This window comes from Blastococcus sp. SYSU DS0828 (genome assembly GCF_054050975.1).
The window spans coordinates 1-56,834 of record NZ_JBJHAK010000005.1; the positions used below are offsets into that span (position 1 = coordinate 1).

General features: G+C 73.6%; 53 protein-coding genes. 24 read left to right on the top strand and 29 right to left on the bottom strand.

Annotated elements, in window-relative coordinates:
• The first annotated feature begins 141 nt into the window (after positions 1–141).
• The 3 genes from trxA to ACI79Q_RS05245 all read left to right on the top strand — a co-directional run bounded on the left by trxA (position 142) and on the right by ACI79Q_RS05245 (position 2,025).
• Complete coding sequence (trxA, locus tag ACI79Q_RS05235; protein WP_456598882.1) at positions 142–477, top strand: thioredoxin; 336 nt, start codon at positions 142–144, stop codon at positions 475–477.
• Positions 478–487: 10 nt separating this feature from the next.
• Positions 488–1,465 (top strand): M48 family metalloprotease, encoded by a 978-nt coding sequence (locus ACI79Q_RS05240; RefSeq protein WP_456590377.1) that lies wholly within the window; start codon positions 488–490, stop codon positions 1,463–1,465.
• A gap of 116 nt (positions 1,466–1,581) precedes the next feature.
• Entirely contained in the window at positions 1,582–2,025 is a 444-nt protein-coding gene (locus tag ACI79Q_RS05245) for an Hsp20/alpha crystallin family protein (RefSeq protein WP_456598776.1), read from the top strand.
• Positions 2,026–2,088: 63 nt separating this feature from the next.
• Here the strand turns inward: ACI79Q_RS05245 and ACI79Q_RS05250 are convergent, their stop codons facing one another.
• Entirely contained in the window at positions 2,089–2,991 is a 903-nt protein-coding gene (locus ACI79Q_RS05250) for an NAD(P)-dependent oxidoreductase (RefSeq protein WP_456598777.1), read from the bottom strand.
• Between the two features lie 374 nt (positions 2,992–3,365).
• On the opposite strand from ACI79Q_RS05250, the gene ACI79Q_RS05255 reads away from it, so the two are divergent.
• Positions 3,366–4,127 (top strand): alpha/beta fold hydrolase, encoded by a 762-nt coding sequence (locus ACI79Q_RS05255; RefSeq protein ID WP_456590374.1) that lies wholly within the window; start codon positions 3,366–3,368, stop codon positions 4,125–4,127.
• Positions 4,124–5,470 carry a cytochrome P450 gene (locus tag ACI79Q_RS05260; protein WP_456614322.1) on the top strand — a complete coding sequence of 449 codons (1,347 nt, stop codon included), beginning with the start codon at positions 4,124–4,126 and terminating at the stop codon, positions 5,468–5,470. Before ACI79Q_RS05255 ends, ACI79Q_RS05260 begins: the two co-directional genes overlap by 4 nt.
• A gap of 41 nt (positions 5,471–5,511) precedes the next feature.
• Here ACI79Q_RS05260 and ACI79Q_RS05265 read toward each other — a convergent pair whose 3' ends face one another.
• The gene (locus tag ACI79Q_RS05265) at positions 5,512–6,915 is read right to left on the bottom strand and encodes a threonine/serine ThrE exporter family protein (protein WP_456590372.1); all 1,404 of its coding nucleotides are present in this window, start codon (positions 6,913–6,915) and stop codon (positions 5,512–5,514) included.
• A gap of 295 nt (positions 6,916–7,210) precedes the next feature.
• Positions 7,211–8,233 carry a helix-turn-helix transcriptional regulator gene (locus tag ACI79Q_RS05270; protein ID WP_456614323.1) on the bottom strand — a complete coding sequence of 341 codons (1,023 nt, stop codon included), beginning with the start codon at positions 8,231–8,233 and terminating at the stop codon, positions 7,211–7,213.
• Between the two features lie 101 nt (positions 8,234–8,334).
• Here ACI79Q_RS05270 and ACI79Q_RS05275 point away from each other — a divergent pair, with 101 nt between their 5' ends.
• The 4 genes from ACI79Q_RS05275 to ACI79Q_RS05290 all read left to right on the top strand — a co-directional run bounded on the left by ACI79Q_RS05275 (position 8,335) and on the right by ACI79Q_RS05290 (position 12,176).
• Positions 8,335–8,766: a VOC family protein gene (locus tag ACI79Q_RS05275; protein WP_456590370.1), complete on the top strand. Its 432-nt coding sequence runs from the start codon at positions 8,335–8,337 to the stop codon at positions 8,764–8,766.
• Positions 8,767–8,899: 133 nt separating this feature from the next.
• Positions 8,900–9,871, top strand: a complete 972-nt coding sequence (locus ACI79Q_RS05280) for a quinone oxidoreductase family protein (protein WP_456614324.1) — start codon at positions 8,900–8,902, stop codon at positions 9,869–9,871.
• A 200-nt stretch (positions 9,872–10,071) separates the two neighbouring features.
• Positions 10,072–10,698: a hypothetical protein gene (locus tag ACI79Q_RS05285; protein ID WP_456614325.1), complete on the top strand. Its 627-nt coding sequence runs from the start codon at positions 10,072–10,074 to the stop codon at positions 10,696–10,698.
• Positions 10,695–12,176, top strand: a complete 1,482-nt coding sequence (locus tag ACI79Q_RS05290) for a glycosyltransferase family 2 protein (protein WP_456590367.1) — start codon at positions 10,695–10,697, stop codon at positions 12,174–12,176. Before ACI79Q_RS05285 ends, ACI79Q_RS05290 begins: the two co-directional genes overlap by 4 nt.
• A 49-nt stretch (positions 12,177–12,225) precedes the next feature.
• Here ACI79Q_RS05290 and ACI79Q_RS05295 read toward each other — a convergent pair whose 3' ends face one another.
• The 7 genes from ACI79Q_RS05295 to ACI79Q_RS05325 all read right to left on the bottom strand — a co-directional run bounded on the left by ACI79Q_RS05295 (position 12,226) and on the right by ACI79Q_RS05325 (position 20,770).
• Complete coding sequence (locus ACI79Q_RS05295; RefSeq protein ID WP_456590366.1) at positions 12,226–13,182, bottom strand: VWA domain-containing protein; 957 nt, start codon at positions 13,180–13,182, stop codon at positions 12,226–12,228.
• A complete protein-coding gene (locus ACI79Q_RS05300; RefSeq protein WP_456590365.1) occupies positions 13,179–14,198 on the bottom strand; it encodes a DUF58 domain-containing protein in 1,020 nt (339 codons plus the stop codon). Before ACI79Q_RS05300 ends, ACI79Q_RS05295 begins: the two co-directional genes overlap by 4 nt.
• A complete protein-coding gene (locus tag ACI79Q_RS05305; protein ID WP_456614326.1) occupies positions 14,195–15,481 on the bottom strand; it encodes an AAA family ATPase in 1,287 nt (428 codons plus the stop codon). Before ACI79Q_RS05305 ends, ACI79Q_RS05300 begins: the two co-directional genes overlap by 4 nt.
• A 280-nt stretch (positions 15,482–15,761) precedes the next feature.
• On the bottom strand, positions 15,762–17,105 hold the full coding sequence (locus ACI79Q_RS05310; RefSeq protein WP_456614327.1) for an NlpC/P60 family protein: 1,344 nt from the start codon (positions 17,103–17,105) through the stop codon (positions 15,762–15,764).
• A gap of 226 nt (positions 17,106–17,331) precedes the next feature.
• Complete coding sequence (locus ACI79Q_RS05315; protein ID WP_456590362.1) at positions 17,332–18,867, bottom strand: AMP-binding protein; 1,536 nt, start codon at positions 18,865–18,867, stop codon at positions 17,332–17,334.
• A 161-nt stretch (positions 18,868–19,028) separates the two neighbouring features.
• Positions 19,029–19,787 (bottom strand): SIR2 family NAD-dependent protein deacylase, encoded by a 759-nt coding sequence (locus tag ACI79Q_RS05320; RefSeq protein ID WP_456614328.1) that lies wholly within the window; start codon positions 19,785–19,787, stop codon positions 19,029–19,031.
• Positions 19,784–20,770 (bottom strand): phosphatase PAP2 family protein, encoded by a 987-nt coding sequence (locus ACI79Q_RS05325; RefSeq protein ID WP_456614329.1) that lies wholly within the window; start codon positions 20,768–20,770, stop codon positions 19,784–19,786. The genes ACI79Q_RS05320 and ACI79Q_RS05325 overlap by 4 nt, the downstream gene beginning before the upstream one ends.
• Positions 20,771–21,044: 274 nt before the next feature.
• On the opposite strand from ACI79Q_RS05325, the gene ACI79Q_RS05330 reads away from it, so the two are divergent.
• The 4 genes from ACI79Q_RS05330 to ACI79Q_RS05345 are packed head-to-tail and all read left to right on the top strand — an operon-like array spanning position 21,045 to position 25,612.
• Positions 21,045–23,903 carry an aconitate hydratase gene (locus ACI79Q_RS05330; protein WP_456590359.1) on the top strand — a complete coding sequence of 953 codons (2,859 nt, stop codon included), beginning with the start codon at positions 21,045–21,047 and terminating at the stop codon, positions 23,901–23,903.
• On the top strand, positions 23,903–24,658 hold the full coding sequence (locus tag ACI79Q_RS05335; protein ID WP_456590358.1) for an SDR family oxidoreductase: 756 nt from the start codon (positions 23,903–23,905) through the stop codon (positions 24,656–24,658). The genes ACI79Q_RS05330 and ACI79Q_RS05335 overlap by 1 nt, the downstream gene beginning before the upstream one ends.
• A gap of 58 nt (positions 24,659–24,716) precedes the next feature.
• Positions 24,717–25,445: a sirohydrochlorin chelatase gene (locus ACI79Q_RS05340; RefSeq protein ID WP_456614330.1), complete on the top strand. Its 729-nt coding sequence runs from the start codon at positions 24,717–24,719 to the stop codon at positions 25,443–25,445.
• Between the two features lie 5 nt (positions 25,446–25,450).
• Entirely contained in the window at positions 25,451–25,612 is a 162-nt protein-coding gene (locus tag ACI79Q_RS05345) for a hypothetical protein (RefSeq protein ID WP_456590356.1), read from the top strand.
• A gap of 25 nt (positions 25,613–25,637) precedes the next feature.
• Here the strand turns inward: ACI79Q_RS05345 and ACI79Q_RS05350 are convergent, their stop codons facing one another.
• Both ACI79Q_RS05350 and hppD read right to left on the bottom strand, forming a co-directional pair.
• The gene (locus tag ACI79Q_RS05350; RefSeq protein ID WP_456614331.1) at positions 25,638–25,868 is read right to left on the bottom strand and encodes a hypothetical protein; all 231 of its coding nucleotides are present in this window, start codon (positions 25,866–25,868) and stop codon (positions 25,638–25,640) included.
• A gap of 80 nt (positions 25,869–25,948) precedes the next feature.
• On the bottom strand, positions 25,949–27,154 hold the full coding sequence (gene hppD, locus ACI79Q_RS05355; RefSeq protein WP_456590355.1) for a 4-hydroxyphenylpyruvate dioxygenase: 1,206 nt from the start codon (positions 27,152–27,154) through the stop codon (positions 25,949–25,951).
• 169 nt (positions 27,155–27,323) lie between these two features.
• Here hppD and ACI79Q_RS05360 point away from each other — a divergent pair, with 169 nt between their 5' ends.
• Together ACI79Q_RS05360 and ACI79Q_RS05365 are read left to right on the top strand one after the other, a co-directional pair.
• The gene (locus ACI79Q_RS05360) at positions 27,324–27,845 is read left to right on the top strand and encodes an Lrp/AsnC family transcriptional regulator (RefSeq protein WP_456614332.1); all 522 of its coding nucleotides are present in this window, start codon (positions 27,324–27,326) and stop codon (positions 27,843–27,845) included.
• A 15-nt stretch (positions 27,846–27,860) separates the two neighbouring features.
• Positions 27,861–28,841: a DUF881 domain-containing protein gene (locus ACI79Q_RS05365; RefSeq protein WP_456614333.1), complete on the top strand. Its 981-nt coding sequence runs from the start codon at positions 27,861–27,863 to the stop codon at positions 28,839–28,841.
• A gap of 7 nt (positions 28,842–28,848) precedes the next feature.
• Here ACI79Q_RS05365 and ACI79Q_RS05370 read toward each other — a convergent pair whose 3' ends face one another.
• The 5 genes from ACI79Q_RS05370 to ACI79Q_RS05390 form a co-directional block, all read right to left on the bottom strand.
• Positions 28,849–29,313, bottom strand: coding sequence for an SgcJ/EcaC family oxidoreductase (locus tag ACI79Q_RS05370; RefSeq protein WP_456590352.1), 465 nt, complete (start codon positions 29,311–29,313; stop codon positions 28,849–28,851).
• Positions 29,314–29,568: 255 nt separating this feature from the next.
• Positions 29,569–31,461: an ABC transporter ATP-binding protein gene (locus tag ACI79Q_RS05375; RefSeq protein ID WP_456590351.1), complete on the bottom strand. Its 1,893-nt coding sequence runs from the start codon at positions 31,459–31,461 to the stop codon at positions 29,569–29,571.
• Between the two features lie 85 nt (positions 31,462–31,546).
• Positions 31,547–32,296, bottom strand: coding sequence for an enoyl-CoA hydratase/isomerase family protein (locus tag ACI79Q_RS05380; RefSeq protein ID WP_456590350.1), 750 nt, complete (start codon positions 32,294–32,296; stop codon positions 31,547–31,549).
• 64 nt (positions 32,297–32,360) lie between these two features.
• Positions 32,361–32,591 carry a helix-turn-helix domain-containing protein gene (locus ACI79Q_RS05385; RefSeq protein WP_269193646.1) on the bottom strand — a complete coding sequence of 77 codons (231 nt, stop codon included), beginning with the start codon at positions 32,589–32,591 and terminating at the stop codon, positions 32,361–32,363.
• Between the two features lie 373 nt (positions 32,592–32,964).
• Positions 32,965–34,566 carry an ABC-F family ATP-binding cassette domain-containing protein gene (locus ACI79Q_RS05390; protein ID WP_456612860.1) on the bottom strand — a complete coding sequence of 534 codons (1,602 nt, stop codon included), beginning with the start codon at positions 34,564–34,566 and terminating at the stop codon, positions 32,965–32,967.
• 178 nt (positions 34,567–34,744) lie between these two features.
• Here ACI79Q_RS05390 and ACI79Q_RS05395 point away from each other — a divergent pair, with 178 nt between their 5' ends.
• Together ACI79Q_RS05395 and ACI79Q_RS05400 are read left to right on the top strand one after the other, a co-directional pair.
• Positions 34,745–35,800 carry a S1C family serine protease gene (locus ACI79Q_RS05395; RefSeq protein ID WP_456614334.1) on the top strand — a complete coding sequence of 352 codons (1,056 nt, stop codon included), beginning with the start codon at positions 34,745–34,747 and terminating at the stop codon, positions 35,798–35,800.
• A 65-nt stretch (positions 35,801–35,865) separates the two neighbouring features.
• Positions 35,866–37,719, top strand: a complete 1,854-nt coding sequence (locus ACI79Q_RS05400; protein ID WP_456614335.1) for an SCO7613 C-terminal domain-containing membrane protein — start codon at positions 35,866–35,868, stop codon at positions 37,717–37,719.
• 67 nt (positions 37,720–37,786) lie between these two features.
• Here the strand turns inward: ACI79Q_RS05400 and ACI79Q_RS05405 are convergent, their stop codons facing one another.
• The 8 genes from ACI79Q_RS05405 to ACI79Q_RS05440 are packed head-to-tail and all read right to left on the bottom strand — an operon-like array spanning position 37,787 to position 44,723.
• Entirely contained in the window at positions 37,787–38,191 is a 405-nt protein-coding gene (locus tag ACI79Q_RS05405; protein WP_269193641.1) for a metal-sulfur cluster assembly factor, read from the bottom strand.
• Positions 38,188–38,661 (bottom strand): Fe-S cluster assembly sulfur transfer protein SufU, encoded by a 474-nt coding sequence (gene sufU / locus ACI79Q_RS05410; protein WP_456614336.1) that lies wholly within the window; start codon positions 38,659–38,661, stop codon positions 38,188–38,190. Before sufU ends, ACI79Q_RS05405 begins: the two co-directional genes overlap by 4 nt.
• Positions 38,661–40,001, bottom strand: coding sequence for a cysteine desulfurase (locus ACI79Q_RS05415; protein ID WP_456598831.1), 1,341 nt, complete (start codon positions 39,999–40,001; stop codon positions 38,661–38,663). Before ACI79Q_RS05415 ends, sufU begins: the two co-directional genes overlap by 1 nt.
• A complete protein-coding gene (sufC, locus tag ACI79Q_RS05420; protein WP_456590344.1) occupies positions 39,998–40,771 on the bottom strand; it encodes a Fe-S cluster assembly ATPase SufC in 774 nt (257 codons plus the stop codon). The genes ACI79Q_RS05415 and sufC overlap by 4 nt, the downstream gene beginning before the upstream one ends.
• 16 nt (positions 40,772–40,787) lie before the next feature.
• Entirely contained in the window at positions 40,788–41,141 is a 354-nt protein-coding gene (locus ACI79Q_RS05425; protein ID WP_456590343.1) for a Rieske (2Fe-2S) protein, read from the bottom strand.
• 2 nt (positions 41,142–41,143) lie between these two features.
• A complete protein-coding gene (gene sufD, locus ACI79Q_RS05430; protein WP_456598832.1) occupies positions 41,144–42,460 on the bottom strand; it encodes a Fe-S cluster assembly protein SufD in 1,317 nt (438 codons plus the stop codon).
• Positions 42,460–43,902 (bottom strand): Fe-S cluster assembly protein SufB, encoded by a 1,443-nt coding sequence (sufB, locus tag ACI79Q_RS05435; RefSeq protein ID WP_456590341.1) that lies wholly within the window; start codon positions 43,900–43,902, stop codon positions 42,460–42,462. The genes sufD and sufB overlap by 1 nt, the downstream gene beginning before the upstream one ends.
• Entirely contained in the window at positions 43,899–44,723 is an 825-nt protein-coding gene (locus tag ACI79Q_RS05440; RefSeq protein WP_456590340.1) for a helix-turn-helix transcriptional regulator, read from the bottom strand. Before ACI79Q_RS05440 ends, sufB begins: the two co-directional genes overlap by 4 nt.
• 218 nt (positions 44,724–44,941) lie before the next feature.
• Between ACI79Q_RS05440 and ACI79Q_RS05445 the strand changes: the two genes are divergently transcribed.
• Complete coding sequence (locus tag ACI79Q_RS05445; RefSeq protein ID WP_456590339.1) at positions 44,942–45,868, top strand: COX15/CtaA family protein; 927 nt, start codon at positions 44,942–44,944, stop codon at positions 45,866–45,868.
• A gap of 66 nt (positions 45,869–45,934) precedes the next feature.
• Here ACI79Q_RS05445 and ACI79Q_RS05450 read toward each other — a convergent pair whose 3' ends face one another.
• Both ACI79Q_RS05450 and ACI79Q_RS05455 read right to left on the bottom strand, forming a co-directional pair.
• Positions 45,935–46,219, bottom strand: coding sequence for a hypothetical protein (locus ACI79Q_RS05450; protein ID WP_456614337.1), 285 nt, complete (start codon positions 46,217–46,219; stop codon positions 45,935–45,937).
• A 106-nt stretch (positions 46,220–46,325) separates the two neighbouring features.
• Positions 46,326–47,258 (bottom strand): heme o synthase, encoded by a 933-nt coding sequence (locus tag ACI79Q_RS05455; protein WP_456590337.1) that lies wholly within the window; start codon positions 47,256–47,258, stop codon positions 46,326–46,328.
• Positions 47,259–47,555: 297 nt separating this feature from the next.
• Here ACI79Q_RS05455 and tkt point away from each other — a divergent pair, with 297 nt between their 5' ends.
• From tkt to pgl, 6 genes are all read left to right on the top strand, one after another.
• Positions 47,556–49,769, top strand: coding sequence for a transketolase (tkt, locus tag ACI79Q_RS05460; protein WP_456614338.1), 2,214 nt, complete (start codon positions 47,556–47,558; stop codon positions 49,767–49,769).
• 90 nt (positions 49,770–49,859) lie between these two features.
• The gene (tal, locus tag ACI79Q_RS05465) at positions 49,860–50,960 is read left to right on the top strand and encodes a transaldolase (RefSeq protein ID WP_456590335.1); all 1,101 of its coding nucleotides are present in this window, start codon (positions 49,860–49,862) and stop codon (positions 50,958–50,960) included.
• Positions 50,957–52,561 carry a glucose-6-phosphate isomerase gene (locus ACI79Q_RS05470; protein ID WP_456590334.1) on the top strand — a complete coding sequence of 535 codons (1,605 nt, stop codon included), beginning with the start codon at positions 50,957–50,959 and terminating at the stop codon, positions 52,559–52,561. The genes tal and ACI79Q_RS05470 overlap by 4 nt, the downstream gene beginning before the upstream one ends.
• 105 nt (positions 52,562–52,666) lie before the next feature.
• The gene (zwf, locus tag ACI79Q_RS05475; protein WP_456598835.1) at positions 52,667–54,184 is read left to right on the top strand and encodes a glucose-6-phosphate dehydrogenase; all 1,518 of its coding nucleotides are present in this window, start codon (positions 52,667–52,669) and stop codon (positions 54,182–54,184) included.
• Between the two features lie 49 nt (positions 54,185–54,233).
• Entirely contained in the window at positions 54,234–55,274 is a 1,041-nt protein-coding gene (locus ACI79Q_RS05480) for a glucose-6-phosphate dehydrogenase assembly protein OpcA (protein ID WP_456590332.1), read from the top strand.
• On the top strand, positions 55,271–56,086 hold the full coding sequence (pgl, locus tag ACI79Q_RS05485) for a 6-phosphogluconolactonase (RefSeq protein ID WP_456614339.1): 816 nt from the start codon (positions 55,271–55,273) through the stop codon (positions 56,084–56,086). The genes ACI79Q_RS05480 and pgl overlap by 4 nt, the downstream gene beginning before the upstream one ends.
• Before the next feature lies 1 nt (position 56,087).
• Here the strand turns inward: pgl and ACI79Q_RS05490 are convergent, their stop codons facing one another.
• A complete protein-coding gene (locus tag ACI79Q_RS05490) occupies positions 56,088–56,429 on the bottom strand; it encodes an RNA polymerase-binding protein RbpA (protein WP_456590330.1) in 342 nt (113 codons plus the stop codon).
• A gap of 127 nt (positions 56,430–56,556) precedes the next feature.
• Entirely contained in the window at positions 56,557–56,793 is a 237-nt protein-coding gene (gene secG, locus ACI79Q_RS05495) for a preprotein translocase subunit SecG (RefSeq protein WP_456590329.1), read from the bottom strand.
• Positions 56,794–56,834 lie beyond the last annotated feature (41 nt).

Here is a 56,834-nt window from a genome sequence, read left to right on the forward strand (position 1 = left end):
GGGTGTCGGGCCCGGCCCCCCCCCCCCCCCCCCCCCCCCCCCCCCCCCCCCCCCCCCCCCCCCCCCCCCCCCCCCCCCCCCCCCCCCCCCCCCCCCCCCCCCCCCCCCCCCCCCCCCCCCCCCCCCGCCGACCTGCCCTGGCTGGTCGAGGCGGGCGACGCCGACTTCGACGCCGTCGTGACGGAGAGCCCGCTGCCCGTCCTGGTGGACGTCTGGGCGCCGTGGTGCGGGCCCTGCCGCGCCGTCACCCCGGTCGTGGAGCAGCTCGCGCGGGACCGGGCGGGGCGGCTCAAGGTCACGAAGGTCAACGCCGACACCGCGCCCGGCGCGAGCTCCCGTCTCGGGGTGCGCGGCATCCCGACGCTGGCGCTCTTCACCGACGGCCAGGAGCGGTCACGGCTGGTGGGCGCCCAGCCCGCGACCACCATCCAGCGCTGGGTCGACCAGCAGCTGGACTCGACCCAACAGGATCGCTGAAGGAGGACCGATGACGACCATGATGCCGACGCCGCTGCGCCCGGCCGGGATGCCGGATGACCTGCGTCGACGTCGGCCTGCCGAGTACCGCCTCGCGCCGGCTGCCCGGGCCCCGCGGCATCGCGCGCCCCACGCACCGCGGCGGCGGGCCTGGAACGGGGTCAGGACGGCGGTCCTGCTCTCGGGCATGGCCGGGCTGTTGGTGCTGCTCGGGTCGCTCTTCGGCCGGACCGGCGCGGTGATCGGCCTGGTCCTCGGCGTGGCCACGGTCGCCGGGTCCTACTGGTTCTCCGACCGCGTGGCGCTGCGTTCCGCGGGCGCGGTCCCCGTCGGGCCCGCGAGCGCACCGATGCTGCACCGGATCGTGGGAGAGCTCTCCGCCGAGGCGGGGCTGCCGATGCCCCGCCTGTACGTGACGCCGGATCGGCAGCCGAACGCCTTCGCCACCGGACGCGATCCGGCGCATGCGGCGGTCGCCGTGACGCAGGGGCTGCTCGACCTGCTCACACCCGCGGAGCTGCGGGCCGTGCTCGCCCACGAGCTGGCCCACGTCCGGAACCGGGACACACTGCTCACCTCGGTGGCCGCGGCGCTGGCGACCGGTATCAGCTTCGTCGCCCAGCTCGCCGGGTGGTTGCCGTTCGCGGGCAGCTCGGAGGAGGACGAGGCACCCGGCCCACTGGCCGCCCTCGTCGCCTTCCTGGTCGCTCCGCTCGCCGCGCTCCTGCTCCAGCTGGCCCTGTCCCGCAGCCGGGAGTACGAGGCCGACCGCACGGGCGCCTGGCTGTGCCGTGACGGACGATCCCTGGCGACGGCGCTGGCGAAGATCGAGCGGGTGGCGCAGCGCCTGCCCATGGAGGTGCAGCCGGCCCAGGCGCCCAAGTACGTCGTCAACCCGCTGTCGGGCTCCCCTGGCCGATCGTTGTCGGCGCTGTTCATGACGCACCCGCCGACGGCCGAGCGGATCGCCCGGCTGACCGGGTGGTGACGCACCCGGCGGCCGCACGTCGCAGAGATCCCGACCGGACAGGCGGCGGAATCTACAGCGACCGCTACAGGTGCACCCGTACGTAGTGATCGACCAGTCCGAGAGGAGGACGACAGATGACGTTGCCAGTGCTGAATCGGGAGTCGGCTGCGGATCGGTGGGATCCCTTCCGGGAGCTGTTCGAGCTGCACGACCGCCTGGCCAGGGTGTGGGACGCCGACCCTCTCCGCGCCCTGGACCGCTGGGTCCCGTCCGCCGACCTCGAGGAGACCGACGACGCCTACGTCGTCGAGCTGGAGGTGCCGGGCCTCGCCCGTGACGACGTCGACGTCCAGCTCGACGACCGGGTCCTGACCGTCTCCGGGGAGATCCGGGAGAAGAAGCGCACCGGCATCCTGCACCGGCGCACGCGCAAGGTGGGCAAGTTCCACTACGCGGTGTCGCTGCCGGCGGAGGTGGACGACGAACACGTCGAGGCCTCGCTGCGGGACGGCGTCCTGACCATCCGGGTGCCGAAGTCCGCGCGGACCCGCCGTCGCCGCATCGAGATCACGCGCTGATCCGCAGCCGGCCCCGGGCCGCCGACGCAGGACGGGCGACGGAGACCGGCGCGCCGGTGCCGGTCACGTCGCCTGCTGCTGCGTCCGCTGTGTCATCGCGGCGGTCCTCGCCTCGAGGGCGTGGACGACGGCGGCCATGTCCGCCGCCCCGTGCCCCAGCCCTTCCGCCTCCCCGTAGAGGGCATGGCAGACGTCGAGCAGCGGCACGGCGGCCCGGATGCGCCGAGCCGCGCCGGCCACCAGCTCGTTGTTCATCAGGACATCGGTGAGCGCCGCCTGGACGGCGAAGTCCCTCTCGACGAGCTTGGCCGCCTTCACCCTCGACACCTCGCTGGCCATGGGCCCGGCGTCGAGCACCTCACGGAGCTGGTGGATGTCGAGGCCGTGCACGTCGGCGAAGTGGAACGCCTCGGCGAGCCCCGTGACCTGCGTGATCAGGAAGAGGTTGACCGCCAGCTTCATGAGCAGCGCGTTCGGGACATCCCCGCAGACGAACGTGCGGCGGCACATCGGCTCCAGCAGTGGCCGCACGCCCGCGACGACGCCGGCGTCGCCCGCCAGCATGCCGACCAGCTGCCCCGCCTCCGCGGGGAGGCGGGATCCGGACACCGGCGCCTCGACGTACTCCCCGCCCGCCGCGCGGACGTCCGCGCCGAGAGCGGCGGAGTACTCGGGCGACGTCGTCCCCATGGCGACGACCACGCGTCCACCGACAGTAGTGGCGAAGTGCCCCGCACCGCGGCCGAGGACGTCGTCGACGGCGGCCGCGTTCGCCAGCATGAGGATCACGATCCGTGCTCGCCGGAAGACCTCCGCCGGGTCCGCCGCGACCGTGGCACCGGCAGCACGCAGCGGCTCCGTCCGGTCGGGGGAACGGTTCCAGACGACCAGCGGCGTGCCCGCCCGGGCGAGGTTCAGCGCCATCGGCTGACCCATGACACCCAGACCGATGAATCCGACGTCCACACGTCCTCCCCTGCGTCGTCGACCGGCGCCGCACCGCCGCCTGCCGGGCGGCGACCCAGCCCTGGTCACGGAAGGCGTCGGAGACAACGAACCGGGCCCGGTGCTCCACGTCCCCGGCCGCGCCGCCGGCGAGATGGCGTCCCGCTCCGCCTGCTCGCCGTCACCCTGACCTCCCGTGCCGAGGATCACCGAGGTGTGCCGGCGCGGACAAGGGCCAGGTCGGCCACGAAGGGCTGGAGGGCTGCCAGGAGCAGCCGCTTCCCGGCCAGGTGTCTCCGGACGTCGGGCGCGTCCGGAGGCCCGGTGGACATGTGGGCGCCTCAGCGTGCCGCGGTCCCTTGCCTGCTCACCGGCGGCTCGCCAGACTGCCGGCCATGGCACCCCGACCCGTCGTCGTCGGCACCGGTCCTCGGCACGTCCTCGCTCTGCACGGCTGGTTCGGGTCCGCCGCCGGGTGGGGGCCGTTCGCCGAGCTGTTCGACGGCGACCGGTACTCCGTCGCCCTCCTCGACTACCGGGGCTACGGCGCCCGCAGGGGGCAGACCGGTTCCTTCACGCTCGCCGAGATCGCCGCCGACGCCCTGGCCGCGGCCGATGAGCTGGGCTGGTCGGAGTTCGTCGTGATGGGGCATTCGATGGGCGGCACCGCGATGCAGCGTGTGCTGGCCGACGCGCCGGACCGCGTGCAGGGCCTCCTCGGCATCAGCCCGGTCCCCTCCACCGGGGTGCCGTTCGACGACCAGGGCTGGCAGCTGTTCAGCAGCGCCGCCGAGGATCGCGGCAGCCGGTACGCGATCATCGACCTGACCACCGGCAACCGGCTCTCCCCCACCTGGGTCGACCGGATGGTGCAGCACTCGCTCGACCAGTCCGACGTCGCGGCCTTCGGCGGCTACCTCGAGGCGTGGGCGCGCACCGACTTCTCCACCGAGGTGCGCGGCAACCCCGTCCCGGTGCTGGTCGTGGTCGGCGAGCACGACCCGGCCCTGGGCGCGCCCGTCATGCAGCAGACGTTCCTCGAGCAGTACCCGAACGCGGCCCTCGAGGTGCTGCCCAACGCGGGGCACTACGCCATGTTCGAGACGCCGGTCGCGCTGTTCACCTGCGCCGAGCGGTTCCTCGACGGGCTCCCGTGAGCTCCCCCGCGTGGGTCCCCTCGGTCGGGTCAGCGGACACGGTGGCGCTGGTCGACCCGGTCACCTACGAGACCGGCCCGCCGTTCGAGCTGCTGCGTCGGCTGCGGGCCGAGGCGCCCGTCGCCTGGGTGGACGAGCCCGCTCTGCACGGCCAGCCGGCCGGCACCGGGTTCTGGCTGGTCCTGCGGCACGGCGACGTCGAACGCGTGCTGCGCGACCCGGCGACCTACTCCTCCTGGCTCGGCGCCACGCAGGTCAGCGAGGCCCGTGACCTCGAGTGGGTCCGGCAGATGATGCTCAACATGGACCCGCCCGACCACACGCGGCTGCGGCGGCTGCTGACCCGCTCGTTCACCCCACGGGCCGTGGCGGCGCTGACCGACGCGATCGAGGCGACGGCGGCGCGGCTGGTCGACGACATGATCTCCGGCGCCGGCGAGGGCACCTGCGACTTCGCCAAGGACGTCGCGGCCGATCTGCCGTTGCTCGTCCTCGCCGAGGTGCTGGGTGTACCGGCCGAGGACCGCTGGTTGATGTTCGACTGGTCCAACCGGGTCATCGGCTGGCAGGACGCCGACTACGCCACGTCGGCGGCCTTCGACGGCAGCGGGGGCACCGCCATGGCCCGCGAGGCGCTGGCCCTGCGCCCGGCGCCGGCCGAGGACGGGACCATGCCCGATCCGCGGACCCGGGCGGGCATGCCCGACCTGTACGCGTACGCGCGCCTGCTCGCCGAGCAGAAGCGGGAGACGCCCGGTGCCGACGTCATGTCGATCCTGCTGGCGCAGGTCGAGGAGGACGGCGGCCGGCTGACCGACGCGGAGTTCGAGAACATGTTCTGGCTGTTCGCGGTCGCCGGCAACGAAACCCTGCGCAACGGTCTGCCGGGGGGCCTGATCGCGCTGCTGCAGCACCCGGACCAGCTGGCCGCCGTCCGGGCGGACCCCTCGCTGCTCCCCGGCGCGGTCGACGAGATGCTGCGCTGGTGGACGCCGGTGATGGTCTTCCGCCGCACCGCCACGCGGGACGTCGAGCTCGCCGGCACCCGCATCCGAGCCGGGGACAAGGTCGTGGTCTCGTTCACCTCGGCGAACCGGGACGAGGCGGTCTTCCCGGATCCCGACCGGTTCGACGTCCGCCGCGCGCCCAACCCGCACCTTTCCTTCGGGCACGGGCCGCACTTCTGCCTCGGCGGGCAGCTGGCGCGGGCGCAGATGCGGGCGCTCTTCGGTGAGCTGCTGCGCCGCACCGCGGTGCTGGAGCCGGCCGGACCGCCCGCGCTGCTGCGGTCCAGCTTCCAGCGCGGGGTCAAGCGGCTCCCGGTCCGCTGGGTGGCCGCCTGAGGAGGCGATGGCCTCGGCCTGGGCGAGCCGCGCGTCCGACCTCAGGACCCGCTGGTCCCCCGGCGCCGGACCCGTCGGTCGAAGCGGTCCTGGCTGCCGCCCAGCGGCCGGCCGAAGAACCTGCCGAGCACGACGCCGGCGGCGAGGGCCAACCCGATCGCCGCGGCCCCCACGAGCGCGTTCATCCCGCCCGAGACGTCGGCCTCCACGACGACCGCGAAGAGGCCCCGGTAGATCGCGAGCCCGGGCAGCAACGGGACGATGCCGCAGACCGCGAGGAGCAGGGGCGGGATCCGCAGCCGATCGGTCAACGCCCCACCGCAGAAGCCGACGACCACGGCCGCCGCAGCACTCGCCACTGCTGGGCCGGCACCGAACACGGCAGCCGTGGACGCCGTGGTCCACGTCAGCGCGCCGGCCACCGTGGCCACTCCGACGGCGAGCGGGCGGGCGTGCGACGCCACCGCCCAGAACCCGGCCATCCCGGCTGCGGCGGCCACCGCCACGGCGAACGGCACGGTGGACGTCGACGGTTCGAGCACGCGCAGCGGGAACTCCGCCCGCCGCGCCAGATCGAGGACTGCGGCGATACCGACGACGATGCCGGTCGTCAGCATCAGCACCTCGAAGGCCCGCGCCGCGGCGGTGACCGGGAAGCCGCTGATCGCGTCCTCGGCCGCGCCCACGAACGAGAGGCCTGCCAGGAGCACCACGATCCCGGCGGCGACGACCAACGAGGTGCGGACCTCGACCTCCCACGCGAGGAGGAGGACGGCCGCCCCGGTGGCCACCGCAGCTCCGGCCACCTGCTGGAAGAACATCGGGAGCCCACGCCGATCGAGTGCGCGGAGCGTCTGCTCGATGACGGCCGTGGTGACCGCCGCGACGAGCGCCACGAGCCAGCCACCGCCGAGCTGGAAGGCGACGCAGCCCGCCACCCCCGACCAGCCGAGTGCGTGGATGGGCCGACGGTAGGGGTGCGGCGCAGACAGGACGTCGTCCAACCGACGGTGCGCGTCCTTCAGGTCCAGACCCTCCGCCTGGATCGCTGACACCAGGTCGGTGATCCCCTGCAGCCGGGTGTAGTCCAGTCCACGGGGGCGCACGATGCGCATCAGCACGAGCGGGGGCACGTCGTCCGGGTCGTAGCTGATCGTGAGCGACGTGAAGGTGACGTCGACCTGGCAATCGGTCAGTCCGTAGGCCGCCGCCACACGGAGCACCGTGGCGGTCACGTCAGCCGCCGACGCCCCGACCGCCATCATCGACTCGCCGATGCGGAGGGCCAGACCGAGCGCCGAGCGCGCGGTGCCCGCGTCGACCCGGCTGGGCTGGGCGCGCAGTGCGAAGGGCGCCGTCGGCGGGCCGGAGCCGGCGATCGCCTTCCGCGCCTGGTCCGGCAGGCGGGCGATCCGCCACCTGCGGTCCCGGCTCGTGGGGGGCACGACGCCCAGGCTACGGAGTGGTGACGGGGGAACGCGGCCGGCGACGACGGGACGGCTCGTGACCATCCGCACAGGCGGCAGGGCATCGACGCACACCGGTCCGGAGCTCCCACGCCTGACCCTGCGCACCGTGCGGGTGGGAGGCGCTCCGGGTGTCTCGCCTCGCCCTCGACACGGGTTCGCGTCGGCGATCAGCGCACGCCCTGGCCTCACCTGCATGCGAGGCGTGCAGATCACCCGCTTCGGCGGTCCCGAGGTCCTCTTCGTCGACGACGTCCCCCAGCCGAGTCGACGGTCAGGACAGGTCCGGTTCGTCCGGCTTGGTGCCGGCCGGGGCGACCCTGGCGAACCGGGCGGACAGCGTGCGGAAGGCCTCGGCGAGGGCCGGCGGGCTGACAGCGAGGACGTCGGTGTCGTAGCGGGCGACGGCAGCGGCGATGCCGACCCAGGACCAGGCACCGAGCGTGAGCCGGCAGCGGTCGGGGCCCAGTGACTCGACGAGGCCGTCGTGGGCGAACGGTGCCACCCGGGCGGCAGGGAGACCCAGTTCGACGGTGCCGGTGCACGGCCAGGTGTCCACACCGCCGGCGCTGCCCTGGAAGGTCCCGTTCACGAAGGCGGCGAGGTCGCCCCCAGGCAGCACACGTGGGGTGAAGCGTGGGCCGGTCGGGGTGCGGGGGGTGATCCGGTCGCAGCGGTAGGTCCGCCAGTCGGCTCGGTCGAGGTCGAAGGCGACGAGATACCAGCGGCCGTTCCGGGTGACCAGGTGGTGCGGTTCGGCTCTCCGGGGCGGGACGACCTCCTCGCTTACCCCGCCCGCACTCCCACGCGCAGCGGCGTAGTCGAACCGCACGATCTCGCGGGCGCGGATCGCTGCCGTCAGCGCCACCAGCACTGCCGGGTCCACCTCGGCGGTCGCGCCGCGGGCGACAGGGGTGACCTGGACGGCGTCGATCCGGTGCCGCAACCGCGCCGGCATCACCTGGCGGACGGTGGTCAGCGCACGGGCGGCGGCCTCGCTGACACCCGCGCCACTGGTGATGGCCAGTTGCAGGGCGACGGCGAGGGCCACGGCCTGGTCGTCGTCGAACAGCAGCGGCGGCAGGTCGGTGCCGGCGTCGAGGCGGTAGCCACCGTCCGGGCCCTTGAACGCCTGCACGGGATAACCGAGTTCGCGCAGCCGGTCGATGTCGCGGCGCACGGTGCGGGGGTGGACCCCGAGCCGCTCGGCCAGGGTGGCGCCGGGCCAGTCGCGGCGGGCCTGCAGCAGTGACAGCAGGGTCAGCAACCTGGACGAGGTGCCGTTCCTCTCGGGCATGCCCGTCACGTTGGCCACAGTAGAGGACTGAACCTGTCCGCTACCGCTGCCACGCTCCTCTCGTCGCCACCAGGGGGGTGGCGGGACACCGAGGAGCCGACATGAGCATCACCACGACCACGCACCTCAACTTCCGCGGCCAGGCCCGCGAGGCACTGGACTTCTACGCGTCGGTGTTCGGCGGTGAGGTCATGGCCTTCACCTTCGCCCAGGGCGGCGACGAGCGGGACGGCGCCGACGGCGCGGTGGCCGAGCAGGTCAAGTGGGGCGGCGTCCAGGCCCCCAACGGCTTCGCGATCATGGCCTTCGACGTGCCGCCCGCGCGGGCGTACGACCCCGGCACCGACGCCGTCTACGTCTCGGTGCGCGGCACCGACACCGAGGAGATCACCGGGTACTGGAAGGCGCTCACCGAGGGTGGGACCGTCCGCGCGGAGCTCGCCCCCGTCGGCTACGCACCGCTGTACGGGATGGTCACCGACCGCTTCGGCGTGACCTGGGTCCTCGACGTCCTCCCGCCCTACGAGGCCTGATCGCCACGCCGGGGGCAGGGGGCCGTCGGCCTCCTCCCCCGGCATCCCGCTGCACGGCCTGCCCCGGATCGGGCGCAGAAGGCCGACCCGGTCGCCGCGTTCTCCCGAGTGGTGGCTGCTCTAGCCTCCGACCATGCGCGCTGTGCAGATCACCGAATTCGGTGGCCCCGAGGTCCTGAACGTCGTCGACGTCCCCGAGCCGGAGGCCGGTCCCGGGCAGAAGCTCTACGACGTCTCCGCCGCCGGCGTGAACTACGCCGACACCCACCAGATCGAGAACTCCTACCTGGCCGCCCAGCAGCTGCCGTTGGTGCCGGGCGCGGAGTTCGTCGGCACCCCGGTCGGGGGCGGGCAGCGGGTGGTCGGGCTGCTCGACGGCGGCGGTTACGCCGAGAAGGCCGTGGCGAACGACGTCCTCACCTGGCCCGTGCCCGACGCCGTCAGCGACGAGCAGGCCCTCTCGCTGGTCCTCCAGGGGACGACCGCCTGGCACCTGCTGCGCACCAGCGCGCACCTGGCCGAGGGCGAGTCCGTCGTCGTCATCGCCGGCGCCGGCGGCGTCGGCTCGCTCGCCGTCCAGCTCGCCCGCCGGTGGGGCGCCGGCCGGGTGATCGCTACCGCCTCCAGCGCGGAGAAGCGGCAGCTCGCCGAGGAGCTCGGCGCGCACGCCACCGTCGACCCGGCCCTCGCCGACGACGACCCCAAGCAGTTCACCGGCGCGCTGCGCGAGGCCAACGGCGGCAGGCCGGTCGACATCGTGCTCGAGATGACCGGCGGCAACGTGTTCACCGGCTCGCTGTCGGCCCTGGCGCCGTTCGGCCGGCTGGTCACCTACGGCATGGCCGCCCGGCAGGAGACGCCCGTGGTGCCCCCCGGCGCGCTGATGCAGAAGAGCCGCGCGGTCATCGGCTTCTGGCTGGCCCACTGCATGGCGCGCCCGCAGATGCTCGACGCCGCGATGAACGACCTGCTGGCCATGACGGCCGACGGTTCGCTGAAGCCGGTCGTCGGCGGGCGCTACCCGCTGTCCGCCGTCCGCGAGGCGCACCAGGACCTGCTCGCCCGCCGCACCACCGGCAAGCTCGTCCTCGACCCCTCCCGCTGAACTGGCCGGTCACCCTCCCGGCGTTTCCACCGGGAGGGTGACCCAGCATCACCCGGAGGGCGGACGCCGTTCGTCCTTTCGGGCACGAGCGGCTCTCCTCCCGGTTTCGCTCCCTACTGTCCGTGACGGACGCAGCCGGGGGGACGAGCGCCACCGATCGACCCTCCGCGCGGTCATCCGACTGACCACGGGGGGAAACCATGGGACGACGCACGCTCCGGTCCGGCGCCGCCGCGACCGGCGTGACCATCGCGCTGCTGGCCGGGACGACGGGGTGCACCTTCCCCGACGTCTCGATGAGCCCGGGCCTCTCCGGAGGGGACGCCGCCGCGGTGGCGACGCCCGCGGTGGACGACGGCACCGAGGCCGCCGAGCCGCAGGAGCCCGTGCGCCCCGCCGGCGACCTGGACACCGGCTCGGTGACGCACACCGTCGCCGCCGGCGACCGGACAGTCGTCATCGACTACTGGACCGAGCAGGACGCGGCGTCCTGGACCGCCTCGGATGCGAAGACCGTGCAGCTGGCCGCGCACGTCGAGGGCGGCAGCACCACGGTGACCGTGCTGGTCACCCGCTTCGCGGCGACCACCGACGACGGCATCCAGCGCACCGTGGCCGCCGAGGACCGCGGCGAGTTCGCCCTGACACCGCCGTTCACCTACGCCACCGCCTTCACGCTGCCCGACGTCTCGGCCACGGCGACGACCGTGACCCTCTCCGTCCAGTTCGACCTGCTGGTCGAGACCACGCCCGACTCCGGGCGTTACTTCCGCCAGACCGTGCTCGACCAGCTCGAGCTCCCGCTACTCGAGGAGGACTCGCTGTGACCGAGGTGGTCCTGCACGGCATGCGCCGTGCCACCGACCGCGTCCACCTGCTGGCCCGCAGCGGTCAGGAGATCGTCGACGTCAGCTCGCTCGTGCCCGACGAGTTCGGCGGCGGCCAGGCCCACCACGAGCGCCGGCACGCCACCATCAGCTGCATCATCCCGGCCTACAACGAAGAGGCGACGATCTCCGACGTCCTCACCTCGCTGCTGTCGCAGACCCGGCCGCCGGACGCCATCCACGTCATCATCAACAACACCGACGACGACACCCCCGAGATCGCCCGGGAGTACGCCGGCGAGCACCTGAGGGTGGTGAAGGGCGAGGCCTTCCACACCGTCGTGCACGTGCACGACATCGGCGAGAACCCCGACAAGAAGGTCGGCGCCCTCAACTACGGCTACTACGTCAGCCGCGGCCACGACTACATCCTCGGCGTCGACGGCGACACCACGCTGGACCGCCGGTGCGTGGAGTGGCTGGAGAAGGAGATGGTCACCGACCCGCGCATCGGTGGGCTGTCGGCGATCTACACCTTCGACAAGTCCCGGGTGAAGGGCGCGATGGCGCGCTTCCTGGTCGCCGGCCAGCGCGCCCAGTTCGCCGGCTTCAACATGGACAACCTGGTCCGCGGCCGGAACATGGCCGTCCTCGGCGGGCAGTGCAGCCTCTTCAGCGTCCGCGCCCTCGAGACGGTCATGTACCGCAACCACCAGGCCGCACCCTGGGTGCGCGACTCGGAGGTCGAGGACTCCAAGCTGTCGCTGCAGATCAAGGACGCCGGCTTCAGCACCAAGATCAGCGCGCACGCCCGGGCGTTCGTCGGGCCGATGACCACGCTGCGGGCGCTGCACGGCCAGCAGGTGAAGTGGAACTTCGGTGGCATCGACCTGCTGTGGCCCGGTCAGCGGGGCGACACCAAGGGGCAGCCGCTGCACCCGAACCTGCGGCTGCGCTGGTACGAGAACGTCTCGATGGTGTTCAACATCGGCACCCGCATGTCGTTCCTGCTGCTGCTCGCGGCGGCGCTGTCGATCGACGCGTTCGTGTTCAACCCGGTGTGGCTGATCCCGCCGATCGTCGCAACCTTGCTGAACCTGCGGATCGCCGCTTCCATGCACGACAAGAGCGCCTCGGACATCTTCTACGCGCTGCTGTTCGCCCCCGCCGAGCTGTACATGTGGATCCGCATGGGCCACTTCATGAGCGCGTGGGTGCAGTTCTTCGCCCGCGTGGAGAAGGACAACTGGGCCGCCCAGGCCGCCGCCGAGCGCGGCCGCGGATCCGCTTACGTGATGCCGGCGCTGTGCGCGGCGGCCACGTTCGCCGTCCTGATCTTCGCCTGGAGCCAGCAGACCATCGCCGTCCAGTCGGCGATCCTCTCGATCGGCTGGCCCGTCCTCTACCTGGTGACGGTCCTGCAGACGCTGTTCATGCTGAAGAAGCTGGTCCGCCGCCAGCGGGGCTTCTCGGTCTGAGGGAGCGCCCCGTCCCCGCGCGGGCAACGCGTCGGGACGGGGCCTCCGCTCACACCAGGCGGTTGGTCCAGAACAGGCTGAGGACGGCGCCGAGCAGCACGACCAGCACGCCGGCCCGCACGAACCAGGGGCTGATGTCCTTGGGCTCGGTGGTGTAGCCGATCTGGCTGCCCAGGTCGCTGTAGACCTCCTCCAGCTCCTCGACGCTGGCGGCCTCGCTGAAGCTGCCGCCCGTCTCGTCGGCGATCCGCTCCAGCGCCGCCCGGTCCACCGGCACCGGCACCCGCTCGCCGTCGATGTCGAGGGTGCCGTAGTCGGTGCCGAAGGCGATCGTGGAGACGGGCACCCCCGCGGCGCGGGCCGCCTCGATGGCCTGCGAGTCGTCGCGGCCGACGGTGGTGGTGCCGTCGGACAGCAGCACGATGCGCGCCGGTGGGGGTTCCTCGCCGCTGGTCTCCAGGGACGCCTGGAAGTTCTGGATCGCCGCCAGCGAGGTGAAGATCGCCTCGCCGATGGCCGTGGCCTCGGCGAGCTCCAGGTTCTCGATGGCGATGGCCACCTGCCCCCGATCGGTGGTGGGCGGCACCACCGTCGTCGCGGTGCCGGCGAAGGTCACCAGACCCAGGTTGATCCGCTCGGGCAGCACGTCGACGAACTCGGTGGCGGCCCGCTGCATCGCCCGGAACCGCGTCGGCTCGACGTCCTCCGCCTCCATGGACAGGGAGACGTCGACGGCCATGATCACGGTCGCCCGCTCCCGTGGCACCTGCACCTCGGTGCTCGGCACCGCGAGGGAGACGACGAGGGTCGCCAGGCCCAGGGCGACCAGCCCGAACGCCAGGTGCCGCTTCCAGCCGGGCCGCTTCGGGACCAGCGAACTCAGCAGCGAGACGTTGGTGAAACGGGCCGCGTACGCCTTGCGCCGCAGCTGCAGCACCACGTAGACCGCCACCAGCGCGGCGACCACGAGCAGGGCCAGCAGCCACCACGGTGACTGGAAGGTCATCGGGAGGCCCCTCCGCTGCCGGCACGCCGGCGGTCGGCGACGAAGCGGACGACGTCCATGAGCCAGTCACGGTCGGTCCGCAGTTGCAGGTGGCCGGCCCCGGCCCGGCGCAGCGCCGCGGCCACGCCGGCCCGTTGGGCGGCGGCGCCCTCGGCGTACCGGGCGCGGAACTCGGCGTCGCCGGTCGGCACCTCGAGGGTCTGACCGGTCTCGGGGTCCACGACGGTGAGCAGCCCCACGTCGGGCAGCTCCAGCTCGCGCGGGTCGAGGACCTCCACGGCCAGCAGGTCGTGCCGGGTGCCCAGCGCCCGCAGCGGGCGCTCCCAGTCGCTGTCGCCCAGGAAGTCGGAGATCACCACGACCAGGCCCCGCCGGCGCGGCGGGCGGCGCAGCGTCTCCAGCGCCACGGCCAGGTCGCCGCGGCGGCCGCTGCCCGCCCGCGGCGTGGCCACCACCGAGCGGAGCAGCCGCTCGGCAGCCAGCCGGCCCGGCATCGCCGGGTACCGGTCCACCCGCTCCCCCGTGGTGACGACCGCGCCCAGCCGGTTGCCGCCGTGCACCGTGAGGTGCCCGACCGCGGCCAGCCCGGCGATCGCGAGGTCGCGCTTCTGGCAGTTCGCGGTGCCGAAGTCCAGGCTGGCCGAGAGGTCGACCACCGCCCAGGTCTCCAGCTCGCGGTCGGCGATCGTCTCCCGGACGTGCGCCACCTGGGTGCGGGCGGTCACCGGCCAGTCCATGCGGCGCACGTCGTCGCCGGGGTGGTAGGTCCGGGAGTCACCGGCCTCGCTGCCCGAACCGGGGACCAGCCCCAGGTGGTCGCCCTGCAGCAGGCCGTCGAGCCGGCGGCGCACGGTGAGCTCCAGCCGGCGCAGCAGCACGTCGGCCGGCCCGTCGGTGAAGCGCGGCGGCGCCCCGTCGTCCCCGCTTCCCGAGCCGGGCGCCGCCGGGTGCAGCAGCAGCCCCGGGTGCTCGGGCGCGACCGACGACGGCTCCTCCCGGCGACGGCGGCCGATCACGTCCGCTGCGACCCGGGCGTGGCGCCGTTGCCGCCGTGCTGCGACGCGGCCGCACCGCCGTGATCACCGTGCGGCTGCTGCCCGGGCCCCTGGGGCCCCGGGCCGTACTGCGGCCCGCCCGGCGCCTGCGGGCCGTGCTGACCCCACGGCGCCCCCTGCGGCATGCCCTGCGGTGGCCCGAAGAACGGCCCGCCCGGGCCCGGCGGCACCGACGGCCCGCCCGGCGCACCCGGTCCGCCACCCGAGGCGCCCTGCCGGGGCGCCACCTGCGGCAGCGGGACCGTCTGCACGATCCGCTTGACGATGTGGTCGGCCGGCACGCCGTCGGCCAGCGCGTCGTAGGACAGCACCAGGCGGTGGCGGAGGACGTCGGCGGTGACGTCGAGGACGTCCTGCGGGAGCACGTAGTCCCGGCCGCGCACCAGCGCCAGGGCCCGGCTGGCCGCGATGAGCCCGAGCGAGGCGCGCGGGCTCGCGCCGTAGGACACCCACGTGGCGACGTCGTCCATGCCGTGCTCCCGCGGCGCCCGGGTCGCCACCACCAGGCGGACGACGTAGTCGACGAGGGCGTGGTGCACGAACACCTCGGAGGCCGTGCGCTGCAGCCGGCGCAGCTCGTCGGGGCCGAGCACCGTCTCCGGCACCGGGGGCCGGGAGCCCATCCGGTAGATGATCTCGCGCTCCTCCTCGGTGCTGGGGTAGTCCACCAGCACCTTCATGAGGAACCGGTCGCGCTGCGCCTCGGGCAGCGGGTAGACGCCCTCGGACTCGATCGGGTTCTGGGTCGCCAGCACCAGGAAGGGGTCGGGCAGCGGGTGGGTGACACCGCCGATGGAGACCTGCCGCTCGGCCATGACCTCCAGCAGCGCCGACTGCACCTTCGCCGGCGCCCGGTTGATCTCGTCGGTGAGCAGGAAGTTGGCGAACACCGGGCCGAGCTCGGTGTCGAACGTGTCCTGGCCGGCCTTGTAGATGCGCGTGCCGATGATGTCGGCCGGCACCAGGTCGGGGGTGAACTGCAGGCGGGAGAAGGTGCCGCCCACGACGGTCGCCAGCGTCTCGACGGCGAGGGTCTTGGCGACGCCGGGCACGCCCTCGAGCAGCACGTGCCCCCGCGCCAGCAGCGCGACCAGCATCCGCTCCACCAGCCGGTCCTGCCCGACGATGACGCGCTTGATCTCGAACAGCACCCGCTCCAGGCGGGCGGCGTCGACCGACGGCGGCACCGGCGCCTGCGGGGAGGTGGGCAGGCTCTCGGTCGGTGTGCTGGCAGCGCTGGACACGTGGCTCCCTGGTCGGCCGGGCCGCGACCACCCGACTCGGGCAGGCCGTCGACGGGGCGCGGTGTCGTCCCGGCCCCCGCCCAGTGTCCTACACCGGCGGGGCGGGCCGCCGGAACGCCGACAGCCGCCCACGGGCCGCTGTCGCACCGCCGCAGGCGGGGCGCGCAACTCCCTGCCCGGCGACCGCGCGGACTGCTAGCCTGACCGTGCGTCGGGCAGCTCCCCCCGTGGCTGCCCGACGCCTTTCTCGGCCTCGTGCCCGGTCCCCGCCGGCGGCGGCTCAGGCGCTCGGTCGCACCGCGCCGAAGTACGTGCTGCTCGAGGTGCGTGCTGCCGCGATGGTCACGTGCTTCCCGCGGTCCGGCGCCTCGATCACCTGCCCGCCGCCGATGTAGATCGCCACGTGGGTGATCGACATGTAGTCGCTCCGGTCCCCGCCCCAGAAGAGCAGGTCACCGGGCTGCAGATCGGCGAGCGCCACCTGCTTGGTGCGGTTGAGCCACCACTGGTCCCGGCTGGTCCCGCCGATGGCGATGCCGGCCCGGGCGTAGGCGTACTGGGTGAGGCCGGAGCAGTCGAAGCCGAAGATCGCGGTGTCCGGCGCGATCCCGTTGCTCGGGCCGTTGCTCCCGCCGCCACCCCACGAGTAGGGCACACCGAGCTGGGAGCGCGCCGCGGCGATGGCCACCGCGGCCGCCGACGCCGACGGGGCACCGGCCGAGCCGCCCGGGGAGCGAACGGGCGACGGGCCGGACGGCGCAGGGGTGGCCACCGGCGGCGTGGGGGTGGCCACCGGCGGGGCGTGGGTGGCCCGCGGCGCCGGCGCGGGGGCGCGAGCGGCGGAGTCCTGCGCGGTGGCCTCCCTCGCGGAGGCGGCCTGCGCTGCGGCTCGAGCCCCCTCCAGGCCGTAGAGGATCTGCTGCGCCTGCTGGAGCTCGACCTGGAGCTGGTCCTCCTGGGCGTCCAGCGCGTCGGCCTGGCGGCGGGCCGACACCTCCTGGGACTGCGCGCTCGCCAGCAGGCCGGCCGCCTGCTGCTGGACTGCGGCGGCCTGCGCCGCGGTCTCGTCGGCGACCTCGCGGGCGCCCGCCGCCTGCACCTCCAGGACCGTCAGCTCGGCGACGACCTCCGTGCGGTTGGCGCCCGCGGCTTCCAGCAGCGCCGAACGCTCGATGAGCTCGGCCGGACCGCTCGAGCTGAGCAGCGCGGTGATGCCCGGAGAGGTGGAGCCCTGCATGTAGCTGGCCCGCGCGAAGGAGGCGACGTCGTCGCGTCCCTGCTGCAGGTCGGCGGCTGCCCGGGCCGCCGCGGCGGCCGCGGCGTCGGCGGCGTTCCTGGCCGCGTCGTACGCCGCCTGCTTGTCCTCGTAGTCCTGCAGCGCGATCAGCGCCCCCTGGTGGGCGGCCTCGACCTCGGCCCGCGCCTGCGCCAGCTGGGCGCCGATCTCCCCGACCCGGGTGGCGGCATCGGCCTTCGCCCGCTCCGCCGCGCTCAGCTCGACGGCGCTGGGCGACCGCGGCGCGGCGCCGGCCGACGACGGGGTCAGGCCGATCGCCACGGCGGCGACGAGCAGCGCGACCGCCGCGCGCAGCGCTGTCCGGCCGTTGCCGCGCCCGCCCCTCACGCACGGGGAACCGGTACCACCGTCCCGCACCGTGCCCATCCGCGTCCCGCTGCCCACGACCTGCCTCTTCCCGACGTCCGCGGGACGCCCGGACGGGCGCCCCGTGGAGGCATCGGACGGCACCGCAGCACCGTTGAGGAGGTCTCACCCGCACGGGTGAGAACACCCGAGCGGGTGACGACGGCCCCGCGCTCGGGCCCGCGCGGCGCGGGCCCGAGCGTTGCGCTCAGTTCACCCGGCGCTCGGCACCGGCCCAGAAGTCCTCGCGCAGCTTGAACTTCTGGATCTTGCCGGTTGCGGTGCGGGCCAGCTCGTCGCGGAACTCCACCCGCTTCGGCGCCTTGTACCCCGCGAGCCGGGCCTTGCAGTGGGCGATGATGTCGGCCTCGGTGGCCTGCTCCCCCTCGGCGAGCACCACGATCGCGGTCACCATCTCCCCCCACTTGTCGTCGGGGATCCCGATGACGGCGACCTCGGCCACCGCCGGGTGGCTGAAGACGACGTCCTCCACCTCGATCGAGGAGACGTTCTCCCCGCCGGTGATGATCACGTCCTTCTTGCGGTCGGAGATGATGACGTAGCCCTCGTCGTCGATGCTGCCGCCGTCCCCGGTGTGGAACCAGCCGCCCTCGAGCGCCTCCGCCGAGGCGTCGGGGTTCTCCCAGTAACCGGCCAGCACGGTGTTGCTGCGCGCCAGCACCTCACCGCTGTCGCTCACCGCCATCCGGGTCCCGATCGACGGCACGCCGGCGCGCGACAGCCGCTTGGCCCGCTCCTCGGGGTCCAGCCCGTCGTACTCGGCGCGTGGCCGGTTGATGGTGAGCAGCGGCGCGGTCTCGGTCAGGCCGTAGATCTGGTTGAACTCCCAGCCCAGCTCGGCCTCGACGCGGGCGATCGTCCGCGACGGCGGCGGCGCCCCGGCGACGATGATCCGCACCCGGTCGCGCCCGGGCACCTCGCCGTCCCAGTCGGCGGCGGCCTCCAGGACGGCGTTCCAGACCGCCGGGGCCCCGGCCATGATCGTCACGCCGTGCTGCTCCACCCGGCGCAGGATCTCGGCGCCGTCGACCTTCCGCAGCACCACCTGGCGGGCGCCGACCCCGGCCATGGCGTACGGCAGGCCCCAGCCGTTGCAGTGGAACATCGGCAGGGTGTGCATGTAGACGTCGCGGTCGCTGATCTGCATGTGCATGCCGAAGGTGACCGCGTTGACCCAGATGTTGCGGTGGGTCATCTGCACACCCTTGGGGCGGGCGGTGGTGCCGCTGGTGTAGTTGATCGTCGCCGTCGCGTCCTCGTCCGGCTCCGACCACGGCCGCGGCTCGCGGTCGAAGCGCAGCAGCTGCTCGTACTCCTCCCCCGTGCCGAACCGGTGCTCGGCGCGCACCCCCTTGAGCGACGTCTCCAGCTCCGGGTCGACCAGCAGCACCCGCGCACCGGAGTGCCCGACGATGTACTCGACCTCCTCGGGCTGCAGCCGGAAGTTGATCGGCACCGCGACCCGGCCCGACGACGGCACCGCCAGCAGCACCTCGAGCAGGCGGGCGGCGTTGTGGCTGACGATCGCCACCCGCTCCCCCTCGGCGATGCCCAGCCCGTCGAGCCCCGCCTGCAGGGCGCGGCCCCGCCGGGCCACCTCGCGGTAGGAGACCTCGCCCAGCGACGGCGCGGGCTGCGCCGGCTCGTCGACGATGCCGACGCGGTCGCCGTAGACCAGCTCGGCGCGGTCGAGGAAGTCGCGACTGGTGAGGGGCACGCGCATGCCGGCTCCCGGGGTGCAGGGCCGGAGCAGGCCGGCCGGTCCAACGTGGTCCCCGTCACGTTATCCGTCGGCAGGGAGGACGACGAGCGGTCGCCGTCGACGATCAGGCGACCTGATCGTGGAGCGTCCTCCCGCACCGTGCACCGCGAGGGAGGACGCCGTCAGCCGGCCGCGACCAGCCTCGGCAGCGCCGTCCCGATCGGCTCGCGGACGACGAGATCGGCGACGTCGTCGTACGGCGTGGGCTCCGCGTTGACCACCACCACGCGGGCCCCGTGCCGCACGGCGACGTCGACCAGCCCCGCCGCCGGGTGCACCTGCAGCGAGGTCCCGACCGCGAGGAACACGTCGCAGTCACCGGCGGCCGCCACCGCGGCGTCGACCACCGCCGGCTCCAGCAGCTGCCCGAAGCTGATCGTCGCCGACTTCAGGATGCCGCCGCACGACCGGCAGGGCGGATCGGCCTCCCCCGCGGCCACCCGGTCCAGCGCCTCCTGCATCGTCGTGCGTTCGCGGCAGCCCAGGCACTCGACCTCGTGGACGGTGCCGTGGATTTCCACCACCCGGGCCGGGTCCGAGCCCGCCGCCTGGTGCAGCCCGTCGACGTTCTGGGTGACCAGGGTGCGCAGCCGGCCCTGCCGCTCGAGGTCGACCAGCGCAGCGTGCCCGGCGTTGGGGCGCACGTCGAGCGCGCCCATGTCCCGCCGCATCAGCCAGGCCCGGCGCCGGATGTCGGGATCGGCCACGTAGTACGACAGCGTCACCAGCTTCTCCGCGTCCGGATCGCGCGTCCAGACGCCGTTCGGGCCCCGGTAGTCGGGGATGCCGCTGTCGGTGGAGATGCCCGCGCCGGTGAGGACGGTGATCCGGGAGGCGGCGGTCAGCCAGCCGGGCAGGGGTTCGGGGACGACGTCGGTCACGCCCGCAACGGTAGGGCCGCACGACCGGCGCCCGCGCGCACCAGCCGCCCGGCCGGGGGCGCCAGCAGCACGACGGCGCAGGCGTAGGCGGCCCCGAGGAGCGTGTCGACGACGTAGTGCTCCCCGGACCACACCAGGACCACCGGCATGAGCACGGCGTAGGCCACCAGGCCGGACCGCTGCCAGGCGTGCTGGGCCGAGGACATCAGCACGACGCACATGAGGACGGCGAAGGCGGTGTGCAACGAGGGGACCGCGGCGACGAGGTTGACCTGCCCCTGGCCGGTGTCCAGCAGCACCCCGGCGCGGGGCAACCCGAGGACGGCCCAGCCGGCGCTGCTGATCCGCTCGACCGGCTCGATCACCCCCTGCTTGGCGGCCAGCCAGGGCGGGGCGGCCGGGTAGAGGACGTAGGTCACGAGCCCGGCGAGGGACAGCGCCACGACCAGGCGGGCGCAGCGCACCCAGCGCTCGCGGTCGCGCAGCCACAGCACCGCCAGGACCACGGGGGTGAGGACGAAGTGGCTGCTGTAGACCAGCGTCGCCAGGGCCTTCCACCAGTCGGCCTGCACGTGCTCCTGCAGCCACACGGTGGGCAGCACCCCGCCGGTCAGCCACCGGTCCGCGTCGGCCACCTCACGGACGTGCACCGGCATGCCGAGCCCGTCGGCCAGCCCCCGGGTCGCGTCGTACGCCAGCAGCACCGCAACCAGCGGCAGCCAGTCCACCAGCAGCCGCACCAGGCGGCGCCAGCCCTGGGTGACCGAGGTGACGGCCAGCCCGGCCAGCACCCAGCCCAGGAGGACCACGCGGTCGGTGGGCAGGCCGCGCACGGCGCAGGTGAGCACGAACGCCAGCAGCAGGCCCGCCCAGAGAACGGCGGCGACCAGGCGGGCGCGGCCCGAGGCCCCGGCGACCGCGGTCGTCGGCACCGCTGTCGGGGCCGCCGCGAGGGCGGGTGCTGCTGGGTCGACCGCGGTCATGGCGCGGCACGCTAATCGCGCGGACCGGCCGGGAGCAGGCGGCCGCGAACGGCACGCCGTCCGCCCGGGTTCGGTGGGGCCGCTGCGGCGGTAGCGGCGGGAGGGACGCAGTCGCGGCCCGTTCCCCCAGCAGCGGCCGCCGGTGTTTCGCCGACCGTGACGCGGGTCACGGGGTGAGGGAAGGGTCGCCTGACTCGGTGGTCCCGGCTACGAACTGGGATGATCGGGGGTGGTCAACGAAGCGCGATGAACCACGAGGGGTAGGCGCAGAGCAGTGGCAGCCAGCAAGGACAGCTTCGGAGCCCGGGCGACGCTCGACGTCGACGGCACCGAGTACGACATCTACCGGCTCGACGCGGTGGAGGGCGCGGAGAAGCTGCCCTTCAGCCTGAAGATCCTTCTCGAGAACCTGCTGCGCACCGAGGACGGCGCGGACATCACCGCCGACCACATCCGGGCGATCGCCAACTGGGACCCGTCGGCCGAGCCCGACCAGGAGATCCAGTTCACCCCGGCCCGCGTGGTCATGCAGGACTTCACCGGTGTCCCCTGCATCGTCGACCTCGCCACCATGCGCGAGGCGATGGCGGAGCTGGGCGGCGACCCGCAGAAGATCAACCCGCTCGCCCCGGCCGAGCTGGTCATCGACCACTCGGTGATCGCCGACATCTTCGGCACCGAGGACTCGTTCCAGCGCAACGTCGAGATCGAGTACGAGCGCAACGGCGAGCGCTACCAGTTCCTGCGCTGGGGCCAGGGCGCCTTCAGCGACTTCAAGGTCGTCCCCCCGGGCACCGGCATCGTCCACCAGGTCAACATCGAGCACCTGGCCCGGGTCGTCTTCCCGCGCCCCGAGGGCGACCGCGTCATCGCCTACCCCGACACTTGCGTCGGCACCGACTCGCACACCACGATGGTCAACGGCCTGGGCGTGCTGGGCTGGGGCGTCGGCGGCATCGAGGCCGAGGCCGCGATGCTCGGCCAGCCGGTTTCGATGCTCATCCCGCGCGTGGTCGGCTTCAAGCTCTCCGGCCAGCTCCCGGACGGCGCCACCGCCACCGACCTCGTGCTCACCATCACCGAGATGCTGCGTGAGCACGGTGTGGTCGGGAAGTTCGTCGAGTTCTACGGGGAGGGCGTCTCGGCGGTGCCGCTGGCCAACCGCGCCACGATCGGCAACATGAGCCCGGAGTTCGGCTCCACCGCGGCGATGTTCCCCATCGACCAGGAGACCATCACCTACCTGAAGCTGACCGGCCGCTCCGAGGAGCAGGTCAAGCTCGTCGAGGCCTACGCCAAGGAGCAGGGCCTCTGGCACGACCCGTCGCGCGAGCCGGCCTTCTCCGAGTACCTCGAGCTGGACCTCGCCACCGTCGTCCCGTCGATCGCCGGGCCCAAGCGCCCGCAGGACCGGGTGGCGATCACCGAGGCGAAGCCGGCGTTCCGCACGTCGCTGGCCGACTACGTGGCCGACGACGAGACGGGCGGCGAGGACCGCAAGCCCGGCGTTCCCGGTCACGAGCAGCCTTACGGCGTCGAGTCGGCGGCCGACGAGGCCTCGGCCGAGTCCTTCCCGGCCTCCGACCCGGTCAGCCCGTTCGCGCACGGCAACGGGGAGGCCGGCAAGCCGAACCACCAGGTCATCCCCGACCGCGTCCCGGACCGCCCGTCCAAGCCCACCCGGGTGGTCATGGAGGACGGCACGGAGACCTACGTCGACCACGGGCACGTCGTGATCGCCGCGATCACCTCGTGCACCAACACCTCCAACCCACAGGTGATGATCGGCGCCGCGCTGCTGGCGAAGAACGCCGTCGAGCGCGGGCTGACCAGCAAGCCGTGGGTGAAGACGACGCTGGCCCCCGGGTCCAAGGTCGTCATGGACTACTACGAGAAGGCCGAGCTCACCCCGTACCTGGAGAAGCTGGGCTTCTACCTGGTCGGCTACGGCTGCACGACCTGCATCGGCAACTCCGGCCCGCTCCCGGAGCCGGTGAGCCAGGCGGTCAACGAGGCCGACCTCGCCGTGGTCTCGGTGCTCTCGGGCAACCGGAACTTCGAGGGCCGGATCAACCCCGACGTCAAGATGAACTACCTGGCCTCGCCGCCGCTGGTCATCGCCTACGCCCTGGCCGGCTCCATGGACGTCGACCTGAACAACGACCCCCTGGGCACCGACGCCGACGGCAACGACGTCTTCCTGCGCGACATCTGGCCCTCCCCGCAGGAGGTCCAGCGGGTCATCGACCACGCGGTGTCCGCCGAGCAGTTCGGCCGCAGCTACGAGGACGTGTTCGCCGGCACCGAGCAGTGGCAGAACCTGCCCACCCCGACCGGCGACACCTTCGAGTGGGCCGAGGACAGCACCTACGTCCGGCGTCCTCCGTACTTCGACGGCATGCCGGCCGAGCCCGCCCCGGTCGAGGACATCGCCGGCGCGCGCACCCTGGCGGTGCTCGGTGACTCGGTGACCACCGACCACATCTCGCCGGCCGGTTCGATCAAGGCCGACTCCCCCGCCGGGAAGTACCTGCGCGAGCACGGTGTGGACCGCCGCGACTTCAACTCCTACGGCTCGCGCCGCGGGAACCACGAGGTGATGATCCGCGGCACGTTCGCCAACATCCGGCTGCGCAACCAGCTGGTGCCGGGCACCGAGGGTGGCGTCACCAAGAACCACCTGACCGGCGAGACGACGACGATCTACGACGCCTCCCGCGCCTACATCGACGCCGGCATCCCGCTGGTCGTGCTGGCCGGCAAGGAGTACGGCTCGGGCTCGTCGCGCGACTGGGCCGCCAAGGGCACCGCGCTGCTCGGCGTCAAGGCCGTCATCGCCGAGAGCTACGAGCGCATCCACCGCTCGAACCTCATCGGCATGGGCGTGCTGCCGCTGCAGTTCCCCGAGGGCCAGAACCGCGAGTCACTCGGCCTGACCGGCGACGAGGAGTTCACCATCACCGGGATCACCGCCCTCAACGACGGCGAGATCCCGCGCACGGTGAAGGTGAAGGCGGGGGACGTGGAGTTCGACGCCCGCGTCCGCATCGACACCCCCGGCGAGGCGAACTACTACCGCAACGGCGGGATCATGCAGTACGTCCTGCGGTCGCTGCGGGGCTCTGCCGCCTGATGGACCTGGGCCTGGGCGGTCGCGGATACCTGCTCACCGGCGCGAGCCGGGGGCTGGGGTTCGCGACCGCCCGGGCCCTCGTCGACGACGGGGCCCGGGTGCTGGTCAGCTCCCGCTCCGCCGACTCCGTCGACGCCGCCGTCTCCGCCCTGGGGACGGCGGCATCCGGCGTCCCGGCCGACCTCGCCGACCCGGACACCGCCGAGCACCTCGTCTCCTCGGCGCTCGAGCGGCTGGGGCGGGTCGACGGCGCGCTGATCTCCGTCGGCGGGCCGGCCCGGGGGCAGGTGCTGGAGACGACGGAGGCCGACTGGCGGGCCGGGGTGGAGAACGTCCTCCTCGGTCCGCTGCGGCTGGTCAGGGCGCTGGTCCCGCACCTGGCCGAGGGGGCGTGCATCGGGTTCGTCCTCTCCACGTCGGTCCGGCAGCCGATCGGCCACCTGGCCATCTCGAACGGCCTGCGCCCGGGTCTGGCCATGACGGCCAAGGCGCTGGCCGACGAACTCGGGCCGAAGGGGATCCGCGTGGTCGGGCTGATGCCGGGGACCATCGCCACCGACCGGATCACCGAGATCGAAGCGGCATCCCCGGATCCCGCCGCCATGCGGGCCCGGACCGAGGCCTCGATCCCCCTCCGCCGGGTCGGGCGACCGGAGGAGTTCGGCCGGGTGGCGGCGTTCGCCCTCTCCCCCGCCGCCTCCTACCTGACCGGGACGATGATCGCCGTCGACGGCGGCGTCACCCGCGCGCTGTGATCGCACCCGACCACCGCACATGTGTGCTCATCGGGCCATCCCCGGTCCGGACACCCCGATGAGCGCACAGTCGCAGGTGCCCGTCCTGGTGGCCTGCGCCCACGGCACCCGCAACCCCACCGGCCGCCGGCTGATCGCCGAGCTGGCGCTGGCCGCGCGCCGGCTTCGTCCCGGCCTGGTCACCACCGCGGCGTTCGTCGACGTGCAGCCCCCGACGGTCGTGGACGTGGTCGCCGAGCTGGCGGCCGCCGGTCGCCCCGCCGTCGTCGTCCCGCTGCTGCTCTCCGGCGGCTATCACGTGCACGTCGACATCGCCGGCGCCGTCGCCGCCGCGGAGTCGGCCGTCGCCGCCCGGCCGCTGGGGCCCGACCCCCGGCTGGCCGAGGTGCTGCTCGCCCGGCTGGTCGAGTCGGGCGCCGACCCGGCCGACCCGTCGACCGCGGTCGTCCTGGCCGCCGCCGGGTCCAGCGACTCCCGGTCGGTGGCCGACGTCGAGCGCACGGCCGCCCTCCTCCAGGCGTCGTGGGCCGGGCCCGTGACGACCGGCTACGGCTCCGCCGCGCAGCCACCGGTCCCCGACGCGGTGGCCGGCGCCCGGAAGGCCGGGGCGGAGCAGGTGGTCATCGCCTCCTACCTCCTCGCGCCGGGCCACTTCCACGACAAGCTGGCCCGGGCCGGCGCGGACGCGATCACGGCGCCCCTCCTGCCCGACAACCGCATCGCCGCCGTGCTCCTCGACCGCTACGACGCGGCGCTCCCGGACGGGCCCGGCCGGCCGATAGCCTGACGCCGGTGACGTCGCTGATCATTCTCGCCCTGTACCTGGTCGTCGTCGGCCTGTTCCTCCTGGCGATCTACGTGGTGGTGAACCGTGCGGTGCTGCACGCCCTCCGCACCCACGCCGACGAGCAGCGCGCGACCACCGGACCGAGCCCCGCCGGCCCGGGCGACTGAGCCCCGGCGTCTCCCCGTCTCCGGCTCAGGCCTGCCAGCCGAGGAACTGGTCACCGGCGACCACCGCCAGGACGAGCAGCGCCGCAGCCCCCACCGGCACGAGCGGTGTCCACCAGTATCGGGTGGTTGCGAGCCGGGCCAGCAGCACCGCGGGCAGCAGCCAGAGCACCCACAGCGGGAGCAGCGCGTACCTCGGGACGACCAGCCCGCTCGCCAGGTAGAAGTAGCCGACGACCACGTGGGCGGCGCCGGCCACCGCGGCCAGGAGGAGCGGCCCGGGGTCGCGTGGGGTCCCGGCCGGAACGACGGCAGTATGCCCCGCCGGGAGCCCCCTCCTCAGAAGTTGCCGCGGCGCTCCTGCTCCCGCTCGATCGCCTCGAAGAGCGCCTTGAAGTTGCCCTTCCCGAAGCCCAGCGAGCCGTGCCGCTCGATGAGCTCGAAGAAGACCGTGGGCCGGTCACCGGTCGGCTTGGTGAAGATCTGCAGCAGGTAGCCGTCCTCGTCGCGGTCCACCAGGATGCCGCGCCGCTGCAGCTCCTCGATCGGCACCCGCACCGTCCCGATCCGCGCACGGAGCTCCGGATCCTCGTAGTAGGAGTCCGGCGTGGCCAGGAACTCCACACCCTCGGCGGTCATCGCGTCGACCGTGGCCAGGATGTCGTTGGTCGCCAGGGCGACGTGCTGCGCGCCAGGGCCCCGGTAGAACTCCAGGTACTCGTCGATCTGCGACTTCTTCCTCGCGATCGCCGGCTCGTTGAGCGGGAACTTGACCCGGTGGTTGCCGTTGGCGACCACCTTGCTCATCAGCGCGGAGTAGTCGGTCGCGATGTCGTCGCCGATGAACTCGGCCATGTTCGTGAACCCCATGACCCGGTTGTAGAAGTCCACCCACTGGTCCATCGCCCCGAGCTCGACGTTGCCGACGACGTGGTCGACGGCCTGGAACAGCCGCTTCGGCGCTCCGGGGCGCTTCACGAAGGACGACGTCCGCGCCACGTAACCGGGCAGGTAGGCCCCGGCGTACCGGGACCGGTCGACCAGGGTGTGCCGGGTGTCGCCATAGGCCGCGAGGGACGCCAGGCGCACGGTGCCGTGCTCGTCGCTCACGTCGTGCGGCTCCTCGAGCACCGTGGCGCCCTGGGCCCGGGCGTGCGCGATGCAGCGGTCGACGTCGGGGACGGCGAGGGCGATGTCGACGATGCCGTCGCCGTGCAGACGGTGGTGGTCGGCCAGCGGGCTCGCCGGGTCGTAGGCCCCCTGGACGACGAACCGCGCGGCCCCCGAGGTGAGCACGAAGGCGTGGTGGTCCCGGTTCCCCGTCTCGGGGCCGGAGTAGGCGACCAGCTGCATGCCGAACGCCGACTGGAAGAAGTGCGCCGTCTGCACGGCGTTGCCCACGACCCACACCAGCCCGTCCCAGCCGGTGACCGGGAAGGGATCCCCGGAGGGGTCGTACTCCACCAGGCCGACCAGCTGCTGCAGCTGCGGCAGGTCCAGGCCTGCGAGCCGTTCCTCGTCGTTGAGCACCTGCTCGAGCGTCATCGCGCCTCCTCCTCGTCCGTTCGCGTGTCCCGTGTCCCGTGTCACACCACACCGACCCGGCCCTGCTGCGCAAGCAAGCACCCTGCGACTGCGCTGGCTGCTCGCTCGGACTGGCTCTGGGCACCTGCTGCTGTGCAGACTGCACAGCTGTCGACGTGAAGGAGGCACGATGAGCCGGCCCCGTGAACTGGACACCCTCGACGTCGCGCTGCTGGAGGCGCTGCACGACCACCCGCGCGCCGGGCTGCTGGAGATCGCCCGGGTCGTCGGCGTCGCGCGCGCCACGGCCACGGCGCGGTTACAGCGACTGGAAGCAGCGGGGGTGGTCACCGGTTTCGGCCCGGACGTGGACGTGGCCGCCGCCGGGTTCGGCGTGCAGGCCTTCGTGACCCTCGAGATCGCACAGGGGGCGCTCGACGCGGTGCACCGGGACCTCGAGGCGATCCCCGGGATCCTCGAGGCCCACGCCACCACCGGCAGCGGCGACGTGATCTGCCGCGTGGCCGCCGCCTCCCACGAGGCGCTGCAGGAGATCCTGGTGCAGCTGAACCGCTCGACCTCGGTCGTCCGGTCGACGAGCGTGGTGGCGCTGACCTGCCTGGTGCCCTGGCGCACCCTGCCGCTGCTGCGCTCCGAGGCGGCGCCCGGGTCGGGGCGCTCGCCCAGCTACCGAGAGCCGGCCCGCGGCTGACCTACTGTGGGGCCGATGGACGGCGACGAACGGAGCGATGCGCCACCCGGGGCCGATCCCACCCCCGCACCTCCCACCCCTGCCGCGGACGAGGCCCGCGCCGAGGACGGCGCGGGTGCCGAGGACGAGGTCGGCGCCGAGCGCCGGACCGGACCCGAGGACCGGGCCGGCACCGAGGCCCGGCACCGCGTCAAGGACGGAGCGGGGGCCGGGGACAGCCCGGCACCGGAGGGGCATCCCGACGACGCGGCACCGCCCGCCCCCGACGACGCGACCCCGCCGACCGGCGACGCCGGGGCGCGTTCCGGATCCACCTCAACCTCTACTGGAGATTCACCCCCGACGCGCTCGTGGAGCCGACCGGTCGCCGTGGCGACCACCGCTGCCCTCGCCGTCGCACTCGGCTTCGCGCTCACCGTCCAGATCCGCAGCACGGCGGAGCCCGGCGACCAGGACGTGCGCCGGGAGGCCGACCTCGTGGTGATCCTGGACGAGCTCGGCGCCCGGGAGGCGACGCTGCGCCAGCAGATCGCAGAGACGCGGCAGACCCTCGAGGACCTGGGCAGCGGGCAGGAGGAGTCCGGCAGCGCACTGGCGGAGGCGCGGTCACGGGCGGAGGCCATCGGCATCCTGGCGGGCACGCTCCCGGCGCGCGGCCCCGGGGTGCGGCTGACCATCCAGGACCCCGGCGGCGCGGTCCCGACCTCGGTGATCCTCGGCGCCATCCAGGAGCTCCGCGGCGCCGGGGCGGAGGTGCTGCAGGTCGACGACGTGCGGGTCGTCGCGTCCAGCGCGGTGACCGGCTCCCCCGGCGCCCTGCGCATCGACGGGCAGCCGCTGACCGCCCCCTACGACTTCCTCGCGATCGGCCCGCCGGCCGCGATGGACGTCGCCCTCTCGGTGTCCGGCGGGGTGATCGCCGACGTCGCCCGCGCGGGCGGCAAGGCGCGGGTGGACCAGGAGGATCTCGTCTCCGTGGACGCCACCGTCGACTGACCCGCGGTCACTGCGGGATGAGCAGGCCCCGCAGTTCGTCGGTCAGCGCCTCCCGCGCCTCGGGGTGCTGAGGCCACGCCGCCGGGGTGACCTGGAACAGCGAGATGCGCCAGCGGCCGCGCCCGTCGTCGACGGCGATCATGGTGTGGACGGCGTTCAGCTCCGGATCGAGGTCGCCGGCACCCGCGGGGATCATGCCCGCGTGGGCGGTCAGCATCGCCACGCCCTCCCCGACCGGGCGGACCGAGCGGACGACCGCCACGTAGGCGGGCGTCTGCTGCGAGGTGAACACCTGCCGCAGGTCTGCCGCGATCGACAGCCGGCCCCGGTGGTGGCTGCCGTCGAACCCGATGATGTCGCCGTCGTCGGCGAACCCGGCCGCCACCGCCGCGCCGCTGCGCCGGTTCCAGCCGTCGATGAACTCCGCGTAGAGCGCCTGGATCTGAGCGTCCTGCGGGTGCGCTGCGGTCACGTCTCCTCCTCGCTGGCGTTCGTCGGCACGTCCCGACGCCTGCTGTGGTTCCGCGTGGCCGCGCCAGCCCGGCCACGTGTCCCGGGCTGCGGCCGCCTGGGACAGGAGTGACGCTAGTGGTCCGGGAGCCACTCCCGTTCGACGCTCGCCGCAGTGACCCGCCGTCAGATCGACCACCACCGGCACGCGCCCGAGCGCCTGCCACAGGGCGTGCACGAGCATGCGCGCAGAGCGATCGATCGCACCCGGATCCGGTCACCCGACGACGACGGACCGCGGCTCCTGCTGCGCGAACTGGGTGCGGTGCAGGTCGGCGTACCGGCCGTCGCGCGCCAGCAGCTCCTGGTGCGTGCCCGCCTCCACGATCCGACCCTCGTCGACGACGAGGATCTGGTCGGCGCTGCGGATCGTCGACAGCCGGTGCGCGATGACCAGCGACGTCCGGCCGGCCAGCGCGGTGTCGAGGGCGTGCTGCACCGCGGCCTCGGACTCGCTGTCCAGGTGTGCGGTCGCCTCGTCGAGGATCACGATGCCGGGCGCCTTCAGCAGCACGCGGGCGATGGCCAGCCGCTGCTTCTCCCCGCCCGAGAGGCGGTAGCCGCGGTCACCGACCACCGTCTCCAACCCTTGGGGCAGCGAGCGCACCAGGTCGGCGATGCGGGCCCCGGTGAGCGCCTCCCACAGCTGCTCGTCGGTGGCCTCCGGCCGGGCGTAGCGCAGGTTGGCGCCGATGGTGTCGTGGAACAGGTGCGCGTCCTGGCTGACGACGCCGATCGCGTCGCGCAGGGAGGAGAGCGTCGCCCGCCGCACGTCCACGCCGCCGACGCGGACGGTGCCACCGGTCGCGTCGTACAGCCGCGGGACGAGGTGGGCGATCGTCGACTTCCCGGCCCCCGAGTGGCCGACCAGGGCGACCAGCTGGCCGGGGGCGACCCGGAAGGAGACGTCGTGGAGGACGTCGACCGGCCCCCCGTGCTCGGGCAGCGACACCTCCTCCAGCGACGGCAGCGAGACGTCGGCGCCGGCCGGGTAGCTGAAGGAGACGTGCTCGAACTCGATGGAGCGGTCCTCGGCCGGCACGGGCACGGCGTCGGGCGCCTCGCGGATCATCGGCGGGAGGTCGAGCACCTCGAAGACCCGGTCGAAGCTGACCATCGCGCTCATCACGTCGACCCGGACGTTGGCCAGCGCCGTCAGCGGCCCGTAGAGCCGGGACAGCAGCAGCGCCAGGGCGACGACCGCGCCGGGGCTCAGCGAGCCGGTGAACGCCAGCCAGCCGCCGAGGCCGTACACCAGCGCGGTCGCCAGGGCCGCCACGAGCGTCAGCGCGGTGAAGAAGGTGCGCCCGTACATGGCCGACAGGACGCCGATGTCGCGGACCCGGGCGGCCCGCCCGCGGAACGACTCGGCCTCGGCGGCGGGCCGGCCGAAGAGCTTCACCAGGAGCGCGCCGGCGACGTTGAAGCGCTCGGTCATCGTGGCGTTCATCGAGGCGTTGAGCGCGTAGGACTCCCGGGTGATCTCCTGCAGCCGGCGGCCGATGCGGCGCGCGGGCAGGACGAACAGCGGCACCAGCGCCAGCGACAGCAGCGTGATCTGCCACGAGAGCGTCAGCATGACGCCCGCGGTGAGCACCAGCCCGATGACGTTGGAGACCACGCCCGACAGGGTCGAGGTGAACGCCTGCTGCGCGCCGACGACGTCGTTGTTCAGCCGGCTGACCAGCGCGCCGGTCTGCGTGCGGGTGAAGAAGGCGACCGGCATCCGCTGGACGTGCTCGAAGACCCGGCTGCGCAGGTCGTAGATGACGCCCTCGCCGATGCGCGCGGAGTACCAGCGCGTGCCCAGGGAGATGGCGGCGTCGACGACCGCCAGGCCGGCGATGACCAGCGCGATCCGGACGATGCCGCCCGCGGTGCCCTCGAGGTCGGCGATCCGGTTGACGATGTCGCCGGCCAGCAGCGGCGTGACGACGCCGATGACCGACGACCCGACCACCAGCAGCAGGAAGAGGGTCAGCTCGCGCCGGTAGGGCCGGGCGATGCCGATGATGCGCCGGACGGTCCCCTTCGGCAGCTGCCGGGCGGTGACCGAGGGGTCGCGCTTGAACGACCGCATGGCGGCCATCGACGTCATGGGGCTGCTCATGTCCACCGCACCTCCCGACGCCCGCCGGTCGCGCCCCGGCGGCTCCTGCAACCGGGACGCGACCGCGCTTGTTCCTGGGAGTCCGTCAGCGACCGCCGGCCAGATCGTGCAGCCGCTGTACCTGGGCGGCGCGCTCGGCGGCGTCCTGGCTGGCGAAGTCGTTGCGGACGGCGGACCGCACCAGCGCGGCCGTCGCCCGGCTGGCCCCGACGGGCGGGGCCACCAGGGCCGCGGTCAGGTCGGCGACCGCTGCGTCCAGCTCCACCCGCGGCACCACCACGGTCGCCAGGCCGATCGCCTGCGCCTCGGCGGCGCCCACGGCCCGGCCGGTCATGCACAGCTCCAGCGCGCGCGAGTAGCCGACGAGCTCCACCAGCGTGCTGGTACCGGTCAGGTCCGGGACGAGGCCGAGGGTCACCTCGGGCAACCGGAGCTGCGCGTCGTCGGTGAACACCCGCAGGTCGCAGGCGAGCGCGAGCTGGGCGCCGGCGCCGATGGCGTGGCCCTGCACCGCGGCGACCGAGACGATCCCCGGCGAGCGGAGCCAGCGGAAGCCGGCCTGGTAGGACCGGATCCGCTCCTGCGCCTCCTCCACCGGCAACCGGACGAGCTCGCCGAGCCCCCCACCGGTGGTGGAGCCGGTGTCGAACATGCTGCGGTCCAGGCCCGCCGAGAAGGCCCGTCCCGAGCCGCGCACGACGACGACGCGGACGTCCTCGTCGAGCGCGGCCCCGACGTCGGCCAGCGCCGACCAGGTCTCCGGCGTCTGCGCGTTCAGCTGGTCCGGGCGGTCCAGCGTGACCGTGAGGACGGCGCCCTCACGGCTCGTCCGCACCCAGCCGGGCGTGGCGGCGGAACTGGTGGGGTCTGGTGCTGTGCCTACTGGTTCGTTCGCGGGCTCACTCACTCTTCTTACTATTCCGGTTGGCCCCACCGCGGCTGCGCAGCGAGGCCCCGGACTCCGACAGCAGGCGGTGCACGAACCCGTAGGACCGGTTCGTCGAGGTGGCCAGCGACCGGATGCTCTCGCCCTCGTCGTAGCGCTTGCGCAGCTCGTCGGCGAGCGTCGACCGGTCCCCGCCGGTGATCCGCTTGCCCTTGCCGAGGTCGGACGTGCTGGTGTCGGCCATGGCTCCCCTCCGTGTCGGCCACCGGTCTCCCGGCGCCGGCAGTGCCGGCTCGCGCGGCGGCCCGTGTGTTGGCTGTCGCCGTGGTGCCGCCGTCCCGTCGACCACGGCTCCCGCCACCCCATGATCACCCACACCCCAGGTGTCGGCCAGGTGAACCTGTGTCGTCCCGAGCGGGGCCCGGAGGGTTCCCGAGGGACGGTGCGGACGGGGGCACCCGGAGAGCGACGGCACCTGGTCGCGGTGCCAGCGGGAGCCGCCCCGCGAGGCGGCGCGAGGAGCGGGGGCCGGAGGTCCCCCGACGAGCGCCGGGGACTCGCTCGTCGCAGCGGGGGACGGCGCGTGGCCGCAGTGTCGGCCGGAGGCCGACGATCAGCTACGCGAGCTCGACCAGGTCGGCGAAGTCCTCGCTCCAGGTGTCCTCGGTGCCGTCGGGCAGCAGGATCACCTTGTCGGGGCTCAGCGCCCGCACCGCGCCCTCGTCGTGGGTGACCAGCACGATCGCCCCGGCGTACGTGCGCAGCGCGTCGAGCACCTGCTCGCGGCTGGCCGGGTCGAGGTTGTTGGTCGGCTCGTCGAGCAGCAGCACGTTCGCGCCGGAGACGACGAGCGTCGCCATCGCCAGCCGGGTCCGCTCACCGCCGGAGAGCGTGCCGGTGCGCTGGTCGACCGTCTCCCCCGAGAACAGGAAGGCGCCGAGGATGCGGCGCAGCTCGGTGTCCGTGCTGTCCGGTGCCGCGGAGCGCATGTTCTCCAGCAGCGTGCGGTCCATGTCCAGGGTCTCGTGCTCCTGCGCGTAGTAACCCACGCGCAGCCCGTGCCCGGCCTTGACCTCGCCGGTGTCGGGCACCTCGGTGCCGGCCAGCATCCGCAGCAGCGTGGTCTTGCCCGCGCCGTTGAGCCCCAGCACGACCACGCGGGCTCCGCGGTCCACCGCCAGGTCGACGTCGGTGAAGATCTCCAGCGAGCCGTAGCTCTTGGACAGCCCCTCGGCGGTGAGCGGCGTCTTCCCGCACGCGGCCGGCGTCGGGAAGCGCAGCTTCGCGACCTTGTCCTGCACCCGCACGTCGGCCAGGCCTGCGGCCAGCCGCTCGGCGCGCTTGTCCATGCTCTTGGCGGCCTTGGCCTTCGTCGCCTTGGCGCGCATCTTGTCGGCCTGCGCGTTGAGGGTGTCGATCTTCCGCTCGGTGTTGGCCCGCTCCTGCTTGCGCCGGCGCTCGTCGGTCTCCCGCTGGGCAAGGTAGGGCTTCCAGCCGAGGTTGTAGACGTCGACGGTCGCCCGGTTGGCGTCCAGGTGCCACACCTTGTTGACGACGGCGTCGAGCAGCTCGACGTCGTGGCTGATGACGATCAGTCCACCCCGGTGGCTGGAGAGGAACCCCTTGAGCCAGGTGATCGAGTCGCCGTCGAGGTGGTTGGTGGGCTCGTCGAGCAGCAGCGTCTCGGCGTCGGAGAAGAGGATCCGGGCCAGCTCCACGCGCCGGCGCTGGCCACCGGAGAGGGTGCGCAGCGGCTGGGCCAGCACCCGGTCGGGCAGGCCCAGGTTGGTGCAGATGCGCGCCGCGTCGCTCTCCGCGGCGTAGCCCCCCAGGGCGGCGAACTGGTCCTCGAGGCGCCCGTACCGGCGGACGGCCTTGTCCTGCTCGGCGTCGTCGGCCGGCTCGGCCATCGCGACCTGCGCCTTCACCATCTGGTTGCGCAGGACGTCGAGCCCGCGGCCGGAGAGCACCCGGTCGCTGGCGGTGATGTCGAGATCACCGCTGCGCGGGTCCTGCGGCAGGTAGCCGATCTCACCGCTGACCTCGACCTTCCCGGCGTGCGGGAGCCGCTCACCGGCCAGGGTGGTCAGGGTGGTGGTCTTGCCCGCTCCGTTGCGCCCGACCAGGCCGATGCGGTCACCGGGCTGCACGCGCAGGTTGGCCTCGCTGATGAGGATGCGGGCGCCGGCGCGCAGCTCCAGGCCGGTCGTCGTGATCACTGCTCCCAGTGTAGGACCCCCGCGCAGCGGCCGGGCCTCGTCACGGCCCACCCCCGTCGGCTGCGGTGGTCGGGACCGGGACTTGCGCCTAGGTTCGGCAAAAGGGCTGCTGCACCCGCCCGCACCCGCACCCCGATCCGAGACAGGGCAGACGACAGCCCCTTCCGCAGGGACCGCCATGACCGCTACTCCCCCACGCCGCCCGCGCGCCCTGCCGGCGGTCCTGCTGGCGACGCTGCTCGCGCTGGCGGCCTGCACCGGTGACGGGGAGGAACCGCCGGCCGGCGCCGCCCCGGGAACGGGGGGCGGCTCCGGGGCGGTGACCAGCCTCACCGACGCCACCGGGGTCGTCGAGGTCCTCGAGGCCAGCGTGGTCACGATCCTCTCCGGTCCCGGCCTGGGGAGCGGCGTGGTCTACAGCGACGAGGGGCTGATCGTCACCAACGCCCACGTCGTCGCCGACCAGCAGGAGGTGGAGATCGCCTTCGCCGACGGCCGGCGCGGCCGGGCCGCCGTCCTGGCCGCCGACCCGGTCTCCGATCTCGCGCTGCTCCGCGCCGACCGCGACGACCTGCCCGCCGCCACGTTCCAGGAGGAGCTGCCCGCGCCCGGGGAACCGGCCGTGGCGATCGGCAGCCCGCTGGGCTTCGAGAACACGATCACCACCGGGGTGATCTCCGGGCTCCACCGCGACATCCCCGCCGGGACCAGCGGCGCGCAGCTGCCGCTGGTCGACCTGATCCAGACCGACGCGGCGATCAGCCCGGGGAGCAGCGGCGGGGCCCTGGCCAACGCCGACGGCGAGGTCGTCGGGATCAACGAGGCCTACCTGCCGCCCTCGACCGGTGCGGTGGCGCTCGGGTTCGCCATCCCTGCCGCGACCGTCGTGGACGTGGTGGAGCAGCTGCTCGAGGACGGGACCGTGAGCCACGCCTTCGCCGGCCTGGTCCCGGTCACGCTCACCGAGCGGATCGCCGAGCAGCTCGGGACCCCGCGGACCAGCGGCGTGGTCGTCGCCGAGGTCGCCCCCGACGGGCCGGCGGCCGCGGCCCGGCTGAGCCCCGGGGACGTCCTCACCGAGGCGGACGGCGAACCCCTGCGCGGCGCCGAGGAGTTCGTCTCCGTCGTCCGGGCCCACGACCCCGGTGACACCCTGGAGCTGTCCGTGGTGCGCGGCGACGGCTCGACCGAGACGGTGTCCCTGACCCTGGCGGAGCGGCAGCCCGCGGGTTGACGGGCTGCCCGGCACGGGCACAGCTCCACGGTGGGACGGCACCCGGGCGGAGGGAGGAGGCGGCCATGACGCGGCCGGTCGGCACGTCCCCGCTCGCCTACCGCGCCCGCCCCCCGCAGGTGCTGCTGGGCGTCGGGGCGGTCCTCCTGGTGACCGCCGGCGCCGCGGTGGCCTCGGCCTCCGGCGGCTGGGCGGTGCGCGGGCTGCTCCTGGCGCTCGCCGCGGCCGCCGCCGCCGGCTCGGTCCGCGCCGCCCGCGAGCGGCTGCGCAGCTCCGAGGAGAGCCTGGCGGCCACTGCCGCGGGATTGTCGCTGGCCGCCCTCGCACCGGCCGGCGGCGTCCTCGCGCCGTCCACCGCGGTCGGCGGGGGGCTGACCGCGGCGTTCCTGGCGCTGCGGTTCCTCGCCCCGTCCACGGCGGCCTGGCCGGTGGCGGCCTGGGCCACGCTGCAGCTGGCCGTGCTCGGGGCCCTCGGCGGCCTCGCCGACGGCCCGCGCACCGACGCCTGTCTCACCGTGGCGCTGGTGGGCCTGGGGACCACCGCCGCCGCCCGTCCCGCCGTGGCGCGGATCGCGCTGGTCACCACCGCCCCGTGGTGGCTGTTCGGCGTGGTCGCCGGAACCACCGAGGTCTGGCACGCCGCCGGGACGCGGCAGTGGCTCACCGCCGCGCTCGTCGTCGGGGCCGCGGGCGGCCTGCTCCTCGCCCGGCTCCGCGCTCCGCTGGAGCGCCTCCTCGGACCGCCCCGGGCGGTTCCCGTCGTCGCCGGTGCGGTGGCCGGAGCGGCGGTCGCGGGTGCGTTCTCCTCGTGGGGCGTCGTAGCCACCACGCTCACCGCCTACGGCGGGGTGGTCACCGCGAACCTCGCCGCATCCACGCTGCACGGCTGGCGGCGAGACCTGCTGCTGCCCGCGGCGGTGGCCGGTGGCGTCGTGACCGCGGTGCTGTGCGTGCTGCGCCTGGTGGCCGGGGAGGCGTGGGCGGCCCTGTCGGTCCTGCTGCTGCTGACCGCGCTGCCGACGGCGCTCGTCGCCGTCCGTCGCGGGGACGACCGCCCGGTCGCCCTGCCCACCACCGTCGGGTGCCTGGCTGGCTCGGTGCTGCTGGCCCTGCCGGCCGATGCGCTGACCGCGCCGGTGGCCGCCGTTCTGCTCACTGCCCTCTACGGGGTGGCGATGACGGTCGGCGCCGGGCTGGCGGCCGCTAGCCGCCGGCCCACGGTTCGGGTGGCCGCGGTGTGCGCGGGGGCGGCGGTGCTCGTGCCGCTGGCGGCCGGCGACCGGCCGGTCCTGGCCGCCCACCTGGCGGCCCAGGGGCTGTTCACCCTGTGGTGGGCCTGGCGGACCGGGCGGCGCCCGGAGCCGGTGCACCCCACTGCGGTGCCCGTGCCGGCCGGGACCGGGGGCACCTCGCCCACCGGGGACGATCCGCCGGCGCGCACGCCGGTGGCCTGGCGGGTCGGGGCCGGGCAGCTGGTCGCCGCGGTCTGGGTGGCCGCGGGTGCTGCGGACCTCTCCGCCGTGGAGTGGTACTCGCTGTCGGCGGCCGCCGGGTTGCTGCTGGCGGCGGGGCCGCGGCTGACCCACGGCCGCTCGTGGCCGGCATGGGGCCCCGGCCTCCTGGCCGCCGTGGTGCCCTCGACGGCGATCGCCGTGGTCGCGCCGGACGGGTCGCGCGCGGTCGGGGTGCTCGTCGCCGCGGCAGCACTCATGGTCCTCGGCGCCCGCAGCGGGGTGCGCACGCCGCTGACCGTGGGCGCCGGCGCCGCGCTCGCCGTCGCGGTCGGCCTCGCGGTGCCGGCGCTGCCCTGGCCCCTGGGGGTGGCCCTCGCCGTGGGCAGCTTCCTGCTCGCGGTGGGATCCCTGCGCGAACGGCATCCCGTGCCGTTCTTCGCCACCCGTCTCACCGACCTCAGGTGACGAACGGGCGACCCCTTCGCAGGGGCCCGCCCCGAGCGCGCGAGGGGTGGGGGGCGAAGGGGTCCTTCTAGACCCGGAAACCCAGGGCGCGCAGCTGCTCGCGGCCGTCGTCGGTGATCTTGTCCGGGCCCCACGGCGGCATCCAGACCCAGTTGATCCGGATGTCGTCGACCAGGCCGGGGCCGGGGCCACCGGTGAGCGCCTGGCGCGCCTGGTCCTCGATGACGTCGGTCAGCGGGCAGGCCGCGCTGGTCAGCGTCATGTCGATGATCGCGACGCTGGAGTCACCGTTGCTGTCGTCGACGTCGAGCCCGTAGACGAGGCCGAGGTCGACGACGTTGACGCCGAGCTCGGGGTCGACGACGTCACGCATCGCCTCCTCGAGGTCCTCGAGCAGCGCCGACTTGTAGGCCGGCAGGTCGCCGGGCGCTCCGTCGGTCGCGGGTGTGGCGTTCTCGGTGGTCTCGCTCATGCCTGGCCTCCAGCCGGGGTCGTGGTCGCGGACATCGCCCGCGCCGAGGCGTCCTTCAGGGCCATCCAGCTCATCAGCGCGCACTTGATCCGCGCCGGGTACTTGGAGACGCCGGCGAACGCGACGGCGTCCTCCAGCTCGTCCTCGAGCTTCTCGGCGACGGCCGGGTCGCCCTTGGCCTGCATCAGGGTCATGAAGTGCTCGCCGGTCTCCAGCGCCTCGGTCACGCGCTTGCCGACGACCAGGTCGTGCATGGCCGAGACCGATGCCTGGCTGATCGAGCAGCCCATGCCCTCGTAGGACACGTCGGCGACCGTGTCGCCGTCGAGCCGCACGCGCAGGGTCACCTCGTCACCGCAGGTCGGGTTGACGTGGTGTACCTCGGCGTCGAACGGGTCACGCAGACCGCGTCCGTGCGGGTTCTTGTAGTGGTCCAGGATGATCTCCTGGTACATCGACTCCAGCTGCATCAGCTCGCTGCTCCCTCACTGTCTCCAGAGGGTGCAACACCGAAGAAGCGCTGTGCTTCCCGGATGCCGTCGGCGAGTGCGTCGATGTCGTCGTAGCCGGTGTGCACGTAGAACGTCGCGCGGGTGGTGGCCGGCACGCCGTAGCGCCGCACCACCGGCCAGGCGCAGTGGTGCCCCACCCGAACGGCGATGCCGAGGTCGTCGAGCACCTGGCCGACGTCGTGCGGGTGGATGCCCTCGACGGTGAAGGAGATCGCTCCCCCGCGGGCGACGGTGTCCGGCGGGCCGATCACGGTGACGCCGGGGACCTCGGCCAGCCTGGCCAGCGCGTAGCCGGTGAGCGCCTTCTCGTGCTCCTCGACCTTGTCCATGCCCAGGTGCTGCAGGTAGTCGACGGCCGCGCCGAGCCCGACCACCTGCGCGGTCATGGGCACGCCGGCCTCGAAGCGCTGCGGCGGCGGCATGAAGGTGCTGCCCTCCATCCGCACGACCTCGATCATCGAGCCGCCGGTGAGGAACGGCGGCAGCTTGTCGAGCACCTCGTAGCGGCCCCAGAGGACGCCGACGCCGGTGGGCCCGAGCATCTTGTGACCGGAGAACACGAGGAAGTCCGCGCCCAGCGTCTGCACGTCGACCGGCTGGTGCGGCACCGACTGGGCCCCGTCGACCAGCACCAGGGCGCCGACCTCGTGGGCCCGGGCGACGATCCCCTCGAGCGGGTTGATCGTGCCGAGGATGTTCGACTGCTGGGTGACGGCGACCAGCTTGGTGCGCTCGTTGACCACCGTGCCGAGGTCCGAGAGGTCCAGCCGGCCGTCGTCGGTGAGGCCCAGCCAGCGCAGGGTCGCCCCGGTGCGCTCGCACAGCTGCTGCCACGGGATCAGGTCGGCGTGGTGCTCCATCTCGGTGACCACGATCTCGTCGCCCTGGCCCACCGCGTAGGTGCGGAACTCCGGCTCCTTCGCCGTCGCGGCGTTGGAGAGCGCGTAGGCCACCAGGTTGATCGCCTCGGTGGTGTTCCGCGTGAAGACGATCTCGTTCTCGGGGGCCCCGATGAAGGCGCCGATCTTCGCCCGGGCCTCCTCGTACGCCGCGGTCGCCTCCTCGGCGAGCTGGTGGGCCCCCCGGTGCGGCGCGGCGTTGACGTTCTCGTAGAACCAGCGCTCGGCGTCGAGCACCTGGCGCGGCTTCTGCGAGGTCGCCCCGGAGTCGAGGTAGACCAGCCGCTTCCCGTCCCGGACGGTGCGCGTCAGGATCGGGAAGTCCGCCCGGATCGCCTCGACGTCCAGCGGAAGAGGCGCCTGCTGCGCCCCTCCGGGACGCGAGACGAGCTGGGTCATGCGGATGCGACCTCCGGGGTGCCCTTGACGTAGGACGCGTAGCCCTCGTCCTCGAGCTTGGCGGCGAGCTCCGGGCCACCCTCGTCGACGACCTTGCCGGCGACGAAGACGTGCACGAAGTCGGGCTTGATGTACTTCAGGATGCGCGTGTAGTGCGTGATGAGCAGGACGCCGACGTCGCTGTCCTCGCGGCTGCGGTTGACGCCCTCGGAGACGACGCGCAGCGCGTCGACGTCGAGCCCGGAGTCGGTCTCGTCGAGGATCGCGATGGCGGGCTTGAGCAGCCGCATCTGCAGGATCTCGTGGCGCTTCTTCTCACCGCCGGAGAAGCCCTCGTTGACGTTGCGCTCGGCGAACGCCGGGTCCATCTCCAGGCCGGACATCTCGGTCTTGACGTCCTTGACCCAGGTGCGCAGCTTCGGCGCCTCGCCCTTGATGGCGGTGGCGGCGGTGCGCAGGAAGTTCGACACCGAGACGCCGGGGACCTCGACCGGGTACTGCATGGCGAGGAACAGGCCGGCGCGGGCGCGCTCGTCCACGCTCATCTCGAGGACGTCCTCGCCGTCGAGGGTGACGGTGCCCCCGGTGATCGTGTACTTGGGGTGGCCGGCGATCGAGTAGGCCAGGGTCGACTTGCCCGACCCGTTGGGGCCCATGATGGCGTGGGTCTCGCCCGAGCGGACGGTCAGGTCGACGCCGCGGAGGATCTCCTTGGCGTCGTCACCCTCGCCCACGCTGACGTGCAGGTCGCGGATCTCCAGAACGGACACTTCTCTTCTCGCTCCTTCATTCACCGGCCGCGAGCGGGAGGCGGCCGTCGGCTTCGGTGTCGACGAGCACGTCCTCCCCCTCCACGCGGACGGGGTAGACGTCGACCGGCTCGGTGGCCGGCAGGTTGGTGGGTTCACCGGTGCGCAGGTCGAAGCACGACCCGTGCAGGAAGCACTCGATGGTGGGGGCGCCGTCGAAGGTCTCGACGTCCCCGTCGGTCAGGGGGACGTCGGCGTGCGAGCACCGGTCCTCCAGGGCGTAGAGCTGCCCCTCGAACCGGACGACGGCGACGTCGACGTCCGCGAGCTCGACCCGCAGGGAGCCGTTCTCGGGGACGTCGGCCAGCGCGCAGACCCGTTCGAACGCCATGGTCAGGCCACCTCGACCGGCTGCTCGTCGAGGCCGGGCAGGGCGCCGAGGCGCTCGTCGATCGACGCCATCAGCCGGTCCTGCAGGGCGTCGACGCCGATGCGCTGGACGACGTCGGCGAAGAAGCCGCGCACGACCAGGCGGCGGGCCGTCTCGGCCTCGATGCCGCGCGAGCACAGGTAGAACAGCTGCTCGTCGTCGAAGCGGCCGGTGGCGCTGGCATGGCCGGCGCCGACGATCTCGCCGGTCTCGATCTCCAGGTTCGGCACCGAGTCGGCGCGGGCGCCGTCGGTGAGCACGAGGTTCCGGTTGAGCTCGTAGGTCTCCGTGCCGGTGGCCGCGGGGCGGATGCGGACGTCGCCGATCCAGACCGTACGGGCGCCCTCGCCCTGCAGTGCGCCCTTGTAGAGCACGTTGCTGGTGCAGTTCGGGACGGCGTGATCGACCCAGAGGCGGTGCTCCTGGTGCTGGGTCTCGTCGGAGAAGTAGACGCCGAACAGCTCCGCGCTACCGCCGGGGCCGGCGTACTGCACGTTGCTGACCAGGCGGACGAGGTCACCGCCCAGGGTGACCACGACCTGCGTGAAGGTGGCGTCGCGACCGACGACGGCGTCGTACTGGGCGCCGTGCACCGCGCCGGGCGCCCAGTCCTGCACGGAGACGAGCCGCACCTGCGCGCTGTCACCGACGAGGACGGAGACGCCGCCCGCGTACTTCGCGAGGCCGCTGTGGTCGAGCACGATCGTCGCCGTGGCGAAGGCGCCCACCTCGATCACGAGGTGACCCCACACGACGTCCTCGGAGCCGGTGCCGGCGAGCCCCAGCGTGACCGGCCGGTCCAGCTGCGCCTCCTTGGCCACCCGCACGACGGCGGCGCCGCCACTGCGCTGCCGGGCGAGCGCGGCGAGCCGGTCCACCGGCTCGGGCAGGCCCTTGAGCAGCGGGTCGTCGGCCTCGACGCTGGTCAGCTCCACGCCCTCGGGCAGGTCGGTGGTCCAGGTCAGGTGCGCGTCGGACGGGGCGCCGTCCAGCAGCGGGCGGATCCGCTTCATGGGGGTGAAGCGCCAGGTCTCCTCGCGGCCCGTGGGCACGCCGAAGGCGTCCGGGTCGGTGGAGGTGAACCGCTCGGCCGGTGAGCCGGTCGGGGCGGGCCCACCGTGCGAGTGCGCGCCCGGGCCCGCCTCCCCCGCGCTGCCGGTGTCGGCGGCCGGGGTGGTGGGCGGCCCGGCCTGGGCCCCCACGCCCGGAGCGAACAGCTCCGAGGCGAGGGTGCTCGGCTGGGTGGTGAGGTCGGTCGTGCCGGTGTTGGAGTCGGTCATCAGCCGACAGCACCTTCCATCTGCAGTTCGATGAGCCGGTTGAGCTCGAGGGCGTACTCCATGGGCAGTTCGCGGGCGATCGGCTCGACGAAGCCGCGCACCACCATCGCCATGGCCTCGTCCTCGGAGAGGCCGCGGCTCATCAGGTAGAAGAGCTGGTCCTCGCTGACCCGGGAGACGGTCGCCTCGTGCCCCATGGAGACGTCGTCCTCGCGGACATCGACGTAGGGGTAGGTGTCCGACCGGCTGATCGTGTCGACCAGCAGTGCGTCGCACTTGACCGTCGACTTGGAGCCGTAGGCGCCCTCGTCGACCTGGACCAGGCCGCGGTAGGAGGTGCGGCCACCGCCACGGGCCACCGACTTCGACACGATGGTCGAGGAGGTGTGCGGCGCGGCGTGCACCATCTTGGCGCCCGCGTCCTGGTGCTGGCCCTCGCCGGCGAAGGCGATCGAGAGCACCTCGCCCTTGGCGTGCTCGCCGGTCATCCAGACGGCCGGGTACTTCATGGTCACCTTGGAGCCGAGGTTGCCGTCGACCCATTCCATGGTCGCGCCCTCGTGGGCCACGGCCCGCTTGGTGACCAGGTTGTAGACGTTGTTCGACCAGTTCTGGATGGTCGTGTACCGGCAGCGCGCGTTCTTCTTGACGATGATCTCGACCACCGCGGAGTGCAGCGAGTCCGACTTGTAGATCGGTGCGGTGCAGCCCTCGACGTAGTGCACGTAGGCGCCCTCGTCGACGATGATCAGCGTCCGCTCGAACTGGCCCATGTTCTCGGTGTTGATCCGGAAGTAGGCCTGCAGCGGGATCTCGACGTGCACGCCCTTCGGCACGTAGATGAACGAGCCGCCGGACCAGACCGCGGTGTTCAGCGCGGCGAACTTGTTGTCGCCGGAGGGGATCACCGAGCCGAAGTACTCCTGGAAGATCTCCGGGTGCTCCTTGAGCGCCGAGTCGGTGTCCAGGAAGAGCACGCCCTGGTCCTCCAGCTCCTTCTGGATCTGGTGGTAGACGACCTCGGACTCGTACTGCGCGGCGACGCCGGACACGAGGCGCTGCTTCTCCGCCTCGGGGATGCCGAGCTTGTCGTAGGTGTTCTTGATGTCGTCGGGCAGGTCCTCCCACGAGGCCGCCTGGGCCTCGGTGGAGCGCACGAAGTACTTGATGTTCTGGAAGTCGATCCCGGAGAGGTCCGACCCCCAGTCCGGCATCGGCTTGCGGCCGAAGAGCTTGAGGGCCTTGAGGCGGCGCTCGAGCATCCACTCGGGCTCGCTCTTGCGGGCGGAGATGTCGCGGACGACGTCCTCGTCGATGCCCCGGCGCGCGGACGCACCGGCGACGTCGGCGTCGGCCCAGCCGTACTCGTAGCGGCCGAGCTGCTCGATCTGCTCGTCCTGCGTCAGCTGCGTGGCCGTCGCCGGCTGCTGGGTGCTGGTCATGCGGGCGTCCTCTCCCGGTCGTTCGTGGGGGTGAAGCTGGTGGACGGTGCGGTGCGCGCGCGACGCGCGGCTGCACGCTCACCTGGTACAGGGCGTTCGGGGGCCGTTCTGTTCCCCGGACGCTGGGACCCCGGCCGTATCGGCCCGGGGATGTGGGTGGTGCAGACCCCGTCGCCGTGGGCGATCGTGGCCAGCCGCTGGACGTGCGTGCCGACCAGCCGGCCGATCACCGCCGTCTCGGCCTCGCAGAGCTGCGGGAACTCCGCCGCGACGTGCGCCACCGGGCAGTGGTGCTGGCAGAGCTGCCCACCTCCGGACAGCGCCGAGGCGGTGGCAGCGTAGCCCTCGGCCGTCAGGGCGGCGGCGAGCGCCTGGGCCCGGTCCACCGGCTCACCGGGGCGGGCGCTGACCGCCTGCTCGACCGCGCTCCAGGCGCGTGCCTCCAGCCCGGCGAGCTGCTGCTCGGCGACCGCACGGACGGCGTCGGGACCACCCACATCCGCCACGTACCGCAGCGCGGTCAGCGCCAGGTCGTCGTAGGCGTGCGGGAAGGCCGAGCGGCCGGCGTCGGTGAGGTGGAAGCGGCGGGCCGGCCGCCCCCGGCCGCGGTGGGCGTCGCGCACCTGGCGCTCCTCGATCCGGCCGGTGGCGACCAGGGCGTCGAGGTGCCGGCGCACGGCCGCCGGTGAGACGCCGAGCCGGCCGGCGAGCTCGGTCGCCGTCTGCGGCCCGTGCTCGAGCAGCAGCCCGCTCACGCGGTCACGGGTGCGCCCGTCGTCGGCGGTCGCCGACGGTCGGGGGTGCGCCGCGATGGATTCCACAACACGAGTGTGTCCTATTTCAGGAGGCCTGCAAGCAAGGTCCACCTAAGAAGCGGCCCCTCCGGGACGGTTCGTGAGCAGCCTCACGCCCCCCCGGCCCGCCCGCAGAGGCGCGACTCGGGGCGGGCGAGCGGCGGGGGCGGTGGCCGCGCTGCAGGGCGCCGCGGCGAGCTCGCGAGGCGCGGGGGGCAGCGGGGTCCTTCAACTAGCATCGGGGCGTGCCGGTCCTGCCCGCCTCCTTCTCGCCCACGACCATCTCGCGGGTCGCCTTCGCGAACGTCGTGGCCAACGGCGGGATCGTCCTCACGGGCGGCGTCGTCCGCCTCACCGGATCGGGGCTCGGCTGCCCGACCTGGCCGCGCTGCACCGACGACAGCTTCGTCACCACGCCCGAGATGGGCATCCACGGGGTGGTCGAGTTCGGCAACCGCCTGCTCACCTTCGTCCTGTCGGTGCTGGCCGTGGCCCTCGTCGTCGTGGTGTTCCGGTCGGCCCGCCGCGACCTGCGCGCCCTGGCCGTGGCCGCGTTCCTGGGCATCCCGGCGCAGGGCGTCGTCGGCGGCATCACCGTGCTGACCGGGCTGAACCCGTGGACGGTCGCCGGGCACTTCCTCGTCTCCATGGGGCTGGTCGCGCTCACCACGGTGCTCTGGCTGCGGTCCCGCGAGCCGGGGGTCGGGCAGCCGCTGGTCGGGCGCCCGTTCCGGCTGCTCGTCGGCGCCGTCGCCGCGGCCACCGCGCTGGTCCTGGTCATGGGCACGGTGGTCACCGGCAGCGGTCCGCACAGCGGCGACGCCGAGGCCGGTCGCACCGGGCTCGACGCAGAGCTGGTCAGCCACCTGCACGCCGACGCCGTCTTCCTGCTCATCGGGCTCACCGTCGCGTTGCTCGTCGCGCTGCACACGACCGACTCCCCCGGCCGGGTCCGGCGCGCCGCCCGTGACCTGCTGGTGGTCCAGCTCGCGCAGGGCGTGATCGGCTACGTCCAGTACTTCACCGACCTGCCGATCGTGCTGGTGCTGCTGCACATGCTGGGCGCGGTGCTGATCACCGCCTACACGGCCCGGCTGGTGTGGTCCGTGCGCGGCCCGGCCTCGGAGGCCCCGCTGACGGCCCCCCTCGAGCCGGCGGTCGCCACCCGCTGAACCGGCTGAGTGCGCCGATGAGCAGTTCTCGCGCCCGAGGCTGCTCGTCCGCGCACACCGCCGCGGTCAGTCGTGCCACACCAGAAGCACGGCGAGCGAGCCGTCGGCGGACTCCCAGCGGCGTCCGGTGACGGTCTCGGCGGCGCTCCGCGCATCGGCCCACGCCGGCCACGCGTCCTCCTCGTCGTGCCACACGAGCCTGCCGCCCGCGAGGTAGGTGACCACGGGCCACCCCGCCTGGATCAGGCCCTCGATCTCGACCGTCTCGATGCGGCCGCCACGGGCCGAGTACGTGCGGCCGTCCGCCCCCACGAACTGGCCCATCCGCACGTTCGCGAGGTCCCGGCGCACGATCCGCACGGTAGTGCTCGGCGGCAGCCGGCTGCGCCGCCCTCCAGGGGCCCCGTCCGGAGGCTCGTCCCGAGCCTGCGAGGGGTGAGGAGGACGGGGTCCTTCCTCAGACGAAGACGTCGACGATGATCGCGACCGACAGCAGCGCCATGTAGGAGATCGAGATGTGGAACAGCTGCATCGGTCGGGTCTCCACCCCTCGCTGGATGCGGGAGAGCAGCCGGTGCGCCTCGACCACGAACCAGGCGCCGAGGGCGGCGGCGGTCAGCGTGTAGATCCAGCCGATGCCGTACTCGGCACCGAGCGGGGCGAGCAGCAGCGAGACCGCCACGGTCAGCCAGGTCCAGACGACGGTCTGCCGGCCGACGGAGAGCTCCGAGGCGACGACGGGGAGCATCGGGACGTCGGCCCGCGCGTAGTCCTCGCGGAACCGCATGGCCAGCGCCCAGAAGTGCGGCAGCTGCCAGCAGAAGACGACGCCGAAGAAGATCCAGGCCGGCCAGTCCAGGGAACCGGTGACGGCGGCCCAGCCGATGAGCACCGGCGCGGCCCCGGGCACCCCGCCGAACAGCGTGCTGTGCCGCGTGCGCCGCTTGAGCACCGCGGTGTAGATGACCGCGTAGTAGAAGATCGCCCCCGCGGCGAGGGCCGCGGCCAGCGGGGTGGTGGTGAGGGCCAGCAGGACGATCGCCAGCACCGACAGGACGACGCCGAAGACGAAGGCGTTGCGCGGGCTCACCTCGCCGGTCACCAGGGCCCGGCGCTCGGTCCGGCGCATCAGCCGGTCGATGTCGCGGTCGTACCAGCAGTTGAAGACGTTGGCCGCACCGGCGGCGAGCGTGCCGCCGACCATCGTCGCGGCCAGCAGGCCCCACGACGGCCACCCACCCGCCGCCAGGATCATCGCCGGCAGCGTCGTGATCAGCAGCAGCTCGATGATGCGGGGCTTGGTCAACCCCACGTACGCGCCCAGCCGGGCGCGCAGGCGGGTGGAGCGGCGGGCAGCGGAGGCGGGAGGGCGCTCGGACAGCGCCGTCACCGGGTGCCCTCGTGCGCGGTCGCGCGCGGGCAGCAGGGCACCACGGGATCCCTTCGAACCTGGAGGCGTAACTCCCCCACTGTAGCCCCGGCCGGTTCACGGGCCGCCGCGCGGCACGACCTCGGATGACTAGGGTTGATCACGTTGCTGCCGCCGGTGCAGCGGGTAGGGGCGACGCGACGACGTCGTCACGCCCCCTGACCCACCGGCCCGGGGGGACGCCCCTGGGCGACCCACCGGCGGCCGGCCGCTCGCCCGGGCACGACGTCAGGCCTACCTCGAGGGAGAACCGACCAGATGGACACGCGCAGCACCGGACCGGAAGCCCCCGCCGAGGCCGCGACCGACGCGCCCACCGGCAGCCCGTCGCAGCCGCAGCCGACCCTCCCCCAGGACTTCGGGGATCTCGACCGCCGCGCCATCGACACCGCGCGCGTGCTGGCGATCGACGCCGTCCAGAAGGTCGGTAACGGCCACCCGGGCACCGCCATGAGCATGGCCCCGACGGCCTACCTGCTCTTCCACAAGTGGCTGCGGCACGACCCCACCGACCCGAACTGGGTCGCCCGCGACCGGTTCGTCCTCTCCATGGGGCACTCCAGCCTGACGCTGTACGTGCAGCTGTTCCTCTCCGGCTACGGCCTGGAGGTCGACGACCTCAAGGCGCTGCGCACCTGGGGCTCGAAGACCCCGGGCCACCCCGAGGTCAACCACACCCCGGGCGTCGAGACCACGACCGGCCCGCTGGGCCAGGGTGTCGGCAACGCGGTCGGCATGGCGATGGCCGCCCGCCGGGAGCGCGGGATGCTCGACCCGGACGCCCCCGAGGGCGAGAGCCTCTTCGACCACTCCATCTGGTGCTTCGCCTCCGACGGCGACATGGAGGAGGGCGTCAGCGGCGAGGCGTCGTCGCTGGCCGGCACGCAGCGGCTGGGCAACCTGACCCTCGTCTACGACGACAACAAGATCTCCATCGAGGACGACACGACCGTCGCCTTCACCGAGGACGTCGGCAAGCGCTACGAGGCCTACGGCTGGCACGTGCAGCACGTCGACGACGGTGAGGACCTCGCCGCCGTCGACGCGGCCTTCGCCGCGGCCAAGGCCGAGACCGGTCGCCCCTCCCTCATCGTGCTGCGGACGGTCATCGCCTGGCCGGCCCCCACCAAGCAGAACACCGGCGCCTCGCACGGCTCGGCGCTCGGCGACGACGAGGTGCGCGCGACCAAGGAGATCCTCGGCTTCGACCCCGAGCGGACCTTCCAGGTCGACGACGACGTCCTCGCCCACGCCCGGTCCGTCGTGGAGAAGGGCCGCGCGGCCCGCGCCGAGTGGGACGAGCGGTTCACCGCGTGGGAGAAGGCCAACCCCGAGGGCGCCGCCCTGCTGGCCCGGATGCGCGAGCGCCGGCTGCCCGAGGGCTGGGCCGAGGACCTGCCCGCCTTCCCCGCCGACGAGAAGGGCGTGGCCACCCGCAAGGCGTCGGGGAAGGTGCTGGCCGCGCTCTACCCACGGCTGCCCGAGCTCTGGGGCGGCTCCGCCGACCTCGCCGAGAGCAACAACACCGCGGTGGAGGGCGAGCCGTCGTTCCTGCCCGCCGACCGGCAGACCAAGATGTGGTCCGGCGGTCCCTTCGGCCGCACGATCCACTTCGGCGTCCGCGAGCACGCCATGGGCGCGATCATGAACGGCATCGCCCTGCACGGCGGCACCCGCGTGTACGGCGGCACGTTCCTCACCTTCTCCGACTACATGCGCGGCGCGGTCCGGCTGGCCGCGCTCATGCAACTGCCGGTCACCTACGTCTGGACCCACGACTCGATCGGCCTCGGCGAGGACGGCCCCACCCACCAGCCGATCGAGCACTTCGCCGCGCTGCGCGCCATCCCCGGCCTCGACGTCGTCCGCCCCGCGGACGCCAACGAGGTCACCGCCGCCTGGCGGACGATCCTGGAGAACAACGACCGGCCGGCCGGGCTGCTGCTGTCCCGGCAGAACCTGCCGGTGTTCGACCGCGAGCGGTTCGGCTCGGCCGACGGCGTCGCCCGCGGCGCCTACGTGCTGGCCGAGGCCTCGACCGGCAGCCCCGACGTGATCCTGCTCGGCACCGGGTCCGAGGTGCAGATCGCCATGGCCGCCCGCGACCGCCTGGAGGCCGACGGCGTCCCGACCCGGGTCGTCTCCGTGCCGTGCGTCGAGTGGTTCGCCGACCAGGACCAGGCCTACAAGGACGAGGTGCTCCCCCCGACGGTCCGCGCCCGGGTGAGCGTCGAGGCGGGCGTGCCGATGGGCTGGCGCGAGTTCGTCGGCGACGCCGGCCGGATCGTCGGGCTCACCCACTACGGCGCCAGCGCCGCGTACACCGTCCTGTACGAGCAGTTCGGCCTGACCGACGAGGCCGTGGTCGCCGCCGCCCGCGAGAGCCTCGAGGCCGCCCGCTCCGGCGCCACCGTCCCGGCCGGTCCGGTCGCCGCCACGGGCGGGCTCCCCCAGGCCACCGGCGACCGCTGAGAAAGGACCTCGCTGCCCCCCACCACCCACAGGCTCGCGGCGGGTCCCTGCAGCGAGGCCGCTCCAGTCCCTTCCTGAAAGGCACCTGACATGGCACAGAACCAGAACCTGGCCGAGCTGTCGTCCGCGGGGGTCGCCGTCTGGCTCGACGACCTCTCGCGTGACCGCATCCGCAGCGGCAACCTGCAGTCGCTGGTCGACGAGCACAGCGTCGTGGGCGTCACCACGAACCCGACCATCTTCGCGGCGGCGATCAGCGGGTCGGACTCCTACGACGACCAGCTGCACGCGCTCGCCGTCCGCGAGGTCAGCGTCGAGGAGGCGCTGCGGACGATCACCGCCGCCGACGTCCGGGACGCCTGCGACCTGCTCCGCCCGATCGCCGACCGGCAGCCGGGCGACGGCCGGGTCTCCCTCGAGGTGGCCCCCGGCCTGGCGCACGACACCGACGCCACCGCCGCCGAGGCCGCCCACCTGTGGTGGCTGGTCGACCGGCCCAACCTCTACATCAAGATCCCGGCGACCGAGGCCGGCCTGCCCGCGATCACCGAGACGATCGCCAACGGCATCAGCGTCAACGTCACGCTCATCTTCAGCCTGGAGCGCTACCGCGCCGTGATGGACGCCTACCTCGCGGGCCTGGAGAAGCGGGTGGCCGAGGGCGGATCGCTCGAGGGCATCGCGTCGGTGGCGTCGTTCTTCGTGTCCCGGGTGGACAGCGAGATCGACAAGCGCCTCGACGCGGCCGGCGCCGACGCCTCGCTCAAGGGCAAGGCCGGCATCGCCAACGCGCAGCTGGCCTACCAGGCCTACGAGGAGGTGTTCTCCTCCGACCGCTGGCGGGCCCTCGAGGCGCAGGGCGCGGCTCGGCAGCGGCCGCTGTGGGCCTCGACCGGAGTCAAGAACCCCGACTACTCCGACACGATGTACATCAGCGAGCTCATCGCGCCGGGCACGGTCAACACCATGCCGGAGAAGACGATGATGGCCTACGCGGACCACGGCGCCCCCGGGACGCCCGTGCAGAAGGCCTACGACGACGCGGCGGGGGTCATGCAGGCGGTGCGCGACGCCGGCGTGGACCTCGACGACGTCTTCCGCGTGCTCGAGGACGAGGGCGTGCAGAAGTTCGTCGACTCCTGGGACGAGCTCACCGACTCGGTACGAAGCGAGCTCGAGGACAAGAAGTGACCCTGGCGGTCAGCTGCACGGGGTTGGAGATCCCCGGCGCTCTCCGCCGGCAACTGGACGAGGACGACGTCGCCGCCCGGCTGGTCCGCAAGGACCCGACGCTGTGGGGCCCCGACGCGGAGAGCGAGGCCGCGGTCCGGCTCGGCTGGATCGACCTGCCGGCCACCTCCCGGTCGCTGCTCACCGCGCTGGCCGAGCTGCGCACCCAGCTGGTCGCCGAGGGGCTGGACCGCATCGTGCTCTGCGGCATGGGTGGCTCGTCGCTGGCCCCGGAGGTGATCTGCCGGACGGCGGGCGTGCCGCTGGTCGTCCTGGACTCCACCGATCCCGGTCAGGTGGCCGCCGCCATGACCGAACTGGAGCGCACCGTCGTGGTGGTCAGCTCCAAGTCCGGCGGAACGCTGGAGACCGACAGCCAGCGGCGGGCGTTCGCAGCCGCGTTCGCCCGTGCCGGCCTGGACGAGAGCCAGATCGGCGCGCGGTTTGTCGTCGTCACCGATCCCGGGTCCCCCCTGGCGGAGGCGGCCGCCGCCATGGGGGCCCGCGCGGTATTCCTCGCCGACCCCACCGTCGGTGGCCGGTACAGCGCGCTCTCCGCCTTCGGACTGGTGCCCGCCGCCCTCGCCGGTGCCGACGTCGCCGCGCTGATCGACGACGCGGCGCAGCTGGCCCAGCAGCTCGCCGCCCCGCGCAACCCGGCCATGGAACTGGGGATCGTGCTGGCCGCGGCGTTCGGCGCCGGGCGCGACAAGCTGGCCCTCGCCGACGCCGGCGTCCCCCCGATCGAGGGCTTCGGCGACTGGGCCGAGCAGCTCATCGCCGAGTCGACGGGCAAGGAGGGCCGCGGGATCCTCCCCGTCGTCCTCGAGCGGCCGGAGGCGTCCGCCAGCTCGGCCCCCGACGTCCTGCTGGGCCTGGTGGGAGCCGACGCCCCCGGCCCGGGGCCGGCGCTCGGCGTCACCGGGCCGCTCGGCGCGCAATTCCTCGGCTGGGAGTACGCGACCGCGGTCGCCGGCCGGGTGCTGGGGATCAACCCCTTCGACCAGCCGAACGTGACCGAGAGCAAGGAGAACACCTCCGTGCTCCTCGCCGCCGGGCTGCCCGACGAGCAGCCGGCGGCGACGATCGGCGCGGTGGAGATCCGCGGGACCGCCTCGGTCCTCGACGGGGTCGACCTCTCCTCGCTCGACGGTCTCTCGCTGACCCTCGACGCGCTGCTGGCCGCCGTCCAGCCCCGCGGGTACCTCGCCGTCATGGCGTACCTCGACCGGCACCGGGACGCGCGCGCCGCCGAGGTGCGCAGGTCGCTGGCGAGCCGGACCGAGCAGGTGGTGACCTTCGGGTGGGGCCCCCGCTTCCTGCACTCGACCGGCCAGTACCACAAGGGCGGTCCTCCGGTCGGCGTCTTCCTGCAGCTCACCGGGGCACTCGGCGAGGACCTCCCGGTGCCGGACCGCCCGTACACCTTCGGCATGCTGCAGGCGGCGCAGGCAGCCGGCGACCGCAAGGCGCTCGCCGATCGTGGCTGCCCGCTGCTCCACCTGCACCTCACCGACCGCGAGGCCGGCATCGACCAGCTGCTCACCGCGCTGGGCTGCTGATCTGGGGCACCGACCAGCGAGCCGCCCCTCGATCCGCGCCCGACCCACTCCGCCGCCCGGTCCGACACGCCGGACGACGGGTCCCCCCGACCACGAGGACGGACGATGATCCCCAACCCGCTGCGCGACCCGCGGGACCGCCGGCTGCCCCGCGTGCCCGAACCCTGCGCCCTGGTCGTCTTCGGCATCACCGGCGACCTCGCGCGCAAGAAGCTGCTCCCCGCCGTCTACGACCTGGCCAACCGCGGCCTGCTGCCCACGAACTTCGCCCTGCTCGGCTTCGCCCGCCGCGACTGGGGCGACACCGAGTTCGCCGAGCTGGCCCGGGAAGCGGCCCGGCGCAACGCCCGCACGCCCTGGCGCGAGGAGGTCTGGGAGCGCCTGGCCGGCACGGTCCGCTTCGTCCAGGGCAGCTTCGACGACGACAACGCCTTCGACGAGCTGGCCGAGCACCTTGACGAGCTGGAGGGCAGCCACGGCATCGGTGGCAACGCGGCGTTCTACCTGTCGATCCCGCCCGCGATGTTTCCCATCGTGCTGAAGCAGATGCAGCGCACCGGCATGGCCGAGAGCACGTCCGAGCGCTGGCGCCGGGTCGTGGTCGAGAAGCCGTTCGGGACCGACCTGGGGTCCAGCCGGGAGCTCAACGCGCTGGTGGACTCGGTCTTCACGGCGGACGACGTCTTCCGCATCGACCACTACCTGGGCAAGGAGACCGTCCAGAACCTGATGGCGCTGCGGTTCGCCAACAGCCTCTTCGAGCCCGTGTGGAACGGCCACCACGTCGACTCGGTGCAGATCACCATGGCGGAGGACGTGGGGATCGGCGGACGGGCCGGGTTCTACGAGAAGACCGGTGCGGCGCGGGACGTGCTGCAGAACCACCTGCTGCAGCTGCTGGCGCTGACCGCGATGGAGGAGCCGGTCGAGTTCTCCGCCGAGGAGATCCGCACCGAGAAGCTCAAGGTGCTGCGGGCGATCTCGCTGCCCGAGGACCTGCGCACGTTCGCGGTCCGCGGGCAGTACCAGCAGGGGTGGCTGGCCGGCCAGCGCGCCCGGGCCTACCGGCAGGAGGACGGCGTCGACCCCGGATCGACCACCGAGACCTACGCGGCGGTGCGGCTGGGCGTGGAGACCCGGCGCTGGGCCGGGGTGCCGTTCTACCTGCGCACCGGCAAGCGGCTCCCGCGCCGGGTCACCGAGATCGCGTTGGTGTTCAAGCGGGCACCGCACCTGCCGTTCGCCGAGACCGACACCGAGGAGCTGGGCAACAACCAGCTGGTCGTGCGGGTGCAGCCCGACGAAGGGGTCACCCTCAAGTTCGGCTCTAAGGTCCCCGGGAGCGTGATGGAGGTCCGGGACGTGTCCATGGACTTCCTGTACGGCGAGCAGTTCACCGAGAGCAGCCCCGAGGCCTACGAGCGGCTGCTCCTCGACGTCCTGCTCGGCGACGCCACCCTCTTCCCCCGCAACGCGGAGGTGGAGGCGTCCTGGGCGGTCATCGACCCGTTGCAGGAGTTCTGGCAGGGCAGCGACCCCTATCCCTACCGGGCGGGCGAGTGGGGCCCGCGGGCCGCCGACGAGATGCTCGCGGCCGAGGGCCGCCGCTGGCGGCGACCGTGAACGGCCCGCGCACCGACAGCCCGCACCCGACGCGAGCGGAGGAGACCCCGTGACGACCCTCTGGGACACCACCGGATCCGCGGTGGTGAAGGAACTGGCCGCCCAGCGGCGCACCGGCGGTGCGGTCCTGTCCGGCGTCGCGCTGACGCTGGTCGTCGTCGCCGACGAGAGCCGGGTGACCGAGGCGGAGGAGGCGGCGACGCACGCCGCCGAGCTGCACCCCTGCCGGCTGCTCATCGTGGTGCGCCGGCAGATCGACGCCCCCGGCCCGCGACTGGACGCCGAGGTCCTCATCGGCGGCCGCCTGGGCCCTGGCGAGGCGGTGGTGATGCGCATGTACGGGCGGCTCGCACTGCACGCCGAGTCGGTCGTGCTCCCGCTGCTGGCGGCCGACGCCCCGGTGGTCACCTGGTGGCACGAAGCACCGCCGGAGCGGATCGCCACCGACGCCCTCGGGGTCTTCGCCGACCGCCGGATCACCGACACCTCGCTCGCCGAGGACCCCTTGGCGGCCCTCCGGGTCCGGGCGGAGGACTACGCCCCCGGTGACTCCGACCTGGCGTGGACCCGGAGCACCGCCTGGCGCGCGGCGCTCGCCTCGACGCTGGACTCCGTGTCCGGCCGGCGCGGCGGGGCGGTGCACCTGCAGGGCGGCACGATCGAGGGCGACCCGCACAACGCCACCACCCGGTTGCTGGCGGGGTGGCTCTCCTCCCGTGGCGGCTGCCCGATCGACGTCACCACCGCCGAGCGCCGCACCGGACCGAGCGGCGTCGAGGCCATCACCCTGCAGCTCGACCAGGACGAGGAGGTGCGGATCCGCGCCGACCACCGCGGCGGCGCGGTGATCACCCAGCCCTACCGGCCCGACTCGAGCGTGGCCCTCCCCGATCGGCCGCTCGGAGACCTGCTCAGCGAGGAGCTGCACCGGCTGGATCCCGACGAGCCCTACAGCGATGCGCTGGAGGCGGCGACCGGCCTCACGGGGCTGTCGGACCGTGCACCGGTCCGGAAGCACGTGTGGTTCGACCCCGCTGCCCCGGACGGGTCCCCCGTCCGGGAAGGCGCCACGGAAGGAGGAACCGGATGAGCCTGTCCCCTGGGGACCGGGTGTCCGCCGAGCTGGCGGACGGCGACCGGCCCGTGCCCGCCGTCGTGATCGAGCCGGACGCCGACCGGCTGGCCCGCGCGGTCGCCGAGGCGCTCGTCGCCCGGCTCGCCGCCGCCCAGGCCGTGCACGGCACGGCGTCGGTCGTGCTGACCGGCGGCGGCATCGGCATCGCCGTGCTGGAACGGGTCGCCGGACTCGCGGCGGAGCCGGTGCGGGAGGTCGTGGACTGGACCGCCGTCGACGTGTGGTGGGGCGACGAGCGCTTCGTCCCCGCCGACGACGACGAGCGCAACGAGAAGCAGGCCCGCGCGGCGCTGCTGGACCGCGTCCCCGTCCCCGCGGAACGGGTGCACGCGATGCCGGCGTCCGACTCCGGGTGTGGATCGCCCGAGGAGGCCGCCGCGGCCTACCTGACGGAGCTGCGGGGCCACGCCGGGGAGGGCCGGGACCTGCCGCGCTTCGACGTGCTGCTGCTCGGCATGGGGCCCGAAGGTCACACGGCGTCGATCTTCCCGGACTCCCCCGCGGCCCGGGACGCCCGGCCGGTGCTCGCCGTGCACGACTGCCCCAAGCCGCCGCCCACGCGCGTCAGCCTCGGCTTTCCGGCGATCAACAGCGCCGAGGAGGTCTGGCTGCTCGTCGCGGGCGAGGGCAAGGCCGAGGCCGTGGCGGCGGCGCTGAAGGGCGCCGACCCGGTCGACCTCCCCGCGGCAGGGGTCCACGGCACCCGGGCGACGCGCTGGCTGCTCGACGCCGATGCCGCCTCACGCCTGCCCCGGCCCGCCGGCTGAGTCAGCCCCCGCGACGCACGCGGAGCCGGTGCAACGCCTCCTCGAGCAGGGCGTCGCCGTCGGCGTCGCTGCGCCGTTCCCGCACGTACGCCAGGTGCGTCTTGTAGGGCTCGATCCGGGGCGCCGGCGGCGGGGCGGTGCGGTCCTGCCCGGCCGGCAGCCCGCAGCGCGGGCAGTCCCACAGCTCGGGTACCTCGGCCTCGCTCGCGAGCACCACGCGGGTCTCGTGCCCGTTGGCGCACCAGAAGGGGATCCGGCGCCGGGGCGCGGACTCGCCGCGTTCCACCTCGCCGACCGGACCCGCCCCGACCCGGGTGCCCCGGATCGCATTCCCACCAGCCACGTGTGCCCCCTGATCGTCGGTCCGGGTTGCGGCGACGCCGACCACCGCGGGGGAAGTCTAGGGCTTGACGGGGCGCTTCCCGGTCACGATTGCGTGCCGGTTGTGATTCAGCGCACGGGGCGTGCGGTCAGGGGTTGACCTTGATCAGGATGCCCAGTGCCACGATGCAGACGGTCCAGATGAGGGCGGTGAGCACGGTCAGCCGGTTGAGGTTCTTCTCCACCACCGACGACCCGGACAGCGAGGAGGACACCGAGCCCCCGAACATCGAGGAGAGCCCGCCCCCCTTGCCGCGGTGCAGCAGGATCAGCACCACCAGCAGCAGGCTGCTGAGGACCAGCAGCACGTTGAGGAACAGCTCCATTGACCTCTCCGGAAGTATCGGCGACCGGCGACGGACGCCAG

Excerpts from the sequence above, each read along its gene's own strand:
- ACI79Q_RS05240 (WP_456590377.1), top strand. The coding sequence starts at position 488 with ATGACGACCATGATGCCGACGCCGCTGCGCCCGGCCGGGATGCCGGAT.
- ACI79Q_RS05245 (WP_456598776.1), top strand. The coding sequence starts at position 1,582 with ATGACGTTGCCAGTGCTGAATCGGGAGTCGGCTGCGGATCGGTGGGAT.
- ACI79Q_RS05255 (WP_456590374.1), top strand. The coding sequence starts at position 3,366 with ATGGCACCCCGACCCGTCGTCGTCGGCACCGGTCCTCGGCACGTCCTC.
- ACI79Q_RS05270 (WP_456614323.1), bottom strand. The coding sequence starts at position 8,233 with ATGCCCGAGAGGAACGGCACCTCGTCCAGGTTGCTGACCCTGCTGTCA.
- ACI79Q_RS05275 (WP_456590370.1), top strand. The coding sequence starts at position 8,335 with ATGAGCATCACCACGACCACGCACCTCAACTTCCGCGGCCAGGCCCGC.
- ACI79Q_RS05280 (WP_456614324.1), top strand. The coding sequence starts at position 8,900 with ATGCGCGCTGTGCAGATCACCGAATTCGGTGGCCCCGAGGTCCTGAAC.
- ACI79Q_RS05285 (WP_456614325.1), top strand. The coding sequence starts at position 10,072 with ATGGGACGACGCACGCTCCGGTCCGGCGCCGCCGCGACCGGCGTGACC.
- ACI79Q_RS05295 (WP_456590366.1), bottom strand. The coding sequence starts at position 13,182 with ATGACCTTCCAGTCACCGTGGTGGCTGCTGGCCCTGCTCGTGGTCGCC.
- ACI79Q_RS05315 (WP_456590362.1), bottom strand. The coding sequence starts at position 18,867 with ATGCGCGTGCCCCTCACCAGTCGCGACTTCCTCGACCGCGCCGAGCTG.
- ACI79Q_RS05325 (WP_456614329.1), bottom strand. The coding sequence starts at position 20,770 with ATGACCGCGGTCGACCCAGCAGCACCCGCCCTCGCGGCGGCCCCGACA.
- ACI79Q_RS05335 (WP_456590358.1), top strand. The coding sequence starts at position 23,903 with ATGGACCTGGGCCTGGGCGGTCGCGGATACCTGCTCACCGGCGCGAGC.
- ACI79Q_RS05340 (WP_456614330.1), top strand. The coding sequence starts at position 24,717 with ATGAGCGCACAGTCGCAGGTGCCCGTCCTGGTGGCCTGCGCCCACGGC.
- hppD (WP_456590355.1), bottom strand. The coding sequence starts at position 27,154 with ATGACGCTCGAGCAGGTGCTCAACGACGAGGAACGGCTCGCAGGCCTG.
- ACI79Q_RS05360 (WP_456614332.1), top strand. The coding sequence starts at position 27,324 with ATGAGCCGGCCCCGTGAACTGGACACCCTCGACGTCGCGCTGCTGGAG.
- ACI79Q_RS05365 (WP_456614333.1), top strand. The coding sequence starts at position 27,861 with ATGGACGGCGACGAACGGAGCGATGCGCCACCCGGGGCCGATCCCACC.
- ACI79Q_RS05375 (WP_456590351.1), bottom strand. The coding sequence starts at position 31,461 with ATGAGCAGCCCCATGACGTCGATGGCCGCCATGCGGTCGTTCAAGCGC.
- ACI79Q_RS05385 (WP_269193646.1), bottom strand. The coding sequence starts at position 32,591 with ATGGCCGACACCAGCACGTCCGACCTCGGCAAGGGCAAGCGGATCACC.
- ACI79Q_RS05395 (WP_456614334.1), top strand. The coding sequence starts at position 34,745 with ATGACCGCTACTCCCCCACGCCGCCCGCGCGCCCTGCCGGCGGTCCTG.
- ACI79Q_RS05400 (WP_456614335.1), top strand. The coding sequence starts at position 35,866 with ATGACGCGGCCGGTCGGCACGTCCCCGCTCGCCTACCGCGCCCGCCCC.
- ACI79Q_RS05405 (WP_269193641.1), bottom strand. The coding sequence starts at position 38,191 with ATGAGCGAGACCACCGAGAACGCCACACCCGCGACCGACGGAGCGCCC.
- sufU (WP_456614336.1), bottom strand. The coding sequence starts at position 38,661 with ATGCAGCTGGAGTCGATGTACCAGGAGATCATCCTGGACCACTACAAG.
- ACI79Q_RS05415 (WP_456598831.1), bottom strand. The coding sequence starts at position 40,001 with ATGACCCAGCTCGTCTCGCGTCCCGGAGGGGCGCAGCAGGCGCCTCTT.
- ACI79Q_RS05425 (WP_456590343.1), bottom strand. The coding sequence starts at position 41,141 with ATGGCGTTCGAACGGGTCTGCGCGCTGGCCGACGTCCCCGAGAACGGC.
- sufD (WP_456598832.1), bottom strand. The coding sequence starts at position 42,460 with ATGACCGACTCCAACACCGGCACGACCGACCTCACCACCCAGCCGAGC.
- sufB (WP_456590341.1), bottom strand. The coding sequence starts at position 43,902 with ATGACCAGCACCCAGCAGCCGGCGACGGCCACGCAGCTGACGCAGGAC.
- tkt (WP_456614338.1), top strand. The coding sequence starts at position 47,556 with ATGGACACGCGCAGCACCGGACCGGAAGCCCCCGCCGAGGCCGCGACC.
- tal (WP_456590335.1), top strand. The coding sequence starts at position 49,860 with ATGGCACAGAACCAGAACCTGGCCGAGCTGTCGTCCGCGGGGGTCGCC.
- zwf (WP_456598835.1), top strand. The coding sequence starts at position 52,667 with ATGATCCCCAACCCGCTGCGCGACCCGCGGGACCGCCGGCTGCCCCGC.
- pgl (WP_456614339.1), top strand. The coding sequence starts at position 55,271 with ATGAGCCTGTCCCCTGGGGACCGGGTGTCCGCCGAGCTGGCGGACGGC.
- secG (WP_456590329.1), bottom strand. The coding sequence starts at position 56,793 with ATGGAGCTGTTCCTCAACGTGCTGCTGGTCCTCAGCAGCCTGCTGCTG.